44 protein-coding genes and 3 riboswitches are annotated in these 57,671 nt (G+C 48.5%); of the genes, 15 read left to right on the forward strand and 29 right to left on the reverse strand.

All coding sequences use genetic code 11. The features are described from left to right. Nucleotides 1-195 precede the first annotated feature (195 nt). Both AC3G2T_RS08580 and AC3G2T_RS08585 read right to left on the reverse strand, forming a co-directional pair. The gene (locus AC3G2T_RS08580; RefSeq protein ID WP_488435166.1) at nt 196-1,485 is read right to left on the reverse strand and encodes an S-layer homology domain-containing protein; all 1,290 of its coding nucleotides are present in this window, start codon (nt 1,483-1,485) and stop codon (nt 196-198) included. Between the two features lie 67 nt (nt 1,486-1,552). Beyond that, nucleotides 1,553-1,664: riboswitch (cyclic di-GMP riboswitch) on the reverse strand. 674 nt (nt 1,665-2,338) lie between these two features. Then, nucleotides 2,339-2,980 carry an SGNH/GDSL hydrolase family protein gene (locus AC3G2T_RS08585; RefSeq protein ID WP_488435167.1) on the reverse strand — a complete coding sequence of 214 codons (642 nt, stop codon included), beginning with the start codon at nt 2,978-2,980 and terminating at the stop codon, nt 2,339-2,341. A gap of 216 nt (nt 2,981-3,196) precedes the next feature. Between AC3G2T_RS08585 and AC3G2T_RS08590 the strand changes: the two genes are divergently transcribed. Genes AC3G2T_RS08590 through AC3G2T_RS08600 form a run of 3 tightly spaced genes read left to right on the forward strand, consistent with a single transcriptional unit; the run spans nt 3,197 to nt 8,976 of the window. Further along, the gene (locus tag AC3G2T_RS08590; RefSeq protein ID WP_488435168.1) at nt 3,197-4,213 is read left to right on the forward strand and encodes a glycoside hydrolase family protein; all 1,017 of its coding nucleotides are present in this window, start codon (nt 3,197-3,199) and stop codon (nt 4,211-4,213) included. 21 nt (nt 4,214-4,234) lie between these two features. After that, nucleotides 4,235-6,907 (forward strand): family 78 glycoside hydrolase catalytic domain, encoded by a 2,673-nt coding sequence (locus AC3G2T_RS08595; RefSeq protein WP_488435169.1) that lies wholly within the window; start codon nt 4,235-4,237, stop codon nt 6,905-6,907. Then, complete coding sequence (locus AC3G2T_RS08600; protein ID WP_488435170.1) at nt 6,904-8,976, forward strand: glycoside hydrolase family 65; 2,073 nt, start codon at nt 6,904-6,906, stop codon at nt 8,974-8,976. Before AC3G2T_RS08595 ends, AC3G2T_RS08600 begins: the two co-directional genes overlap by 4 nt. A 145-nt stretch (nt 8,977-9,121) precedes the next feature. Here the strand turns inward: AC3G2T_RS08600 and AC3G2T_RS08605 are convergent, their stop codons facing one another. Next, nucleotides 9,122-9,541 (reverse strand): GNAT family N-acetyltransferase, encoded by a 420-nt coding sequence (locus AC3G2T_RS08605; protein WP_488435356.1) that lies wholly within the window; start codon nt 9,539-9,541, stop codon nt 9,122-9,124. Nucleotides 9,542-10,023: 482 nt separating this feature from the next. Between AC3G2T_RS08605 and AC3G2T_RS08610 the strand changes: the two genes are divergently transcribed. The 3 genes from AC3G2T_RS08610 to AC3G2T_RS08620 all read left to right on the forward strand — a co-directional run bounded on the left by AC3G2T_RS08610 (nt 10,024) and on the right by AC3G2T_RS08620 (nt 16,474). After that, nucleotides 10,024-11,778, forward strand: coding sequence for a methyl-accepting chemotaxis protein (locus AC3G2T_RS08610; RefSeq protein ID WP_474680160.1), 1,755 nt, complete (start codon nt 10,024-10,026; stop codon nt 11,776-11,778). Nucleotides 11,779-11,795: 17 nt separating this feature from the next. After that, nucleotides 11,796-15,527, forward strand: coding sequence for a non-ribosomal peptide synthetase family protein (locus tag AC3G2T_RS08615; RefSeq protein ID WP_488435171.1), 3,732 nt, complete (start codon nt 11,796-11,798; stop codon nt 15,525-15,527). Nucleotides 15,528-15,670: 143 nt separating this feature from the next. Then, nucleotides 15,671-16,474: a hypothetical protein gene (locus AC3G2T_RS08620; RefSeq protein ID WP_488435357.1), complete on the forward strand. Its 804-nt coding sequence runs from the start codon at nt 15,671-15,673 to the stop codon at nt 16,472-16,474. A gap of 148 nt (nt 16,475-16,622) precedes the next feature. Here the strand turns inward: AC3G2T_RS08620 and AC3G2T_RS08625 are convergent, their stop codons facing one another. The 10 genes from AC3G2T_RS08625 to AC3G2T_RS08670 form a co-directional block, all read right to left on the reverse strand. Further along, nucleotides 16,623-17,834 (reverse strand): ABC transporter permease, encoded by a 1,212-nt coding sequence (locus AC3G2T_RS08625; protein ID WP_488435172.1) that lies wholly within the window; start codon nt 17,832-17,834, stop codon nt 16,623-16,625. Nucleotides 17,835-17,836: 2 nt separating this feature from the next. Beyond that, nucleotides 17,837-18,511 (reverse strand): ABC transporter ATP-binding protein, encoded by a 675-nt coding sequence (locus AC3G2T_RS08630; protein WP_474680157.1) that lies wholly within the window; start codon nt 18,509-18,511, stop codon nt 17,837-17,839. Beyond that, nucleotides 18,495-19,637, reverse strand: a complete 1,143-nt coding sequence (locus AC3G2T_RS08635) for an efflux RND transporter periplasmic adaptor subunit (RefSeq protein ID WP_488435173.1) — start codon at nt 19,635-19,637, stop codon at nt 18,495-18,497. Before AC3G2T_RS08635 ends, AC3G2T_RS08630 begins: the two co-directional genes overlap by 17 nt. Nucleotides 19,638-19,647: 10 nt before the next feature. Continuing rightward, nucleotides 19,648-20,319: an ATP-binding cassette domain-containing protein gene (locus AC3G2T_RS08640; RefSeq protein WP_474680155.1), complete on the reverse strand. Its 672-nt coding sequence runs from the start codon at nt 20,317-20,319 to the stop codon at nt 19,648-19,650. Beyond that, on the reverse strand, nt 20,316-20,498 hold the full coding sequence (locus AC3G2T_RS08645; RefSeq protein ID WP_474680154.1) for a hypothetical protein: 183 nt from the start codon (nt 20,496-20,498) through the stop codon (nt 20,316-20,318). The genes AC3G2T_RS08640 and AC3G2T_RS08645 overlap by 4 nt, the downstream gene beginning before the upstream one ends. A gap of 3 nt (nt 20,499-20,501) precedes the next feature. Then, nucleotides 20,502-20,972: a hypothetical protein gene (locus tag AC3G2T_RS08650; protein ID WP_488435174.1), complete on the reverse strand. Its 471-nt coding sequence runs from the start codon at nt 20,970-20,972 to the stop codon at nt 20,502-20,504. A 1,092-nt stretch (nt 20,973-22,064) separates the two neighbouring features. Further along, entirely contained in the window at nt 22,065-22,259 is a 195-nt protein-coding gene (locus AC3G2T_RS08655; RefSeq protein WP_474680152.1) for a hypothetical protein, read from the reverse strand. Nucleotides 22,260-22,292: 33 nt separating this feature from the next. Continuing rightward, nucleotides 22,293-22,778, reverse strand: a complete 486-nt coding sequence (locus AC3G2T_RS08660; RefSeq protein WP_488435175.1) for a hypothetical protein — start codon at nt 22,776-22,778, stop codon at nt 22,293-22,295. A 56-nt stretch (nt 22,779-22,834) separates the two neighbouring features. Next, nucleotides 22,835-23,362, reverse strand: coding sequence for a stage II sporulation protein M (locus AC3G2T_RS08665; RefSeq protein ID WP_488435176.1), 528 nt, complete (start codon nt 23,360-23,362; stop codon nt 22,835-22,837). Nucleotides 23,363-23,449: 87 nt separating this feature from the next. Then, a complete protein-coding gene (locus AC3G2T_RS08670; RefSeq protein ID WP_488435177.1) occupies nt 23,450-24,274 on the reverse strand; it encodes a helix-turn-helix transcriptional regulator in 825 nt (274 codons plus the stop codon). Nucleotides 24,275-25,054: 780 nt separating this feature from the next. On the opposite strand from AC3G2T_RS08670, the gene AC3G2T_RS08675 reads away from it, so the two are divergent. From AC3G2T_RS08675 to AC3G2T_RS08685, 3 genes are read left to right on the forward strand one after another with little or no spacing between them, the layout of a single operon-like run. Continuing rightward, nucleotides 25,055-26,257 (forward strand): hypothetical protein, encoded by a 1,203-nt coding sequence (locus AC3G2T_RS08675; protein WP_488435178.1) that lies wholly within the window; start codon nt 25,055-25,057, stop codon nt 26,255-26,257. 32 nt (nt 26,258-26,289) lie between these two features. Beyond that, the gene (locus tag AC3G2T_RS08680; RefSeq protein ID WP_488435179.1) at nt 26,290-28,710 is read left to right on the forward strand and encodes a hypothetical protein; all 2,421 of its coding nucleotides are present in this window, start codon (nt 26,290-26,292) and stop codon (nt 28,708-28,710) included. A gap of 4 nt (nt 28,711-28,714) precedes the next feature. Beyond that, nucleotides 28,715-29,617 carry an ATP-binding cassette domain-containing protein gene (locus AC3G2T_RS08685; protein WP_488435180.1) on the forward strand — a complete coding sequence of 301 codons (903 nt, stop codon included), beginning with the start codon at nt 28,715-28,717 and terminating at the stop codon, nt 29,615-29,617. Nucleotides 29,618-29,650: 33 nt separating this feature from the next. Here the strand turns inward: AC3G2T_RS08685 and AC3G2T_RS08690 are convergent, their stop codons facing one another. The 3 genes from AC3G2T_RS08690 to AC3G2T_RS08700 form a co-directional block, all read right to left on the reverse strand. Then, nucleotides 29,651-29,992, reverse strand: a complete 342-nt coding sequence (locus AC3G2T_RS08690) for a DUF3139 domain-containing protein (RefSeq protein WP_488435181.1) — start codon at nt 29,990-29,992, stop codon at nt 29,651-29,653. 420 nt (nt 29,993-30,412) lie between these two features. Further along, the gene (locus AC3G2T_RS08695; RefSeq protein WP_488435182.1) at nt 30,413-33,304 is read right to left on the reverse strand and encodes an HD domain-containing protein; all 2,892 of its coding nucleotides are present in this window, start codon (nt 33,302-33,304) and stop codon (nt 30,413-30,415) included. A 204-nt stretch (nt 33,305-33,508) separates the two neighbouring features. After that, a complete protein-coding gene (locus tag AC3G2T_RS08700) occupies nt 33,509-35,305 on the reverse strand; it encodes a hypothetical protein (RefSeq protein WP_488435183.1) in 1,797 nt (598 codons plus the stop codon). An 821-nt stretch (nt 35,306-36,126) separates the two neighbouring features. Here AC3G2T_RS08700 and AC3G2T_RS08705 point away from each other — a divergent pair. Beyond that, entirely contained in the window at nt 36,127-36,276 is a 150-nt protein-coding gene (locus tag AC3G2T_RS08705) for a hypothetical protein (protein WP_488435184.1), read from the forward strand. Between the two features lie 401 nt (nt 36,277-36,677). Next, entirely contained in the window at nt 36,678-37,643 is a 966-nt protein-coding gene (locus tag AC3G2T_RS08710) for a cation diffusion facilitator family transporter (protein ID WP_488435185.1), read from the forward strand. A 51-nt stretch (nt 37,644-37,694) separates the two neighbouring features. Here the strand turns inward: AC3G2T_RS08710 and AC3G2T_RS08715 are convergent, their stop codons facing one another. Beyond that, nucleotides 37,695-38,750, reverse strand: coding sequence for a LacI family DNA-binding transcriptional regulator (locus tag AC3G2T_RS08715; RefSeq protein ID WP_488435186.1), 1,056 nt, complete (start codon nt 38,748-38,750; stop codon nt 37,695-37,697). 119 nt (nt 38,751-38,869) lie between these two features. On the opposite strand from AC3G2T_RS08715, the gene AC3G2T_RS08720 reads away from it, so the two are divergent. Beyond that, nucleotides 38,870-39,754 (forward strand): EamA family transporter, encoded by an 885-nt coding sequence (locus AC3G2T_RS08720; protein WP_488435187.1) that lies wholly within the window; start codon nt 38,870-38,872, stop codon nt 39,752-39,754. An 11-nt stretch (nt 39,755-39,765) separates the two neighbouring features. On the opposite strand, the gene AC3G2T_RS08725 is transcribed toward AC3G2T_RS08720, so the two are convergent. From AC3G2T_RS08725 to AC3G2T_RS08735, 3 genes are read right to left on the reverse strand one after another with little or no spacing between them, the layout of a single operon-like run. Next, nucleotides 39,766-40,575 carry an ABC transporter ATP-binding protein gene (locus AC3G2T_RS08725; RefSeq protein WP_488435188.1) on the reverse strand — a complete coding sequence of 270 codons (810 nt, stop codon included), beginning with the start codon at nt 40,573-40,575 and terminating at the stop codon, nt 39,766-39,768. Between the two features lie 3 nt (nt 40,576-40,578). Continuing rightward, complete coding sequence (locus tag AC3G2T_RS08730; protein WP_474680137.1) at nt 40,579-41,397, reverse strand: ABC transporter permease; 819 nt, start codon at nt 41,395-41,397, stop codon at nt 40,579-40,581. Nucleotides 41,398-41,419: 22 nt separating this feature from the next. After that, complete coding sequence (locus AC3G2T_RS08735; protein WP_488435189.1) at nt 41,420-42,442, reverse strand: ABC transporter substrate-binding protein; 1,023 nt, start codon at nt 42,440-42,442, stop codon at nt 41,420-41,422. Nucleotides 42,443-42,501: 59 nt separating this feature from the next. Beyond that, nucleotides 42,502-42,618, reverse strand: a riboswitch (guanidine-I (ykkC/yxkD leader). A gap of 749 nt (nt 42,619-43,367) precedes the next feature. Here AC3G2T_RS08735 and AC3G2T_RS08740 point away from each other — a divergent pair. Then, entirely contained in the window at nt 43,368-43,535 is a 168-nt protein-coding gene (locus AC3G2T_RS08740; RefSeq protein WP_488435190.1) for a hypothetical protein, read from the forward strand. Nucleotides 43,536-43,663: 128 nt separating this feature from the next. Here the strand turns inward: AC3G2T_RS08740 and AC3G2T_RS08745 are convergent, their stop codons facing one another. From AC3G2T_RS08745 to AC3G2T_RS08765, 5 genes are all read right to left on the reverse strand, one after another. Beyond that, nucleotides 43,664-45,340 (reverse strand): DUF4179 domain-containing protein, encoded by a 1,677-nt coding sequence (locus AC3G2T_RS08745; protein ID WP_488435191.1) that lies wholly within the window; start codon nt 45,338-45,340, stop codon nt 43,664-43,666. Continuing rightward, a complete protein-coding gene (locus tag AC3G2T_RS08750; protein ID WP_474680133.1) occupies nt 45,276-45,833 on the reverse strand; it encodes an RNA polymerase sigma factor in 558 nt (185 codons plus the stop codon). Before AC3G2T_RS08750 ends, AC3G2T_RS08745 begins: the two co-directional genes overlap by 65 nt. Nucleotides 45,834-45,952: 119 nt before the next feature. After that, nucleotides 45,953-46,717 (reverse strand): succinate dehydrogenase iron-sulfur subunit, encoded by a 765-nt coding sequence (sdhB, locus tag AC3G2T_RS08755; RefSeq protein WP_474680132.1) that lies wholly within the window; start codon nt 46,715-46,717, stop codon nt 45,953-45,955. A gap of 2 nt (nt 46,718-46,719) precedes the next feature. Then, nucleotides 46,720-48,483 carry a succinate dehydrogenase flavoprotein subunit gene (sdhA, locus tag AC3G2T_RS08760; RefSeq protein WP_474680131.1) on the reverse strand — a complete coding sequence of 588 codons (1,764 nt, stop codon included), beginning with the start codon at nt 48,481-48,483 and terminating at the stop codon, nt 46,720-46,722. 16 nt (nt 48,484-48,499) lie between these two features. Further along, a complete protein-coding gene (locus AC3G2T_RS08765) occupies nt 48,500-49,159 on the reverse strand; it encodes a succinate dehydrogenase cytochrome b558 subunit (protein ID WP_474680130.1) in 660 nt (219 codons plus the stop codon). A 268-nt stretch (nt 49,160-49,427) separates the two neighbouring features. Between AC3G2T_RS08765 and AC3G2T_RS08770 the strand changes: the two genes are divergently transcribed. Next, nucleotides 49,428-50,324, forward strand: a complete 897-nt coding sequence (locus AC3G2T_RS08770; RefSeq protein ID WP_488435192.1) for a LysR family transcriptional regulator — start codon at nt 49,428-49,430, stop codon at nt 50,322-50,324. A gap of 62 nt (nt 50,325-50,386) precedes the next feature. On the opposite strand, the gene AC3G2T_RS08775 is transcribed toward AC3G2T_RS08770, so the two are convergent. From AC3G2T_RS08775 to AC3G2T_RS08790, 4 genes are all read right to left on the reverse strand, one after another. Next, nucleotides 50,387-51,109 (reverse strand): response regulator transcription factor, encoded by a 723-nt coding sequence (locus AC3G2T_RS08775; RefSeq protein ID WP_488435193.1) that lies wholly within the window; start codon nt 51,107-51,109, stop codon nt 50,387-50,389. A 225-nt stretch (nt 51,110-51,334) separates the two neighbouring features. Next, the gene (locus tag AC3G2T_RS08780; protein ID WP_488435194.1) at nt 51,335-52,585 is read right to left on the reverse strand and encodes a cation:proton antiporter; all 1,251 of its coding nucleotides are present in this window, start codon (nt 52,583-52,585) and stop codon (nt 51,335-51,337) included. Further along, nucleotides 52,585-53,247, reverse strand: coding sequence for a potassium channel family protein (locus tag AC3G2T_RS08785; protein ID WP_474680126.1), 663 nt, complete (start codon nt 53,245-53,247; stop codon nt 52,585-52,587). The genes AC3G2T_RS08780 and AC3G2T_RS08785 overlap by 1 nt, the downstream gene beginning before the upstream one ends. Before the next feature lie 12 nt (nt 53,248-53,259). Then, nucleotides 53,260-54,609, reverse strand: a complete 1,350-nt coding sequence (locus AC3G2T_RS08790) for a TrkH family potassium uptake protein (protein WP_488435195.1) — start codon at nt 54,607-54,609, stop codon at nt 53,260-53,262. Nucleotides 54,610-54,678: 69 nt separating this feature from the next. Next, a riboswitch (cyclic di-AMP (ydaO/yuaA leader) is annotated at nt 54,679-54,828 on the reverse strand. A gap of 238 nt (nt 54,829-55,066) precedes the next feature. On the opposite strand from AC3G2T_RS08790, the gene AC3G2T_RS08795 reads away from it, so the two are divergent. Further along, complete coding sequence (locus AC3G2T_RS08795) at nt 55,067-56,662, forward strand: CPBP family intramembrane glutamic endopeptidase (protein WP_488435196.1); 1,596 nt, start codon at nt 55,067-55,069, stop codon at nt 56,660-56,662. Nucleotides 56,663-57,671: the final 1,009 nt, after the last annotated feature.

A 57,671-nucleotide genomic window follows, 5' to 3' on the forward strand; every position in this document is an offset into this window, starting at 1 on the left:
AGCTGTCTGCCTGGGAGCAAGGTCGCAACTCGAGTCAAAAGGGAGTCGATTGGCAGTTTACTACCTCTGACGCCCGGATCAAATTAAAACGTCTTTATCCACAATTTAAAGACTGATGATGTACTAGTAACAGTGCCGTAAGAAATACAATTGATATATATTTTTTTGTAGTTCTTTTCATAGGTTATTTGCCTTCTACTCTGCATGATAGGTTTTATAAGCAAAGAATGCAGCATCAGATGTTATTTTCTTTTCTGCAAGTTGCGAAGCAAAATTTTCTGACGCAATGGCCACATCTGTATAACCAATATACCACACGTCTTTTTCAATATTTTTCGGCCCCCATATATCGACAAACAAATTTTTGTTTTCATCAAAACTGGTTACTCTAAACCGAAACATACTTCGTACCCAATGCTTATTATCGCCGAAAAAAACGATAGAAGGTTCTGGTGTCACAGTGCCTTCAATTCGAATGTGATTTTGCTTCACCCACTCGACATACTTTTGGGCATCACCACTGACGTGCTTCGGAATATTAACGGTTTGTACGAAAGCATCCACCCAGTTTTGGTCTATTGTCTCGTAATCCACATTCAGTATCTGATTGCCAAACTGTGATACGAGTTTAACCCATCGATCGACTGTATCCCTAGAGTAATATCTGGAATCATGGATGATTTCCTTTGCAGTAAAACGGGTCAAATCCGTCTGAAACGGATGTTTATGTTCGTACATTTCATTGGGAATATCCTGTAGGATGTAAGGGAAATCACCACTATTCGACGGCAGATTTGTTGTGCGAATCGCGCGTCCCCAAGGATCTTTGGGGGCATTCGTGGATTGCTCCGCACTGGCAACGGCTTTTTCATCGACGGCCAGCGAATGACCTCCCTTAACAGTCAAAATGCGTTCAATTGTCGTTACCGCCTGAGCCCGTGTCGTCGGTTGGTCTTCCCCGAGCGTCCCCCTATCATCTAGACCGGTAATCAGACCGGCTTTGGTCGCTAGATACATCCACTTCGTGTCATCAATGTTCTTGTCGGCGGTTGCGGCCCTAACAGCCGTTCTGGCCATTTCTTGACGCGTCATCGGCGTGTTCCAATCCCCGCTCGTAAAATCGCTCCGCTTATAAATCCCCGCGTTGGTCGCCGCGTTAACGTAAGGCAAGTACCAGTCATTACCTTCGGTTACCCCTGAGATTGGAATATGAAGCGCGGTATCGACCATTTTGATAAACTCGGCGCGCGTCACTTTTGCATTCGGCCTGAAAGAGTTGTCCTGGTATCCGTCGACGTAGCCTTTTTGTACCGCGCCGGCGATGGTCGTCTCCGCCCAATGCCCTTTTGTGTCGCTGAAGCTGCCTGTAGAAGCCGTACCGGTGGCATTTGTTGTTTTCGTGCCTGGCGTAGCGGCGGTTGAATCAGCTTGGACATCGGGAATTGAACTTCCCAGTAGTGCAACAACTGCCAGTGATGTAATCAAGTGGGTTCTCATTTTTATACCTCTATAGTAAAAAAATTACTTTTCCGAAAATAAAAAACCAACTGCTTTTGGCGACCCGGCTGCCGTTTCCCCGAGGGAAGTCTAGCGACTTGTACCCCGTAGAAGTAGGCCCGTGGCTTTGCGTCCCTGTCTTTCGAACAGGTTTGCCTTTTCAATTCCACTTGGTTCTTAGGTATTTAAAACTATAAAAATAGTACATTAGATTTAATATGAGTTCCATATTAACCCATAAACTAACGTATTTCCACAAAAAAATTATACCTTGCGCTCAACGCGTTTGTTTTACACCCCCCGCTAATTAGCTTTACAGCTTTTAGGTGATCGCTACCTTCAAAAAAAGATTCATCGACACGCCCAAAATAAAAAGCCGCCCCCATCGTCGTAAGATGGTACGCGCTTTTCGGTCTGGCGTGCTAGAACCGGCGGCACATCTGCCTAGCAACGCAAAGAAAACCTGCAAAAGTGCAGGTTCTTGCTCGTTGATAGGCTGGCAATGAAACAATTCCTGCAAATGTGCAGGCTTTTCATCGAACACGTGGACCTCAGGCTCGTTTAAGCGAAAATTCCTGTATAATCGCAGGCTTTTCGCCAAAACGAGCCACTTTCATGGAAAAATCCTGCACTTTTGCAGGTTTTCGGGCTGCCTGTGCCTATGCCGATGCTGTGCCTACGCCGTGCCAATGCCAACACCCAGCCGCTTCATGAATGACCGCGCCCCAAATCAGCTCCCCCCTGGCTGCCCCAGCAAACGCCACCCAAGCCGCGCAGCTTCCAGCGCGCGGCGTTGCACCGCATGACGGCAGCCGGCCGACCATTCCACAATCTCCCGGAATCACTTGTTTCCGGGAAAAGGCACCATAACGGCCTTCAGCCATGTCACGGCCATCAGCATGTCCCCGAGCGGGTTCATATGTACGCCGTCGGTAGTCGAATCTTTGCCTGTTTCACTCGCGATAAAATCGATAAACGCTTGATGCGTGGGCACCAGGATCGCGTCGAACTGTCCGGCGAGCCGGTTGACGATGTCCACGTAAGGGCGCAGCAGCACGTTTCCCGTCGCATCCGGGTACTCCTTGATCACCGTAGGCTGCATGAGGATCGGGCGGCAGCTGGGTATTTGCTTCGTTTGTTCCAGCAAGTGACGGTATACCGCTTCGAATTTGTCGGGGTACACCTGCTCCGCATCCGGTGAGTCCAATTGCCGCCACACGTCGTTGATGCCGATCGAAACCGATACCCACTGCGGCCGGTGATCGAGCACATCGAGCGTCCACCGTTTTTCCAGGTCGGTCACGCGGTTGCCGGAAACGCCTTCATTTATGATTTTCAGCGAAAGATTCGGGTACGCCGCCGTCAAGTAATCGTGAATCAGGCGAACATAGCCCGACCCGAGCTTCAGGGGATCTTTTTTTCTTCCTTTGTCAGTGATGCTGTCGCCGATAAACACGATCTTGTCCTTGGCTTTAAACGGCACGGTAACGCCTCCTCATGTTGCCGCCGGCAAACGGGCGGCTTTTTACCCCCTCATCCTACGCCGGGTTGTCTGCCAAGTCAATGCGGCCGGCGGCCGAAGGTAGCATCGACCTATATATCGGATACAATCCCCCCCACAGCATGAAAGCGGTTAATTGTAAGCTGAAAATGGCAATATCCGCGATAAAAGCCAGCGAAAATAAAGGAGCGTGCCGCATTGCAAATCCAGCCCTATATGACGCCTTACAAATTGGGCGCACCGGTTCTTGCCGGTTCCGGTAAACCCGGCCATTTCGATGAACGAGCCGTGGATTGTCCCTTCGTTTTTCAGCACAACGATATGTTTTACATGATGTATGTCGGATTCGACGGCATCGGCTACCAGACGGCTTTGGCCGTCAGCAAAAACCTGCTCGACTGGGAGCATCTGAGCGTCATTTTACAGCGCAACGAGCATGGGGCCTGGGATTCCGTCAATATAGCCGGGACGTGGATTTTGAAAGAGAATCGCATCGATGCCCCTCCCGTTCTGAAAAAATGGAACGACAAATACTGGCTCGTCTACCACGCCTATCCCGAAACCGGGTACGAAGAGGGCTCGGCGAAAATCGGAATTGCCTGGACGGAGGACGAGCGGCTGCTGGAGTGGCACAAATGCCCGGATCCGATTTTGACCCCCGAGGAAGGCGCAGATTGGGAAAAAGGCGGGCTCTATAAAGAATGTCTGATTGAGCATGACGGTGCATTTTATTTGTTCTACAACGCCAAAAACAAAAATAAAGGCAGATGGATCGAACAGACGGGAGTCGCCTTCTCCCGGGACTTGCAGCAATGGCAAAGATACGAGCGCAATCCTGTACTGCCCGTGACTCCGGACGAATGGGACTGCGGCTTCGCCAGCGATCCGTGCGTGCTGCACGACCCCGACCGCGGCCTGTGGGTCATGTATTACTTCGGCTACAATTACAAGCAGGCGCAGGAAGGCATTGCCCTTTCCGGCGATTTGCTGCATTGGGACAAATATCCCGAACCGATTATTCGCGTCGGAGAAGAGGGCAGCATTGACTCCATTTTTGCCCATAAGCCGTCCGTCATCACGCACCAAGGCGTGCTTTATCATTTTTACTGCTCCTGCCGGCCGTACCGGGAGGGCGATCCGACCAAAAACTACGGCAAAGAGTTCAGGACAATCAGCGTCGCCGCTTCACAGCCGATTTTCGGCACATCATCGTGATTGTAAAGGAGACCGGAACCGATGCAAGTGGATGAAATGTATGTGGAAAGCAAGCGCTGCCCGCTCGGAGTCGGCGTCGGCCGCCCGGCTTTCGGCTGGAGCTTCCCGCCGGCGGCCGAACGCCTGCAAATGCAAAGCGCTTACCGGATCATCGTAACGGACAGCGCAGGCGGCAGCGTATGGGACAGCGGCAAACGCTTAAGCAGAAACAACGTGCACATCGTCTACGACGGCGCTCCCCTCCAATCCCGAAACCGCTACTATTGGAGGATTCAGGTTTGGGACAGCGGCGGCCGAATGACCGAAAGCCCCGTATCCTGGTGGGAAATGGGGCTGCTCGGCCAGGGCGATTGGTCGGCCCGATGGATCGGCGGGCGCAGCAGCGCGCCGCAGGCAAACGCGCAGGCTCCGCTCCCATTGTTCAGGCGCGAATTCCGCGTACACAAGCCGGTGGCGAGGGCCAGAGCCTATATATGCGGTTTGGGGCAGTACGAACTGCGGCTGAACGGGCATAAAGTCGGTGACAGCGTGCTGGAGCCGGGATGGACCGACTATAACAAAACGTGCCTTTATTCCGTGTACGATGTGACCGGCGCACTGAACGAGGGCGCCAATGCGATTGGCGTCATGCTGGGGAACGGATTTTTCAACGTGACAGGCGGCCGCTATACGAAGTTCAAGCGTTCATTCGGCACGCCCACATGCATCGTCCAATTGGAAATTACGTATACCGACGGCACGAGCTCGACGATTGCCAGCGATGGAAGCTGGCGCACCGCGCCGGGGCCGGTCGTCTTTTCCTGCATGTATGGGGGCGAAGATTTCGACGCGCGGCTCCTGCAAGCGGGCTGGGATCGCCCCGGCTTCGCCTCCGGCGAAGCGTGGGAGCCTGCCGAAGAAACGGCCCCCCCTGCGGGCAAGCTGAAGCCGCAAGCGACGTTCCCCTTGAAGGAAATGGAAACGTTCCTGCCCGCGAGCATCTCGCAGCCGGGTCCCGGAGTGTACGTCGCAGACTTCGGGCAAAATTTTGCAGGCTGGGTGGAAATAGCCGTCCGCGGCCCAAAGGGGGCGAAAGTCGTCTTGTCGCCTGCCGAGCTGCTGAAGGACAACGGCACCGCCAACCAAAAATGGACCGGCTCCCCGTACCGGTTCACCTACATCCTAAGCGGAGACGGCGAGGAGGAAGTGTGGTCGCCCCGCTTCAGCTACTACGGCTTCCGCTATGTGCAAATCGAAGGCGCGGTTCCCGCCGATCGTGCCGGCAATGACGCGGACGTTCCCGTGCTTGTCCGACTCGAAGGCCGGATGATTTACCCGGCTGCGGACGTTCGCGGCCGCTTCGCCAGCTCGGATGCGATGCTGAACCGGACGCACGACATCATTAACCGGGCTGTGCTCAGCAACATGAAAAGCATTTTTACGGATTGCCCGCATCGGGAAAAGCTCGGCTGGCTGGAGCAAGTCCATCTGATGGGCCCTTCCGTCGCCTTCAACTACGATGTCGAGCCTTTGTTCGTGAAAACGATGGAAGACATCCGCGACGCGCAGCTGCCGGACGGCATGGTGCCGACGACGGCGCCGGAATATGTCGTCTTCTCCGACAAGTGGCGCTGCTTCCGCGATTCCGTATCCTGGGGCGCCGCCTACGTGCTTACAGGCTGGAACCTGCTGCGCATGTACGGCAACAGCCGGGTTTTGGAGGAGCACTACGACGGGATGAAAGCCTACGTCGATTATGTGGCCGCCTGCTCCGACCGGTTGATCGTGACGGGCGGCCTTGGCGATTGGTACGATGCGGGAGACGATCCTCCCGGTTTTGTTCAAAACACGCCGGTTGCGCATACCGAAACGGCGATGTTTTACCATATGACGGATGTGTTCGCGCAAATCGCACAGGCCGTCGGCAACCATCAGGACGCGGCCGAATATGAACGGCTCCGCGAACAGATCAAATCGGCGTTCAATGCCGCTTTTTTCGACCGCAATACGCGGCAGTATGCGACCGGCAGCCAGACGTCCAACGCGATGCCGCTCGTTTTGGGACTGGCCGACGCCTTCGACAAGGAATTCGTCCTTTCCCGCCTTATAGAAGATATCCGGCAGCGCGGGTGGCATACGACCGCAGGCGACATCGGGCACCGTTACGTGCTCCTCGCACTGGCGCAAAACGGCCGTTCGGACATCATTTACGAAATGACCCGCCAAACCGGCCATCCCAGCTACGGCTACCAAATCGTACACGGCGCGACGGCGCTGACGGAAGCGTGGGACGGTCCGACCGTCGGCAAATCGCAAAACCATTTCATGCTCGGGCATTTGGAGGAATGGCTGTACAGCGGCTTGGCCGGCATTGACTACCGCTACGATCCCGGCCTGGAAAGCTACAGGCTGTGGATTCGGCCTTTTTTGCCTGACGGCCTTGAAGAAGCCGCCGCCGAACACCGCCTGCCCGCCGGACGCATTCGCGTCGCATGGAAGCGCAGCGGACGGAACCGGCTGACGCTGGACGCGGACATCCCCGCCAACTGCACCGCAGACATTCACGTTCCTTCATTGCGTATGGAAACGCTGATGGAAAGCGGAGTTCCGGTTACAGCCGCCGAAGCTGTCGAAATCGTCCGGCATGAACACGGTTATGCCGTAGTGCGCACGGGATCGGGCCAGTATCGTTTTGAAAGTGTGGTGCCCTTATGAAGATAGACCGTAAAGCGCTCGTCTGGCGCCATAATCCGCATATTTCCGGATTTGACAAATTATCCTCCCTGTCGGTCGGCAACGGGAACTACGCGTTTACCGTCGATGCCACCGGATTGCAGACGTTTCCCGGGCTTTACGCGGACGGGGGCGTGCCGTTGGGCCATTTGGCCAACTGGGCCTGGCACACCTCCCCCAATCCTGAAGGCTATGCCGTGGAAAAATTTCCGCTCACCTATTTCCCTACCTTCGGCGGGAGAAGCGTCGGCTTTCCGTATATGCCGCCCGGCCAGACGAGCGATGCCTACAAATGGCTGAAATTCAATCCGCACAAGCTTCATTTGGGGAAGGTCGGGTTCCGGCTGACGCTGCCGGACGGAAATGAGGCGTCCCATGAAGATTTGGAAGAGATCCGGCAAGTTCTCGATCTGTGGTCGGGCATCATCCGCAGCAGCTTCGCCGTTGCGGGAAGCGGAACCGAAGTCACGACGGTCTGCCACCCCCGCCAGGATACGATCGCCGTTCGCGTCAAATCCGGCCTGATCCGCCAGGGACGCCTGCAGATTGCCTTCCATTTTCCTTACGGCACATGGAAATTCGCCGCCGCCGATTGGGGCAAGCCGGACCGGCATGAAACGCACATCGAGCGGCAAGGTGACCGCTCCGTCCAAATTCGCCGCCGGCTCGATCAGGACGGTTATGTCATGCACGCGGCCTGGACGAACGGGACGTTGGCGCGCGATGAAGGCGACAAGCATTTGCTGCTTTTGACCCCGTCCCCGGATCAAGATGAATTGGAGCTGAGATTCCGCTGCACGCCGGAACCGGCCGGTGAAGAGCTGCCGTCGTTCGAAGCGGTGCGCTCGGCAAGCGAGCGCCACTGGGCCGGCTTCTGGCATTCAGGCGGCGCCATCGAGCTGGCCGGCAGCAAGGATAAACGGGCGCACGAGCTGGAGCGCAGAATCGTGCTCTCGCAATATGTGACGGCCATCCAATCGTCCGGAGCGCTGCCTCCGGCGGAGTCCGGCCTTACCCATAACAGCTGGGGCGGCAAATTTCATCTGGAAATGCACTGGTGGCATTCCGTCCACTTCGCGCTCTGGAACCGGACCGAACTTATGGAGAACAGCCTGGAATGGTACTTCGGCATATTGGACAAAGCCCGTGCGCTGGCCGCTTCGCAAGGCTACGAAGGCGCGCGCTGGCCGAAATGCGCGGCCCCGGACGGCGTCAACGCGCCCTGCTACATCGAGCCGTTTCTGATCTGGCAGCAGCCGCATCCGATCTATTACGCCGAGCTGCTGTACAGCATCAAGGGCGGGCGCGAACTGCTGGAAAAATACGCCGAGCTCGTCTTCGAAAGCGCGGCGTTCATGGCCTCCTTCGCCGAATGGGATGCCGGGCGGCAGCGGTATGTGCTCGGACCGCCCGTCGCCCCTGCGCAAGAAATATACGACCATGCTTTGACGATGAATCCCGCCTTCGAACTGTCTTACTGGGCGTTCGGATTATTGACGGCGAATGCGTGGAAAGAACGTCTGGGGCTGCCGCGAACGGAGAAGTGGGAGCACATCCTGGAGCATTTGAGCGAGCTGCCTGCGGCAGACGGGCTGTACGCAGCCGCAGAGACAGCTCCCGATACGTTCAGCGGCGGCGGCGGAACGAAAGACCACCCGACGATGCTAGCGCCGCTAGGTGTCCTGCCCGGCGTTAAAGTCGATCCCGAAACGATGCGCCGTACCCTTCGCGAAGTGATGAACGCATGGGATTGGGATGCGACCTGGGGTTGGGACTATCCGATGGCGGCCATGACCGCAGCCAGACTTGGCGAGGGACAATTGGCGGTGGACACCCTTTTGATGGATAAAATCACCAACACCTTTTTGCCGAACGGCCACAATTATCAAAGAAAGCCGTTAACCGTCTACCTCCCCGGAAACGGAGGACTGTTGACCGCAGCGGCGATGATGGCTGCCGGCTGGCAGGGCGGGCCGGACGCCCACGCCCCGGGATTTCCCCAGGACGGCACGTGGTGCGTGAACTACGAGGGGCTGGCCAAAATGTTGTAAAATGCAGCAAAAAAAGACGTACCGAAAGTCCTGTCATGGACTTGGACGGTACGTCTTTTTGCCGCTATGTAGATAATCATTCCGCCGTGGCAAACGTCGTTGAAGTATTTTTACTAAAATGGCCACCCAGGTTCTCCACAAGAAGTCAAAGGTCTTTCTTTAGATAATAATGCGTGTGACCCCCAGCGTTTTGTATAACTCCATATACTTCAAAACCTTGCTTTTTGTAAAAATCTAAAGCCTGGAAGCTTAAAGTATCAAGTTTTATGAAATCGCACTTTTTCTCTTTAGCTATTTTTTCAGCTTCAGACAAAAGTCTTTTCCCGTAACCTAATTTACGCACCTTCTCATCAACAAATAAGTAGTGTACTTCCAACCAGTTCCAACAAATTTCACCTACGATTCCGCCATAAATCTGACCATCTGCGTTCTTCAAAAATAGATTTACTTCTTGATACCTGCCTTTTAAATCATCAGGGAAATGCTGCAGATTAAACTCAATCATTTTATCTCTAATAAACGTCTTTTCAGCACTATTTAAACTACTGGAAATTTGCAGCTCCATTTTTTCACTCCGTTCTAACGTACATTCTTCAGACTGAGTCTCCTTCAATTTAGTACCGCCTCGCATCTGTCCCCTACATCCTCTCCATTGAAACCGCAAACAACCCATAATATACCATCGGCAGGCAAGCGCTGTCCATCTATTTGTCTTACTTCAGTTCGCGGCTCATAGACTCAGGACTACAGGATTATGATTTATTTTCGAATTCCCCACTTTGTCACTATTTACAAAAAAACAAAATGAAAAACAAAAGACCATTATCAGGCGAATTTGGCCCTTTTTTAGTCAAAATTCATACGTTACACCCATTTTAATTAAAGGGATTACCTTCTCCCATTATTCGACAATTTTGAGGAGATGGGCTAAAATGATTTCATATTTGTGAATTTCGGCCGATAATTAACATAGAAGGGATGTGGTTGCATTGTGAAACCATTTGACAAATAGGGCCCATATTTCATCCGAGTGGAGGGACAGACCAGATGAGAAAAAAAATCAGCATGTCTTTTTTTACGAAAAATCTTTTGTTATCATCGTTTAATATTTTCTTAATCGGCGCTTTACTCATCGTTTCCAGTTATTTTATTCAGAAAAATATTTTAATGAATCAGCTTCACAGCCAGATCAAGACTGTCACGGAAGCATGGTTCAAACAGCTGGATGCCGGCAAAGTTCAAAAAGCGATGCAGGAGAAAAGCTACCAGGGAGCTGTACAAACCGAGCTTCGCGGCCTGATGGATTCCATCAGCAAGTACAACCCGACCATCGCGCAAGCCTACATATTCGGTACCGAGCTGCAGGACGGCAATAAAACGTCGCTCGGCGTCGTTCCGACGCATTTGATTCAACCGCTTGAAGAGTCCAAGCTGACGATCGGCGATATGTACGAGCAGCCTAAAGTGATTGCGGACACGGTTCGCAACATGCTGAACGCGAAGAAGGAAACTTTTTCCGACGTATATAACGACGAGCTCGGGACGTGGACGACGATCGCTTATCCGATTAAGGACGCGAACGGCAATATTTTCGCCTATTTCGCCGTGGATACCGACGCCAAAGCGATTCCCGAAGGGCTGAGCAAGCTCATTACATACGGCATTACCATACTTATCGCTTCCCTGATTGTCATCATCGCCCTGCAATACTTTATCGTAAGGAGGACGCTGTCCCCCATTCGCGAACTGATTCGCGGTATCGAACAGATCAGTTCCGGCAATCTGGACGTAGAGCTCCGCACAGGCAAGGACGATCTCGGCATCATTAACGAGAAATTCAATCAAATGGCCAGTACCATGAACAACACGATCCTCAAAGTGCAGGAGTTGTCCGTACAAGTTGCGGAATCGGCCAGAAGCCTGTATGCGACGACGGAGCAAAACAACCATCATGCGGAAACGATCAATTCCCATATCAAAATGATTACAGGCAACATCAAGCACCAAGAGCAGTCCAGTATCGAAAGCTCGCGGGCCATTACCGAAATCAGCACCGTCATCCAGACGATTGCCCAAAGCTCTTCGAGCTTGGCCGACGAAGCCAGCGCGGTCGAAAACAAGTCTGTGCAGGGCGACACCGTAGTGAAAAATATGGCCGATCAGATGGGCCAAATTACGAAGTTCGTCAGCGACACATCCGTCACCGTCAACTTGCTGGACCGCCGTTCTCAGGAGATCGGCAGCATTCTCGACGTGCTCAGCGGAATTGCCAATCAGACGAACCTGCTCGCCCTGAACGCGGCCATCGAGGCTTCGAGGGTCGGCGAACACGGGCGAGGCTTCGCCGTAGTCGCCGGAGAAGTCCGCAAGCTGGCTGAACAATCCCATCAATCCGCCGATCAAATCTCATCCCTGATCAAAGAGGTGCAAAACGAAATTCATCAAGCCTCGCAGGCGATGGGACACGGTACGGAAGTGGTGGAAAAAGGCATGATCATGGCCGACGAAACCGGCCGGTTGTTTACCGACATTTTGACTGCGACCAAAAATGTTTCGGCGCAAGTACAGGAGGTGTCAAGCGCAGCCCAGCAAATATCGGCCGGAACGGAGGAAATATCCGCCAACGCCGACGAACTCAGCGTATCCGTCAGCAAAACGGCTTCCAATGCAAGTGAAATCAGCCATTCCATTGACGAGCAAAAACATCATCTAGAATCGATCGTGAACTCTTCAAACGTTCTTTCTTCTACAGCCGACGAGCTCAGTGAACTCATTAAACAATTTCGCGTCAAGAAAAAGTAAGGTGAGGGAGATTCCATATGACCATAGAGAGAAAACCATCGGATGCAACGGCAGAAAACGAATTGTACATTCTTCCTGTCCCGCTTGATTACGAACGCCAATCCAGAACTTACCGGCAAGCTTCGGTCAAGGCCGAATTGCCGATGGATCTCGCCCTCAAAGCTTGCGAGCAGTACCCAGACGAGCAGGATCGTCTGGGGCTGTTGCTCAGCCTGTATACGGCATGGATATACCGCTTCTCCGGCGAGAACGAGATTGCCGTCGGCGCAGCCGGCAGCCGGCTTGCCCCGCTTCCCGTCGTTGTAACTTTGGAGCGGAGCACATCGTTCCTCGACCTGTGGCACGATGTGCGCGCCCAGTTGGACGGGAAGCCGGGACCCGCAGCGAAGCAGCCGGAAACGTTTCTGACGTTAAACCGGAAGCCGGATGAGCAGGATCGTGCCTTACTGAATTGGTCATTCACGGAATATGCGATGCACATCGAACTATCTATGGAATATGACGCCTCTCTGTTCAAGAAATCGACGATTCATCGATACATGCAAGGTTATTTTAAACTCATGCAGGCCGTATTGGAGGACAGCTCCGTAAATGTGGGCTCGATCCCTATTTTAACCGGGCATGAATTGGCGCTCTATGAGCAATTGAACGATACGGCTTTCGAATATCCGGCTCAAAGCACCGTGCACGGCATGATCGAACAAGCCGCCTCGCAGTTCGGCAGCCGTCCTGCAATCTCTTCCGCAGAGCGGTCGTATACGTACGAGGCAATGAATGCGCAGGCGAACCGGATCGCGCACATGCTGATCCGCAGCGGACTTGGCAAAGGCGACTTCGTCACGCTGTTCATGGAGCGGAGCCTGGATACGATCATCAGCCTGCTCGGCGTCATGAAAGCCGGAGGCGCCTACGTGCCCGTCGATCCGGACTATCCGGAGGAGCGGATCCGCTACATCATCGGAGATACGAAAGCTGCGTATGTGCTGACCAAAGGAGCTCACGAGCAGCGCTTGCGCGAGCTGGCTTCCGACTTGGGCGACGTGAAGCACATACTGCGGGTGGACGACGAATGGCCGGACTTGCCGGCGAATAATCCGGATGCCGGCGTACAGCCAAGCGATTTGGCCTATGTCATCTATACGTCCGGCTCTACCGGACAGCCCAAAGGGACTCTGCTTGCCCATGAAGGAGCCGTTAATCTTGGCGCTTTTATCCGGGACAAGTTCGCGATCACGGAAAATGACGTGCTGACCCAGTTCGCAACGTTCAGCTTCGACGCTTCCGTATGGGAAACGATCAGCGCGCTTTATGCGGGAGCCCACCTGGTTTTGCTGAACGCGGAGGAACGCGTATCCGTGGAAGCTTTCGCCGACGCCGTAGCCAGAACGCAGACGACGCTTATCCCTGCCATCCCGACTGTTTTCTTCAATCAGCTGGCAGTCCGCCTGTCCGGAGACGGCTTCCGCAAGCTGTCCAGCTTAAGAGCTGTGATGACGGCGGGCGAAGCGCTGTACGGCGAGCAGGTTCGGTCTTTTCAAACGAAGTCGAACGGCCGCATTAGCGTTTACAATTTGTACGGGCCTACGGAATGTACGATCGGTACGACCTATCACCCTATTATCGGGCCGATTTCATCGCAAATTACCCATATTCCGATCGGAACACCCAACGGTAATTATCGGGTTTATATCGTCAATAACGAGCTGCAGTTGTGCCCGCTCAACGTGCCCGGCGAACTGCTCATCGCCAGCGTGGGACTGGCCAAAGGCTACCTGAATCAGCCGGCCAAAACGGCCGAAGCCTTCATTCCGAGCCCGTTCGTCCCCGGCGAAATGGTGTACAGATCCGGCGATATCGTGAAGCTGCTCGAAGACGGGACGATCGAATACGTGACGCGCAGAGACGCGCAGGTCAAAATTCGCGGTCACCGCATCGAGCTCGGCGCGGTTGAAGATTACTTGACGAAGTATCCGAACGTGCAGGATACCGCCGTCATACCGGTCAAGGAAGCGAACGGCCAGCAAGCTCTGGCTTGCTACTATACAACCATGGACGGCGCCCCGCTATCCGCCGCCGTGCTCAGAACGTTCCTGCACAGCAAGCTGCCGGCTTACTACGTGCCGAAATGGCTCATTCAGCTGGAGACAATGCCGCTTTCGCCGACCGGCAAAGTGGAACGCAAAAAGCTCGCGGCCTACCCGATCGAACAAGAGCCCGAGGAGACGCTCGTGGACGAGGACAAGCAGCCGCATACCGCTTATCATCAGCTGATTGCGGCTGCCTGGGAACATCAGCTGGGCAGAAAGCATTTCAGCATCGAGGACGATTTTTTCCAAATCGGCGGCGACTCGCTTGCGGTCATCCAGGTGCTCGTTCATCTCAAGCCGCACTGCCAGGCGCTGACGATTCAGGATCTGTTCCGGCATAAAACGATGGACGAGCTGGCCCGGCGAATGGAAGAGCTGGACGAGGCTGCCGACGAGCCGCGCAGCGTTCGCAAGCCTGCCCGGTCAGGCGGTGTCACCATGCTGCATGAACTGCCGAGCATCAAATATCGCGCCGCGGTGAATGTTGCGCCTGCCGATGGACATGAGCGGACGAACCGCATTTTGTTGACCGGAGCCACCGGCTATCTGGGTTCGCATCTTTTGTACGAGCTGCTGAAAATAAGCTCGCAGAGCATCATCGCTATCATTCGGCCGGCGGCCGGTAAGACAGCAACCGCCCGCTTGCAAGAAGTGATGCAGCATTATTTCGGAGACAGCCTGCTGGAGCTCATGAACGAGCGGGTACAGGTGCTGGAAGGCGACCTATCGGCTCCAAGGCTCGGGCTGCCCGCCGAAACCTGGCGCGAGCTGCAGCTGAACGTCGGGACGATTCTCCACGCCGCTGCCGACGTGCGGCATTTTGGCAGTCCGGAGCAGTTCGAGCAAACGAACGTACAGGGCACGCGGCATCTGCTCGAATTAGCGGAAGCGAGGCCGGGCATCAGGTTCCACTACATTTCCACCATCGCCATTCCCGAAGACTTGGCGCTTAGCCAGCAGTGGGATTCCGTCGAGGAGCTTGATGACTTTTCGCCCGATCTGCACGTCGACAGTGTGTACACCAGCAGCAAGCTGGAAGCCGAAAAGCTCGTGCTGGCCGCAGCCAAACGGGGCGTGGCCGCCAGCATCTACCGCCCGGCGAACTTGACCTCCCATTCGGTCACGGGCAAGTTCCAGAGCAATATCGACAGCAATGCGTTCTATCGGATGCTGAAAGCCATGCTCCTCTTGGGCAAAGCGCCTGCGGCCGATTGGTACGTCGATCTGACGCCCATCGATTATGCCAGCAGCGCCATCGCGGAGCTTGTCATGCAGCCCGACGCCATCGGGCACGTCTTTCACATATGCAACCCTCAGCCGCTCACTTACTCCCGATTGATCGAGTACGTGAACGAATGCGGCTATCAGGTGGAGACGATGGAATTCGGCGCCTATACGAGCTGGCTTTTGGATGACGGCCAAGCCGTCAGTCAGGAAGCGCGGGCACTGGCCATGGCCCAACTGGAAGGAGACGGCGCCAAAGATTCCGATTGCCAGTACGGATGCGAGCGCACCTTGGCTTACCTCCAGGCTTCGGGACTTCGATGCGCAGCGCCGGACCTTTCCTTCATCCATAAACTAATCGCCTATGCCGTATATGTCGGGTACTTCCCTCCGCCTTCGCTGCAGCCGAAATCGGCCACAGCGCTGCAGGCCAATTGAAGCAAGCCATGCTTTGCAAGCCTCATAAGGGGGTCGATACATTCGTATCGGCCTCTTTTTGCCGGGAAATACTGAAGCAATATGCCTCAATTCCGTGGAAAAATGGTACACTAGAGCTGTATATGAAGAAAGGCGGAGAAGCGATGGTATACGCGTTCATAATCGAGCCCCAAACCTATAATGCCTTCGAAGACGAGGCTGCGCAAATCGAAAAATGCAAAGAATGGGGGCTGCTGTCCGAAAAAGCTTCCAAAACCAAAGCGTTCTTCTACAAAAGGAACGGCATGACGCTGCCCTGCCGGCTCATCGGTTTCGTCGATAAAATAACGGCCGTCATCGAGCTGGACAACATGCAAAAACATTGCATTCACCCTTCCTTCCTGAAGGAAATGCAAGCAGCTAACTACGGGCAAAAACCTGCCGCCACCGTCGAAGAAGCCGCTGAGCCGGAGAGCGCGCCCCTTGAGTCCGCAGCCGAGCCTGCCGTTCCCGCGGCGGAAACCGTGGCGGAGCCCGAGACATCTGCTCTCGCGGCGACAATCCCAGCGGAGCCCGAGACCGTAGCTCCCCCGGCGGAACCTCCCGCGGCACAAGAGCCCGCCCCCGACGCTCCGGCCAAAGCCAAGGGAAAAAAAGAAAAAGCCCCCAAGCTCGAGCTGCCCGAGGAAAAAGTCAAAATGACCGCGACCGTAAAAGAATTCACGACGGTGCCGAACCACTTCTCCGATAACGACGATGAAGTCGTCATCTACGAGAACGTAGCAATGACCGACCCGGAAACGCCGATCGGCGAAGCCTGGTCCAGCTACAGCGCCACTCTCAAGAAGTTGGAGCTGGAAGTCGGAGACACCCTCACATTCGAGGGCAAAATCGTCGCCAAAAAGCTGACCAAGCACCCCGTTCCTTACAAAATCAACAACCCGGCTAAGATACAGAAGCAGGAATAGCGGATCAAAAAGCTAACCCAAACTAACCAAGCTGGCAGTCAAAACCATGAATGAAAAAGTCTTGGCCTGTGAATCTCTGTATGTTCCACAATGGAACTGCAGTTTCACAGGCCAAGACTTTTTGAGAGAATCCCAAGACGGAATGGGCTCATTCATATCGTAGGGATTCATTCGGATCGCACTTTGCCGCCTTATTCGCCGGCAGCATCCCAAATACAATACCAATGGACATCGAGAATAGTACCCCGCCAATAATCACAGGTATGGATACAAGTGGCGGCCAATGGGTAAACACGGACACTAGGTAGGCCCCACCTGTGCCGATCAATATGCCTATACTTCCCCCTAATGTCGTTAGCATCATGGATTCAATTAAAAATTGAACTAAAATACTCCCCCGAGTGGCTCCTAATGCTTTACGTATACCAATTTCTCTCGTTCTTTCCGTGACCGAAACAAGCATAATGTTCATCACCCCTATCCCCCCTACAACCAATGAAATTCCAGCTATACCGCCGATAATGGCGGTCATCGTATTCGTGATCGTGGAGAGGGACTCCTGGATTTGCTCCATATTGAAAATATAGTATTCTCCGTTTGTTTGCTTGCTTCGATATTTTAAATTAAGCAGGTCAACGGCCATCTGCCCAGCTTCCTGAAGCTTACTGGAATCTTTGGCTTGAATAGTCAGCGAATGAATGTTATCCTCTCCGAACAGAGTAGGCCAAACGGCAATAGGCACAAGAGTTTTTTTCATATCAAAATTTAGTAAACTTTTCTTTTTTTCTTTATAAATACCCACCACTTTGAAAGATATTCCTTCCAATTCGATGATTTCTCCTACTACACTTCTTCCTTTACTTAATTTTTCAAGCGAACTTTCACTTAGCAATGCTACCTTGCGCCCTTGTTCGATCTCACTCTTTGTCAAAAAACGTCCTGATACAAGCTCAAGAGGGTATACGTCATAATATCCTTCTGTCATTCCTATCAGTTGAGTATTCATTGTCTTATCTAAATAATGTAACACAGAAGAAGAGGAGTTCATCGTTATGATTTTTGAGATTTCAGGAAGCTTTTGCAGATCAAAGACGTCGCTCTCGTCAAATCTGGCCGTAGATTTTTCGTCACTCAGCTCTATTTCTCCTTCTGTCTCCAGCTTTCGATAAAGGATGTCCAGCGAGTTATTGCCATTACCGACGAAATTTTTTTTCAAAATAGCTTCGCCGCCTTGCCCGATAGCGACAATGGTAATAATAGAAGACACCGCGATAACAATCCCTAGCATCGTAAGCATCGATCTTAATTTATGCGCATACAAAGACGTAATAGCCATCTTCACGCATTCCCATAAGTCCATCGCTAAATCCTCCGATCTTCTACTACTTTTCCGTCTCGAAGAAGGATGGTTCTTTGCGCATACTGAGCTATTTCAGGTTCATGAGTAACAAGAATAATCGTCTTGCCTTCCCGGTTAAACTCGGAAAAAATACTCATGACTTGTTCGCCTGTCTTTGTATCCAGAGAACCTGTAGGTTCATCTGCAAGAATCACATCGGGGTTATTGATAATGGCTCTGGCAATACTGACTCGCTGTTTTTGCCCGCCTGACAGTTGATTGGGATAATGATGCTTGCGCTCACCAAGCCCCACTCTTTCTAAAGCTCTATGCGCTTTTTCAATCCGTGATCTTTTCTTCTCCCTGGCATAGATTAATGGAAGTTCCGTATTGGATAATGCAGTTAATTTGGGGAGCAAATGAAATTGCTGAAAAACAAAGCCTATGTGCTTGTTACGATATTTTGCCAACTCCTTATCGCTAGATGTCGATACATCCTGTCCATTCAACAGGTATGTACCGGAGGTTATCGTATCCAGCAATCCGATGATGCTCATAAGCGTTGACTTTCCTGAGCCCGAAGGTCCCATTATAGCTACAAATTCCCCTTGTTCGACCAACAAGCTAAGATTATGTAGAACTGGCACTTCAAGCGAATCGGATTTATAGGCTTTGCATATGTTATTTAGATGCAGCATCAACCTTCACTTCCATTCCTTCTTTCCAATCTGCTGCTGGATGTATGACAACGTTATCTTCCTCATTAACGCCTGTAAGCACTTCTTTAATCTGATCATTCATCAATCCGATCGTTATTTCTTTCTTGTACAGCGTGTTGCCTTCAACCACAAACACAAAATCTTTGTTATCTTGCACAAAGGTTGCATCATGCGGCAAGGTAAGTGCATTATCTTTTGCTTTTATTTCTATTTCCACAGATACGTGATAGCCTGCTTGCAGCTCAGCATGTTTCTCCATGAGGCTTACTACGAAAGGATATGAAGTTACAGATTCCTTCTTTTCTACTGTCGAACTTGTGCTGCTTTGAACAGGGCTTAACTTTATCGTATCTACCTTTCCCTTCCATATCTCACTTGAAAATACTTTGGCTTTTACCTTTACCGGTTGGCCGGTTTTTACAAACACAGAATCAAATTCGGTGATTGTGCCCTTAACTTTATAAGGTTCATTAGATACTATATGGATCATAGGTTCTTGTGCTCCCGCATTGCGGGTAACCTTCTCTACAACTCCTGCTATAGTGCTTTTGACGACCAATTTATCTTTCTTCTTTAAAAGATTTTCCATTTCCATATCGTTTTCCTTAATGGACAGCATGGCATACTTCACCTGCCGTTCCAAGTCTTTCTTATCTTTCTCCGCCTGGCGAATTGACTCCTCAACAAGTGTAATATCTTTTAAATTATGTTTAAAATCGGCCTCCAGATTATCCAGCTTTTCACTCTGCTGTTCAAGTCCAAGGGTTAGCCGCGTCTTGGCAATTTCCAACAAAGTTATCTTATTCCCGATCTCTTCTTCATCGTATCGAAACAGTTCAGTATCCTTCGTAATTTCCTGTCCCTCATATACAAATATATCTTTAACCGATCCCATGGTTTCATCTTTATATATGGTCTCTTCCTCACTAGGTGTTATGACACCTGAAGCAATCAAGGTATCCGACATTTGTTGTTTATTCACCTTAACGACCTGCACTTTTGTCACGCTGGTGAGAGAAGATTTTGACTTGGATATAATCACATTCACCACAACGAAACATAAAATCACTATACCGAGTATCATCAAAAGACGCTTATTTTTCATTTGACCGCCCTCAACTATTTTTCTTCCCTTTTATAGTTGTAAGTTTCGTACCGTCCACATAACCTTCCGGCCTTTCTAAAGAAATATACTCGTCCACATATTCCAATATCAGCTTGTTGTGGGTGGCGATGATGCAGCACTTTGCATCGTTGCTTGTCCATTGTTTCAATTCTTTTAAAATATGATTCAACGTAGTTTCATCAATGTTTTCAAGCCCTTCATCAAAAATAATAATATCCTTGTCCAACATCATGTAAATGATAAAAATAACTTTTTGCTTCGTACCTTTAGACAAAGTTTTAATCATTTGATTCAAAACGGTGTCTTTGTCCATGTTCACAAGACTGACTATTTCATTAAACTTGACTTCGTCAAACTTCCTGGAATAGAGCAGTAAAAAGTACTGTGTGACTTCTATAGGCGTCAGATACTCCAACCCGATAAAATCATCGGAGACGAATACAATGGTGTTGTTATAGCCGGGTATTAGCGGTTTATTGTTATATTTTAATATTGCTGTTGATTTTAAATTACCGTTTATAATATTGACCAATGTGGATTTTCCGGTGCCGTTCGCACCTACTACCCCCAACATATGTCCGCCGCTGATATGTACTTCCTGATTTAAAAAAATCACATTCTTGCCGAATGCAAACTTATCAATATTTAATTGCAGGATCACGCATTAATTCCTCCCAAGCGAAAAATCAATACTAAAATCGATGCAATCAAAGCTATTATTGATAAAACGATGACCAAGTAATTAGGATGAGCGCCTTTCTTAATCCCGTTATACGATTTAATTAAGGTATGAATGCTGTACAACGCCAAAAAGGCGAATAAGATCAATTGAAAATACATAGTTTAAATTCTCCTCTCAATATTTCGCTTCTCTATTCTAATGTGATTAACGGTTTTTATTGCCGAAATAACGGCCCCTAACAATACCGCCAAAAACACGAAATCAATAACATGGTCTATATTAAAAAGGGTATCCTTTATCGTTTTCGGAATCACTTCATTGGTGCTCACATTGATATAAATACTGATTGTAACAAACAGCGACATGACTAAAAAACCTTCAATTAAACCGGTGTATCTTCGAAAATCCACAGGTTGCTTCGTTACATCAGCTTTATTTTTTTCAACAAATATATTGGGAGACAAACAAATCATAGTTATAAAAAAGTGCGATGTTCCCAGCAGCAAAATATTATGAAAGCTGCAATCGATCTTCAGCAAGGCGAGTAAGTAAATGACTCCCCATCCTGCATTGAAAATATTGAATACTATTAAAATAACTAGCTTTTGGAAGTAATTATAGAGAATGCCCATGTTATAAAATTCCAATTTGGTGGTTGAAAAATAAAAACATTCGTCATAGGACAAAACTTTTAATTTGATGTAAATATAATAAATAGAGAAATAAACCAGAAGAAGAACAATGTTATGTATTTCAGAAGCCAGTAGTATCTGATTTGTGCTATGTAAAATATAGTTGGCAAAGAAAAATATAAGAAGGTAGAACGGGAATATAAAGGCGACAATTTCTTGCTTGCTTCTAAACAGCATTCTAATGAGCCTTTTCAAATTTATACTTAAAAAGCTTGATTTCTTCTCTTTGAAGTTATATTCTTTATATTTTAACACTCTGTATCTGTAAAAATAAAGCATACCAACCATAATTATGAATAATATAACATAATATAGAACAACTTCAAAACTATGAATAGAATAGATCGCAAGAACCAAATAAATAGCAGAATAAGCATATACGAAGACGCTGGAGTAGCGTTGTACATTTATAAAAGATATTCCGAGTAAAAATACTAAAATGACATATATTTTAATATCTAGCGAGAACATTAAATTCAAACAAATTAAAACGATCCCATAAAATTGAAAAACAGCTTCTTTAACAAATAATTTATGAAAAAACATTCTAAAACTACGCACATTCAATTCCTTCATCTTTAAAATATACACAATAAATAAAATAGCAATTAAAATGTATTTGAACATTGCCGAATAAAAAAAAGCGGATATGGGCATGACACACAACGCAAAAATCTCAACAACGGAAAACAATTTGCTGAGAAAAGCGCAAATATTAGAATGAAGGTAACTAAATTCAGTACTAATGTAGGACATTTTCTTTTCAAATGAATTTCGGTAATACTTTTTTAAAAAAAGAGCTAGGTACATATATGCAGCGTTCATTTTGCCTCCAACCCTGGTCTATGATTTCATCAAGACTCCAAATTAATTCCCAACTTTTAAATCATACATGCATAATTCGTTCTTTTTGTGATATACTGCTAATAAAGCGGTGTCGGCAGTTGCTCTATGGAAAAAGGAATAGGAATAAGGAATGTATTAGTATTGTGAGGATCTAATACATTCCTTACTCCTTGTTGTTAGCTTAGATTACCAAGCGATAATGGTTTTTCTTCCTGCCCATTTGATCAGGAGAGAAAGAGCGCCTTCCAGTGCAGCTGCCGCTCCGCCAGCAAGTCCAGCAATAAGCGTCAGTGCTGCGACAATGCTCCAGCCGTTCAAGATAGCGTCAATAACATTAGCTGCTACATCAGCCGCAATCCCTGTTGCTACTAATTCAAACATATTTTTCACCTCCTTTCGTGCCCCCAAATAAGCCTAAATGGCCAAGATTAATAAAATTCCTGTAACAATTTGAACCCCCTTGTCCTTTTTCATTTTTTCAAAATTATTAAAAAACAAAACATACAGAGTATACAATAGAATAACAACAATGTTTATCCACAATTTACTAGATAAAACTCCAAAAACTAACATAAGCTGCGCCGTAATTAACAAAATAAATTTGAAGGTTAATGGAACAAAGTAAGATTCGTTAAGAAAAGTTCTCTCCTTCGAACCTTTATAAATGAACTTAAACACCAATTGAAGCAAAATCCTTATCAGGACCAAGATTACAGCCAAGACACCCAATGTCATTACGGTCCCAGCCACAATCGCCCCTATCAGTTGATCGTCCGATAAATTTGCCGTTTTATTAATTACAGCCAGAATCTCTCCCTTTTTTATTGTAAAATTCAATACGATTACTATCAGTATGTATACAGTCAATGTTAAGAAAAATAATAGCTTTTGATTCTTCATAGCGTCCCCCTGCATGATTAAAAGATCCCAGCATTCGCTGAGCTATCTTTAACGTTTTAAAAGTAACCTATTCTGATTGTCTCAGTAACTGCAGCCAAGATCATAAACACCAAAGCAACCATAAGGTTCATAGGAATTCGCTCGCGAACACCTATATTTTTTTTCTTTTTTAAAGAAGCCATTTCTAATATTTTCCCCGATATTTTAAATGCTATCGATAAAACCAACAATATCTGAATAGTCTCAAATATGAGATGCGGATAAGTTGCGAAAGCTGTTAAAATGCCATTTTTCTTAGCAATAACCGCGAAACTATCTCCGAATATAAAGTAAGTCAACATAACGGGAACAGAAGAACCTACATAAAAAAATATGGATAACAATAAAACTAGTAACGAAATTAAAAAGTTATGCGAAAGTATTTGAAAAAAAATACTGGCAAAGTTATTGCCGGAAAAGTCCATCCGTGTTATGTTCGAACCTTCATCAAATGCTAACCCATAAATGAAACCAACTGTTGTACTAGCAGCTATAATAATGAAAGTAATTTTATGCTCGATGGAAATAAACTCTTTAATTTTCAACCTCCCGCCTCCCTTAGCCATCACTCAGCTGCTTATAACCTAATAATACGCCAGCCAAACATCCTAGTAAATACCATAAATAGGGTATCATTTCATAAACTTTCTTATGAATCCCCCCTTATCGTAGCACTTAGTTTTGCTATAAATCTTTTTTAGAGTATGCCGCACAGTTGCTTCTGAAATACCTAAACATAAAGAAATATGTATTGCGCTTTCATTATGCAGCCAACCAAATCCAATTTCCTTCTCCCGATTTGTCAGACCATACTGGTCAAAATGTTCATAAATTTTTGCTTTCTTCATGCCAGGATCAGCTAACTGAATACTAAATTCAATATCTGTCACTATCCGCTCCAGCAAAGGAACTATTAATTTTACATCATCTGTAATTGAAACCGAAATCTCCAAATAGCCGCGATTTTGGTCTTTGTGCTTAATCGGAGAACAAATACAATTCCATTTTTCAAAAATTTTTAAGCTATGCTCAAAACCTTTGACGGCCACTAATGAATCCATTTGCATGGCCATTGATATGCCATTTATTCCAGTATGTTCAAGACAAAAAGAAGTTCCAATGCCAACATCTACGGATTCCAAGTAGCTTATGATTGTATCGGGTCCCATAATATCAAGTACCGCACCGTCCTGGTTCGTAAGAATGATTAAATAAAGGCCCGACATTGTTTTTTTTAGCGGACTCACCTCTTCTTGCATGATTGAAACAAGTAATTGTTCTTTCTTTACAAGTTCTTGCCTCTGAAGTTTTCCTATTCGAACTGGAAGTTTGGCAGTGTCTGTCTTTATTCCCGTTCTATTAAACAACTCATTCCACAGATATATTTTCTTTATTTCCACATCGGAAAGATTAATCCATGGTTGTTGTGATACGGCAATTCCAGAAAGGTCAATCATTTGAATCCCCCTTATTAAATTTTACCCCTTATGTGAGCGGGGAGAAGCTGTTAATCAAGTACCTCCTTTGCGGGGAGAAGCTGTTAATCAAGTACCTCCTTTGTAGTAAGTTTTATCTTACAATTATAATAAATAATAGTTAGGTTAGGGCAATAACAGATGACGCCTGTTTAAACAATTGTCAGGAAAATTTTGTATTATACATACATACTATTACTATTCCGGATAATTAAATATAGTAATATATTACTATTTTCCCCTTTTTAAAACTAAAAAAATGTTATTTTATGTAGAATTTTATTGATTAAATAATAATAGCCAAGACATTTGGCCTATATACGAAAAGAAGTTCATGCTTTCACTCGTGAAATAAAATGAACTTGACGATAGACTAATGGTGAAACGTTTGCATTAATTCAGGCAAGGCTGTCTCGAAATTAACGATTAATGTTATTTACATTTTTTTCACGTTATGCTACGTTCAATTGGGGTATTTATCCTTTAAATCAATTCATTTGAAGCGACATCAGTAACAGGCGGAATTAGCAGTAAAACCACACGGGTTCCTCAAGCGTAAGTACAACCGCAAATCATTTCAATCCGCAATCCCTCTCGGCATCCGGAGTCCATGAGGTTAGTTACAACGGAGGGTATCGGAAGGATTCAACCAACATTAAATAACCGTCCTAATGTTTACTATTAAATAAATAAAAAGAGTTCGCCTTTCTGGAGTTCATATCGTCCAAAAGGCGAATTCCTTTTCCCTAGGAGTCAAACAAAATGAATAAGAAATCTTTTTACTTTGCACTAATTGCCGCCATCATCCCCATCTGCTTATCGGGGTGCAATAACAAGGCGAATGATCCTGACGAATACAACAGCGAGACGGACTACCAATATGTTTTTCACGAACAGAATCATAGGGTTCAAACGACGGCCAGCAAAAACGGCTATTACTTTTTAAATGCCAATTATATGTATTATGCCGATAAAAATACGATGAAGCCCGTGCTGCTGGACAATCGTCCAAACGCGGATTGCGACGATACCAAGATCGACGAGAAGCCCAACTGCCGCGCTTATTTCAACATACCGTCAGATAATGGATTTCTTGAGTATCAGAACGGAAAGCTGTATACCCTCCGGCTCAAACCCGGCTTTGAAAAAGAAAGCTCCCAGAAAACGGAGCTTATTGAAGTGTCTCTGGACGGGGCGAAAAGGAAAGAAATAATGACCTTCGATTTCCCGCCGCATGCCATTGCCATTCACAGGGGCGTCGTATATTACTCAACTTCGAGCTACACCAAGCAATCGGAATTAAATTATCAGATTATGAAGTACGATCTCAACGGTGGCATTTTCTCGAAACCGCAAGCCATATATACGGGCAGTCTTGAAGCCGGCCATATATTAGATATCATCCCTTACCGCAACAATGTTTACTTCCACGAGTCTGGTAAAAACATGTACCGTACCATGCGGTATGACCTTAAGACTAGCAACGTCTCGCCCATGTTTGAAAATGCCGACAACGGAAACGCCATAATCTCCGGAATTGCCGGCGATAAGCTATATTTCTCGTATTTTTACGGTGATGAGAACGACAGCCGATCTACAGTTCAGTACTCGTCGGATCTGGAAGGCAAACAAATAGAGGTTGTACCAATAAAAAGGAATTTTCTCACTCATTTATACGCAAGCGGTTCCTTTCTCTATGCACGACCTGTATGGTTTTATCTAAACCGCGAAGAAAATAAACATATTGCTGACGAAATGACCGTATACGATCAAAAATATCAAGTTATCGATAAATTCAATCTTTCGTATCTGCCCTTAGCCCATAGCTTGAATCCCGGGGATGAGCGCTATATGTTTGCCCGGTTTAGGAAGGATGACGCTGATCATTTGCAAATATTGGATAAAAATGACATCGGAAGCGGAAACGCCGCATTCAAACCGTTTATCGAAACCAAAAATCATTAAATTAATTGAGCGCCTATCTGCGGAGGAACATCATGAAGCTGATCGGATACGAATTGTTGAAAATTTGCAAGAGGAAATGGTTTGTCGCCCTTCTTCCACTCTTTTTGGTGGCCAACGCAGCCATTTATTATAAACAGGAGACGACAAATCACGGTTATACGATTGCCAATATCGGCGCTTACCGTGATTGGGAGCAAGCCTACAAGGTGCTGCCGATCCCTATTGCCAGTAAGAAGATCGCACAGCAAAAAGAAGAGTTAAGCACGTTCTCTACCTTGTTCTATGCCGCGCGGGATCCCGAGGACCCCATATTGAAGCAGTTTTCGGAGGATATTAAAAAGAATCGGCCCGAATGGGTACAATCATTCATAAACAGCGAATATGCGAACGACCCCGAGCGGTTGGGCCTGGATTTCTATCTAAGCGATCTGATTTATAAGCAATTCCAGGCAGTCCAGGAACATCGTGACTACATCGGGGGCATGCAGCAGCGGGCTAATGACATGCTCTCCGTATCCATATTTCAAGAACAGAATTCATTTTCATACCGTAATATTATGAAGACGGTTGCCGATTTTCAGCATCTGGAGCAAATTCCGCTTGAAATCGGTCTGGAAACCGGCATCGTATCGAGCACCCGATTTCAGGTCACGGACATTTTGCTGGCGATATTAATGTTTATGCTTTGCATGCTTCTGTTTTTGTATGAAAAAGAAACTGGGCTTGCGCTCCTTATCCGCACCAACAAAAATGGCAGAGCCCGCATCGCGGGGGCCAAGGTGTTCGCATTAACGGCAGTGAGCGCCGTTTTGGCTTTTGTCTTTTACGGAACCATTATAGCCGCGGCCTACCTTTTATACGGATTCGGCGATTTGACGAGACTTGTTCAATCCATGGCTTCATTTAAGCATAGCAACTTGACATTGAACGTCAGCCAATATTTGGCGCTATTTGGGGCCGGCAAAATCGTCATGTCCGTGATTGCGGCCTTGGTTATTGGTGTTTTTTTCGTTGCCTTTCATCACGCAAGCAAAATCTATATGTACCTGTTGGCTTTTCTCGGAGTCAGCTATTTCGCCTATGTGCTTATCGATCCTTTGTCCTCGCTCAACCTGGCGAAGTATGTGAACCTTTTTTCATTTTACGATGTATACGGGTTGATGGCTGAATACAACAATATTAACTTCTTTGGCTTCCCTATCAACCAGATTTGGGTAACCGGAGGCGCCATCGCCGTCCTGCTGCTCCTCTTTCCGGTTGCTATCATTCAAATCTATTCGCGAAAAACCGTCGGGGGTTCCCCCGCATTGTGGGCCGTCATATGGGATAAACGAAGAGCTTTACTTCCCTTGTTCCGCTCCAGGGGTCATGTGAACCTGCTGCGGCACGAGCTGTTTAAGACTTTTGTCACGGGCCGCTCCATACTTGTGATCCTTATCGCTCTCTTTTTCGGGTACAACGCTATCGATTCGCAAGCAATCCGCTTCAATGAAGAGGATGCCATCTATAATACTTACCTGCGTTCTCTGTCCGGTGAACTTACCGCGGAAAAAAAGAATGATATCGAAGCGGAAAAACTCAAGTTCGACGAGCTTGCAAACGCTCAAAAGGAAGTATTCGAGGCTTATTCGGCAGGCAGGATTTCACTGCGCGAGTACACGGAAAAGCTTGCTGACCTAAAACTATTTGCGCTCAAGCGCAAAGCTTTCGATAAAGTATACCGCCAATATGAACATTTGCTGAAACTGCAGCAGGAAAAAGGAATCGACGGGCACTTTGTCAATCAACTTTCATCGGACTATCTGTTCAACAATCATTTCCGCGATATTACCAATAGTATCGTTTACTCTATCCTTTTGACCCTATGTCTTAGCACGATATTTACGATCGAATATAAGACCGGCATTATGGCTATTTTAAGAGCCTCCTCAAAAGGCCGGCTTTCCTTATTTGCAGTGAAGAACATCGTAGCTGCTTTTTGCGCAATATTACTCATGGTTATTATTTATTTACCGCAATACGCAAATTTGCTCATAAGCTATAATCCGATCCGTTGGGATGCGCCGATCCAGAGCATTGCGCTTTACGGAGAGCTTAATTTGCCGGTTGACGTTCGGACGTTTGTGATTGTTGTAAGCTTGCTCCAGTTGCTTGGCGCTTTAGCCATTACACAATGCGCTCTGTATCTGACCCTTCTCGTGAAAAAACAATCCTGGTCGCTGTTCATACTGTCTGCTGCGCTAGTGATACCGTTATTGATCGAATATGCAGGTCTTGACTTTATCCGACTGTTTTCGTTCAACAACTCCAGTCTGTTATTTACTGAGCTCGCAAACGGCAGCCGCCTGCAGCCTACCATCTATTATTTCTGCGCATTATGGGCGCTTGCCGCTTGGTGTATGAGAATGTCATGGCACAAGCACAACGCGACCCCATCGAAAAAAGGGAGTTGATCAAGTGCAGCTTACAATAAATCATGTCAGCAAACACTACAAACAAGGGAAAAAAGCCGCCTTGGACAACATCAATTTGGAGCTTACTCCCGGGGTATACGGCATTCTGGGGCCAAACGGCTCCGGCAAATCGACGCTCATGAATATCATCACGGATAACCTGCTGCCGGATACCGGCGAGGTCAGCTTCAACCATACCCCTATTCGCCGGTTAGATAAAACTTATCGGGAAATATTGGGCTACATGCCGCAGCAGCAAGGTTTGTACGATGACTTTACCGGGCATCGGTTTCTCTGGTACATGGCCGCTTTAAAAGACATGAAAAAAGAAGCAGCAAGGACGCAAATCGATGATTTGCTCCAAATCGTAAACCTGCAGCAAGATGCGCACAAAAAATTAGGCTCCTATTCCGGCGGCATGAAACAGCGAATCATGATCGCCCAAGCGCTGCTAAACGACCCCAAAATCGTTCTGTTGGACGAGCCGACCGCCGGTCTTGACCCAAAAGAACGAATCCGAATACGAAATTTTATCTCGGCAATCTCATCGAATAAAATCATTCTGATCGCTACGCATGTCGTCTCCGACATCGAATCTATCGCCAAGCAGATCATATTTCTGAGGCATGGGAACATTGTACTGCAGAATGACCCGTATTCGCTGCTGGAATGGATGAAGGACAAAGTGTACACGGTATATGTATCGGAGAAGAATCAACTGGAAAGCATTGAACAGCAGTACAAAGTGAGCAATATTACCAACGAAAAAGAAGGCATCTGCGTCCGTATCGTAGGCGATCATCCGCCGGAGAATCTAGCCGCGACACCCGTCAAGCCGAACCTGGAAGACGTCTACTTGTATCTCTTCGAGCAAGAGAATGTCAGCGGTTCGACGGTGTCGTTATAGTGTTAACGTGTGGCTTGCCGCCGCTTTTATGCGCTATGGCAGGGGCTCATTCTGCTCTAAGTGCTTGTAGTTTTGTGGGTCATATTTGCCTTGAGGCGGGAACTGATACCAGCTATTTGATGAGGAAGAATACGAATATAGATAGGCATAATTCGGTTCATCTTTGAAAGTAACATATACAGGGTATTTAGGAAGAGCACTTAGTTCACACTTGATGCTTAATATCTCATCATCTTTATACCCTTTTGAATATATTAAATAATCCTGCATCTTCTTTTCCAGCTGAGAAATATCAACTCTAATCTTTATGAAAATACCCAGAATTGACAGTAAAATCAGCATAAGAATCGATAACACAACTTTTCTTTTGAGCAAAACCACCACCTCTTCAGGCTAAATTACACCTTCTTTATGAATCAGTACATTTATAACACCCCGCAACCGGACCAACCGGCACACTAGAGGAACCCGTAACCCCTTGCCCCATAAGGGTTATTTGCGCCGCATAAAAAAGGAACCCAGCCATCGGGGCATGGGTTCCGAAATTTTAATGATTTTCAGGTTCTGTTCAATAAGGAAAACTGAGGCGCAAAGCCTTGTGTAATAAAGGATTGATCGATTTTCTGAAAATGAACGAATTTCATTTTCATTGCGCCGCGGAAAGCCAAGTATCTCATTCCCTACCAGAAACCCTACCAAAGTCTTTTAGTTTTTTTGTAAGCAGAACCATTCAGCAAGTCAATTGAAATAATGCAAGGCTTCTAAAAAAAAAGCTTGTGACTAAAAATTTGATTTCTACTCACCCACATAGTTTAAATATTCAAGAGGGTAATTTTTTAATTCTTCAAATATAGTAAGAAACAACTCTTTTCTTGACACAATATCATATGGAATTAATGAATTATCATTAAAATACTTATCCACTGATTCAACAAACATATCTTTGAGATTGTTATTGGGTTCACCCTTACTCTTATACTCAGTAATATCATCATATTCTATTATTAAATCAACTGAGTTATTTATTTGATCTAGACTTTGCTCACTAATGCTTGAAGTACTAGGTTCACCGATAACTAAGCAAGTCCATCTGCCATTTGAAAACTCTTCTCTTATATTTATTTTGAAATCATACCGCAACCTCTGCCTGTTTTCCTCAAATAAGTAATGATATCTATCGGTGTGAATATATATTCTTCTTGAATTCGACCAGTATTTGATATCCAGCATAATATCGTTTTCGTAGAGTACATTTTTTAGTTCATTTAAGTTGGAGAGGTTCTCCCCATTTGCAAAACTAACTCCTTCACATTCTGCAATATCAAAAGGATAGGTAATGTAATCCTCATCAGTACTGCAATAAACTTTAACTAATTTCTTTAGCCCCAATTTGTTAACAAATCTCGAATGAGGCAAACAATAACCATCCTTAAGAAATACTCTTCTTCCTTCACCCCAGTTATATTCATGATTTGTAAGTAATGGATGTGTAAGGCTATGTATGAAGTAACTATTTGATTCTTTTTTTACCTCTTCAATATGAGTAACTAATTCGAGAATTATTCCTTTATAGATATCTTTTAAAAGTTCATCCTCAAAAGACAATTGCTCCTCAACATTATTCCTATTTAAACTTAAAGGTAAAACTCCGTTGTTATCAGTTATAAGTAGTGTTGGTAGGTTTCTGCCTAACGGATATCTATATCTTGAAACTGAATAACCACTCGGAATCAAAAAACCATTACAAACTAATTTATAATTATTATAGTCTTTACTATATGACCACTTGACTCCACTATAATCTGATACATTTAGATTGTGCCAATATTCATCTTCTTCATTTATTTTTTTGCCCTCAACAAACTTCCAATCTTCCGGAATATTAATATCAATTCTAGGCTCAGAGTAGACAAACCATTGATTCCACGCAGGGACATTCCCTGAATTCCTAAACGCTTCTGCATATTGATTCATGTATCTGTATCGCACATTATTTATACTCCATGACTTAATTGATTGATTCTTCAGCAATTTCCATATATTTTCTGATAATTTAATAATTATTGATGTACCAACCTTACACTGTACTTTTTTCACTTCAATTTGATTCTCATCAATCTTCGCTTTAAATGTATACCCAGTTTTTGAATCTAAATTCTTAGTAGTAACGGATATTTCATTTCCAAGCAAAAATGCAGCTAAGACACCTACTCCAAACTTCCCACTTCGAACTATGCTAGAATTTCCATTAAGATCACTAAATGTCTCTAACCATTTTGTACTTTTCCTAAATGAGGCGCCTGCCTTAAAAAAATAATTAATAAGTGTTTCATGTGACATTCCAATACCATTATCATTTAATGAGAAATAATACTCACCCTCATCCTCATAAAAAGAAATCTCAATATTTGAGCTATAATTTTCATAAGAATCATTTTCCCTCAATTTAAGAACAAACTCATGTTCTTTACATCCATCTATAGCATTCTGTAACATCTCTCTTATACCATATGAAGGATTTTCGCCATAAAGTGGGGCAATTAAATGTCGCAACACTCCCGAATCGGTAGTAAAGAAGATTTTTTCTGGAATAAAATCAATACTTTCATTAAATTTTTTTTCGAATATGTTAGATTGAATTCTTCGAAGTCCAATTTTTAAGTCTCTTAGACCATCATATCTTCCATAAACTTCACCAAGTATCGCCCAACTCTTATCCAACTCATCTTGTATACCTGTTAATAATGAATTTAGTTCCAGATAAATTTGACTTGATGTTGGCTTTGCCTGAATGTACAGTGTCTCGGGGTCTAAATGATTTTTATGACAGTTTTTAATACAATCATGCAACCTCCACTGCAACTTTGAGAATGGGCTTGAAAACTCCTTAATTCTCGTGGCTTTCTCTGGAGCTCTTTCAGAAGTAATATCTAAGTAATCGGCTAACCGTAATAAAATCATTATAAAAACAACCTTGATTTTGTAAGGTTCTAAAATTTCAAAGAAATTATCTTTTAGATAGGGTAATGTTTGACGTATATTTAAACCGTGACTCCTAGCTATAAGTCCAATTAGGTCTTTTATGTCATCGTCACATTCATTATTGATAAGTTGAATCTTTTTATTATTTGGTCCAGGAAAACCAAAAACTGCAATCTCATGTGCTAATCGTGCATGGTTTTTTCTTAAGAATTCTCCTATAAACTTTTTATTATATTCGGTCAACATATTTTTATCATTTGGGGGTGCTTCAATATTTATTACTTTACCGAAAATACTAATTAGTTGCTGCTCATTCCACCTCTTCGCTTGGTTAACATACCTTTCCCATTCTTCTGACCAAGAAAGTTCATCAAACTCTGAAATTTTCTCGTTTTGCGATAATAAGCTTAAAAACCCTTCATAGGTAATATGCATGCCTAAATCATGCAGCAATATAGACAGTACCAGTGCTAAAATATCATAGGCACCGATTTTTTGAAGTGTAAATTTATCTTCTGAGATGAGCCATTCTGATACTAGTAAAACCTTCTCAAAATGATCGAGATCATGTTTGGTATACTCGCTAAAAAATTCCAATTTACTCTCTTTTATGATAGGTTCAATATTACTAATAGCACCGAACAATATGGCATTGCAATTGTCATCTTTTTTTATAATATCCCTAAAAATCTCTGGTAACTGCATTCTTGCACCAACCTTTTTATTATTAAAAGCTTCAAAAAAACAGCTGATCGCACTCCACCCGGTAGAATGATTGCATTATTTCTTAAATCGCTTCTGAGATTGAGAATAGAAGTATTCCTCGGAAACTCCAAGCTATACAGACTGAGTTTTCATTCCAAAGAGTCTGCTACTTAATTTGACGACAATTGATCTGGTCTGGAATTATCATCTGAAACGCTCCAAAAACCAAATCGCATGCCATAGAATTGGAAATATGAGCAATGAAATCCATTGATTATAAATTAAATTCGTTAGAAAAACTATCCCTCCCGACAATAGAAGAAGCGTAACATGAAGATATAGGGTACGCATTTCATAACGAAAGACACTAGGAAAAAGGCGGGCCGAGAAGGTTCTAAAAGCACAATGGCAACAAGTTAGTAGAAAATAGAGTACAACAAATGAGGCATGCCCACGTCTTTCATCATTTCCGAACAGACCAAGATAGGATTCATAAATTCTAGAAAGTACTAGTAATGCCCAACCTGAAAATACTAGCCAGCAAAAAGTTAGTGCAATCAGAAGAGCACTTGCAAGTCTCAATCCAAAAAATCGTTCTCTTCGAGCAAGAGCAATATTGTTACGAAAAATATGTACGCTGGTACATATCGAATTATAAAACTGAACGAAATTCTTAGTAGTAGTAGAAGGAGCAGTACGTAATTGGTCTATCAGCTTGCAATATATTATACTCAGTCCTCTCCATCGTTTCCTTAGCCAACCAATCCGTTTAGAGCGAATTGTATCCAAAAAGGGAACAAAAGAGTGAAGAAAATAGTGTCCATTAATTGAACCCCGTATTGAGCCACCCCCGTGATAGATCGCCTGGCGAAGTAGTACAAGCATCTCTGAAGTGGGCATACTAAGACTGGCACATGCTCGATCGAACAAAAGTTGCCCTTTGCTCTTACTAGCTGCTTCTCTGTATTTGATAATAAGGATAGGAATTGTTGTTCCAAGAGAAAAAGGCAAAATAACATATTTTAAAGTTTGCTCATAAAACACTTTAAACCCTTCCTCGTTCTTAAGTTCTGAATAAAACAAAAATTCTTTCAGATTCCCATTGTTGTTCTTTAAATAGCTGAACAGAAATTCTGATACGGGAACGGCAGCAAGTAGTCCGATCACGGATATCGCCCCGTAGATGACGGTGATTGTCTCCAGAGCAAGTCTACTTTTTTCTAATTTATAAACAGGTTGGATCATCGCAAATAGTAATTGATAAGCAAACGAATATGCGAAATTATAAATGGCAAATCTCTTATCTGTTCCAGATTCAATAAACATATACACATAGCTATCAAAAGAACTGTTCATAATCGTTAAATAAGGAGCCCCAGTTAACTTGGATAGAACCTTGGCTGCTGAATCTAAGACATGCAATAAGAGCGAAAGAGAAATGAATGGACTAGTCAAGGACAATATAGGTATAAGCCAGCGACGACGCTTTAGAACAAGAAAAATGAACGCATAGAATAGAAAACCGAGCCATCCTGCAACAACCATATCTTCAAAAAGCCATCTCTCGATAGAATTTTGCCAAGTTAATGAGGAACTAGATCGACCACCTATCCAATGCAAAATGACTATCAATATAATAATGTAATTAAAAATCAGAGAGACTATTTTTCGAAGCAACCTCTTTCTCGCTTTTAAATCCGTGCTCGTATCCTCGATTCCTATAAATCTACTACTTTTAATATTTTTATAAAGCCGATAAACTAACCTAGTTTTAACAGTAGTAATTCTAAAGTAGGGAATAAAAAGTAATAGAGCTAAAAGTGATCTCATCGGCCAGGGTAGAAGCGCAGGTAATATAGCAAAAAGAATAAGTATATTCACAACGAATAAATGCCAGAGTACACTCCTATTGCGATTTATGATTAAGGCCCATGCCGCACGATTACGATAAAACCGTCGTAAAAAGCTTGCAGTTGAATTAATCAAGGATCTTATCTCCAAAGCTGTGCCTCCAATTTAATATTTCAAATCATTTCTATACCATAGTTCTGAAGTACTGAAAGTACATTACTTTAGAATTCGACACTTTCCTTTATTTCCCTTTCCAAATAAATACTTCAAACCATGAAGTAACATCGTTATTTATTTGTTAAATAATAAGATTAGCTTCTTCGGTGAATACTTCGGTGCCACAGAGCCACTGAGTTAATGAATGAGGCTTTGCTGGACCATGGAAAAGTGTGGACCCATGAAGGACGACAATCAAGGCTAAAATGAACGCTTCGCGACCTTGACTGGCTTACTTGTATGGATTGCAAAATTGTCGAAATTTGTGGTGGTTCCCCCCACTAACACAGGGCTCTATTTCATTAATATCGTGGCTCTTACTCATTAGCCTATTGGCTCTGTCGCGTCGAATTAATCACTTCGGCGGTTAGCGTGATGTAATTGTTAATACTGGTAATAAATAGACCAGGAAGACGGGGTGGTTTCATATGTTATAGAAGTAAAGGACATGGAAACGGTGTTCCTTATACCTGAACCATAGTATATCGCTGAGTGTCAGTTTGATGAAAAGCAGAAGCAATTGGATGTGTTTGTTAAATTCCGAAAAAGAGCGACGTTTTTTCTTGTTCCAATTGCGGTACGCCGAATCAACAAGTGTATTATATCACACGGACCGCAACCGAACATGGAGGCGTCTAAACTTTTTAGAGTAACCTTGTGATATCCATGCAGAAATACCACGAACGGATCGCAAGCAATGTAATCATAAACAAAGCGTAGACGCGCCTGGGGCCATTAAACTACGAGCTTCGTTGATGACGATTTTTGATGTTTTGATTATCGCTTTGGCAAAAGATGCCAATGAATACTGTAAGCCGCTTGGTTCACGAAGAGGACAAGACACTATGCGTATCCTAATAGTTTACTTGCTGAATGGCAAATTTAACTTTGCTCTGGAGCAATAAAAAAGAATTAGTAGCAGTGTGGCATCTCGCTCTCAGTTGAACCAATTCCCACGTCCGATTTTCAAAAATTTTTTTGGAAATTCATAGTGCAGATTTTATGTCAATCCACTAGCAATGTCGAAGAACAAAAAAAAAGGAACCCAGCCAACGGGGCCAGGTTCAAAAGTTTATATATTAAAAAGGGGGTCTTGTTTATTATATTACCTCACTTACATTATGAAACCATAACAAAAATATTTCATTTGTGTAACAAAATTGGAAACGCATTCATAAATTGGTCCTGTAAAATTAACGGTTGCGCCTTGGCGTGAAGTGGCATATACTGAAATTACTTAATTAGAATTATTCTAAATAAGAGAGTAATTCTCATTCTCATTAAGGCCAACAAGGAGGGCTCACATATGGTTATCGAATATGATTACCACCATCTCCACCACGTCAAAGAACAAAGCAAATCCAGAAAAACGTTATGGGTGACGCTGATCCTGACTGCCTTTTTTACAGCTGTCGAAATTGTCGGGGGACTCCTATCCAACTCTCTGGCGCTGCTCTCGGATTCCGCTCATATGATCTCCGATGTCATCGCTCTGGGGCTCAGCATGTTCGCTATCCATCTGGCGACCCGGCAGCCGAATGCCCGGTTCACGTTCGGTTTTTTGCGATTTGAGATTATCGCTTCCTTCCTCAACGGTCTGGCGCTGTGTGTCATTTCGCTCGGCATTTTCATTGAAGGGATTGGGCGTATCGTCCATCCGCAGCCGATTAAGCTGGGGCTTATGCTCGGCATCGCCTCCATCGGTCTGGTCGTGAATCTTGTGCTTACGCTTGTGCTCCACAATAGTGTGAAAGAAGAAGAGAACCTGAATGTGAAAAGCGCGCTCTGGCACTTCATCGGCGATCTGCTCAGCTCTGTCGGAGTTATCGTCTCCTCGGTCATTATTTATTTTACCGATCTGCTCTGGGTTGATCCGCTGATCAGTATCGTCATCGGGGGCATTATTTTTGTCGGCGGCAGCAAAATTATTAAAGAGTCTTACCTGATTCTGATGGAATCCGTTCCGGAACAGTTCGATCTCGATGAAATCCGCGGCAATATCCGTCGGGTCGAAGGCGTGGAAGATGTGCATGAGATGCATTTATGGTCGGTTTCTACGAACCACTACTCGCTGACTGCGCACATTTTTACCGATCCTGACGTTCAGCCTTACTGCATCGTTTTGGCGATTAATGAAATGCTGAAGGCCAAATACGGCATCGAGCATGCGACCATTCAGATCGAGAATGCCAATATTAACCCGCACGGGGAGTACGGCAGGGAGTTTTTGAAGCATAAGGAAGAGGCTCTTTTAAAAGGCGAACGCGCGTAAAAATAAAGGCCGTTTCAGTTCCGCCAGTTCGCGGGCGAAACGGTCTTTTTTTCATGTGGCTGTAGATTGGCGGGCCATCAGCTTGAGCGGTATGGACAGTTCGTGCCCCGTTTCCGGCAAGTGGGCGTCCAGCAGCTTCATGGTTTCGGCGTTCATTTCTTCCCCGATCTGTTTCATGAGAAAAGAGGCCACAAGGTGCGTTTGCAGCTCGACGGGCATATGAAAGCTGGTAATCGAGGGATAGCTGACCTCGGCAAAAAATTCGTCGTCCATGCCGAGGAGCTGCACCTCTCCCGGCACGCGGATGCGCCGAGCATGGCACACGGACAAAATTTCCAAAGCCAGCGCATCGTTGAACGTGTAGATGCCGAGCGGCCTTCTTCCGCCGCTGAGCCGCAGCGCTTCGTCCAGGATGCCTTCGACGCCGAGCTCCCCTGCATCCAAAAGCGCGTGCACGCAGTCCTCCCCGCAGTCCCGAATACCTGCGGTAAAGCCTTGTATGCGCTGATCGTTGGCGCCCAAGCCGTTACGTCTTCCCGCATAGACGATAGCGCGGCAGCCGCTGCCGTACAAATGCTGCGCCGCTTCCGCGGAAGCTCCGGCGAAATCCAGATTGATCGCCATTTTCACGATATCGCTCGGCCAGCCCCAGCCGTTGAAGACGACGAGCGGCGTGCCTTCGCCGACGACTTGGCTCGTCGATTCCATGCTCATCGCCAAGCCGTGGCATACGAGCCCGTCCACCCTACGCTGCAGCAGCAGCTCAAGGTGTCTTTTTTCGATTTGCGGATTCATACCTGCGGCGGAAAATACGGATAAATGGTAGCCGAAGCCAAACACCTTCTGCTCGAGCATTTCGGCAAAGCGGCCGTAATAGCCGCCAAAATGGGGAATGATCAGCCCCAGCTCATACGATCTGCGGCGGCTCAAATTCGCGGCCAGCGCATTCCGGCGATAACCGAGCTGCCGGACGGCCTCTTCCACTTTGCGTATGGTATCCTGGGCCATCGGCACATTTTTGCGGTTCAGCACGTTGGAGACCGTCGCTATGGAAACGCCCGCTTCCCGGGCCACGTCGACGATCGTAGGCTGTCTATGTTTGCTCATCGGATTCCTCTCTCATTCATGTTGCAGCTTTTGAACTCATTGTATCGGGAAGCCCAACCCTCGTCAATCGAGGCGCATTCCGATATAATGAAGCCACTACATATAAAGGAGATACGTTCATGTGGTTTCTTGCAGCCGTAGCCAGCGCTGTTCTGTTCGGCCTGACCGGCTTTTTTATGAAAGCGAGCCAAATGCGCCAAGGCTCCGCAACTTATCTGCTGCTCGGGCTGTACATTACAGGCACGATAGGCTTTTTCGCAGGCAGCTTGTGGGAAGGCTCCTTGCACCTCGGAGATTGGCGGCTGTGGGCGGCCGGAATCGTCATCGGCATAGGCTCGGGCTGGGGCAATGTCGTCTTTATGAAAGCGCTCGATCATGGTCCGGCGAGTTTGACCGCTCCGCTAATGAACCTGAACATTGTGCTCGTCATTCTCATGTCCCTTTGGATCTACGGGGAAAGCATCAGCGCCATCGAAATCGGCGGAGTTGCGCTGCTGTTCGCTTCGGCCGTGCTCGTTTCCATCCGGTTGAAAGAACCGCTTACGATCAAAGAGCGCATATGGTTCGGGCTCGTCGCCCTGGGCGGGCTGCTGTTCTTTTTCCGCAACGGAGGGTTGAAGGTCACCGCTGAGCTGGGGCTGGCGGGTACGCCGATCCTTTTCATCAGCTATCTGCTCTCGGCCGCATGGTTCGCCTTCGCCGCCGCCCGGGAACGACAAAATCCCGCACAGCACGCCCATATCGCAGCAGTAAAAGCAAACAATACATCACGCCGTACAGGACTCATATGGGGACTGATTGCGGGCTGCTTCTCCTACGGAGGCCTGCAGTTGTACGCCGCTGCGCTGGAAACCGGCCCCGGCTCGATTGCCGCGCCGATTTTTTCCACGTACGGGCTCGTCGTTGTCGTCGGCTCCGTTCTCGTCTACAAAGAGAAGCTCACGAAGCTGCAGAGCCTCGCGCTTGCGCTGCTTTTTGCGGGCCTCATTTTGGTCAAAATGTAGCCATCATTCCGTCATTCCTCATGCCGCTGCTCGCCGATGAGCGCAATAATTTCCTTTTTCAGCTTGATAAAAGGTTCCGAATCCTTCGCGTCGCCGGCGCTGCGCAAACCGGGAGGCACTGCGATTTCCTTGCGGATCGTGCCGGGATGCGCCTGCATCACGTACACCCGCTGCGACAGGAAAATCGCCTCCTCGATGTCGTGGGTGATGAAGACGACGGTCGTCTTCTCTTTCTCCCAGATGCGGAGCAGAAGCTCCTGCATCGTGCTTTTCGTCTGCGGATCGAGCGCGCCGAACGGCTCATCCATCAGCAGCACTTCCGGGTTGTTCGCCAACGCCCGGGCGATGGCGACGCGCTGCTTCATGCCGCCGGATAGCTCCTTCGGCAGCGAGCGGGCGAAGCGCTTAAGCCCGACAAGCTCCATGAAATGGTCGGCGATCGCGCGCTTTTCAAAAATCGGCACGCCTTTCAGCGTCAGGCCGAATTCGATGTTTTCCCGGACCGTCAGCCACGGAAACAGCGTATACGTCTGGAACACCATGCCCCGGTCGGCGCCGGGGCCGTCGATTTCCTGCCCGGAGATGCTCATCGAGCCGCTCGTCATCTCCTCCAGCCCTGCTATGATGCGCAGCAGAGACGATTTGCCGCAGCCGGACGGGCCGACGAAGCTGACGAACTCATGGGCTTCGGCATGAAATGAAACCCGGTCCAGCGCGAGGAACTGCGATTTTTTGGTGCTGTACGTTTTGCTGACATCGATAGCTGTAATTTTATTTTCCCGAACCGGCTCGGGCTTAATGGAATGCACGGCATGCAGCATATGTTAGCGGCCCCCTTCCTGCCATGGAAAAAATCTGCGATGGCAATAGGCAAATGTTCTATCCGTCAATAGGCCAAGGAGCCCGATCGCGATGATGCCTACGAAAATAATGTCCGTATTCAGGAACCGCTGGGCTTTCATAATGGAAAACCCGAGGCCGCTGCTCGCCGCAACGAGCTCCGCCACGACGAGATAGGTCCACGCCCAGCCGATGATAAGTCGCATCGTATTCATCAAATCCGGCAGCAGTGCCGGAATGAGCACTTTCTCGATGACCTGCCGGCGGTTCGCTCCAAGCGTATACGACGTTTGCAGCAGATCGTTCGATACCGCACGGGTGTTGTCGGCGACCATCAGCATGAGCTGGAAAAAGCAGCCGATGAAAATGACGAGAATTTTCGCCGCTTCGCCAATCCCCGCCCACACCATGATGAGCGGAATGAACGCCGTGGCCGGCATGTAGCGGATAAACTCGGCCGCCGGCACGAACAGCGATTCGGCGAAACGGAAGGTGCCGGCGAGAATGCCGAGCGGAATGCCGATGATGCACGCCAGCAGGAAGCCCATGCCGACGCGGTAGATGCTGATGCCCACATGATGCCAAAACGTGGCCGTCTGCACTTGCGCAGCGAACTGGCTCAGCACCTGGCCGGGAGTCGGCAGGAAGGTGCGGTTCACGAGTTCCCCGTAGCTGAGCACGCTCCAAAGCACGAGAAACGCTGCAGCGACCAGCACGATGCCCGACATGTACGCTTTGCGGCTGATGTCCCCGCGTATGGCAAACAGGGAGGATCTGCGTTTCTTTTTTACCGTTGTGTTCATACGAATGCTCCGCCTTCCCCTGTTATTTCTTGCGTTCTTTCGCCACTTCCTCGACAAAGTGCCCATCCAGGAACGATTCCGGCTTCGGAACGGCGGACAGCATATCCAGCCCTTTCAGAAACTCCGCCGTTTTTTGCGCCGTGAAGTGCAGCGATGTCAACGAGTCGGCTTTTTGAAAAGCTTTCACATTATCGTCAAGCTGGAAAATTTTCATACTGTTCACTCCGGCCTTGTACTCCTCCAGCGGCGTTTCCGCGGCTTTGGCCATAATTTGCAGCGACTCCTCGGGATTCGCCTTCCAGTAATCCAAAGCGTCGAACCAGGCGTTAATTATTTTTTTCACATCGTCCGGTCTGTTTTTCGTAATTTCTTCTTTAAAAACGAGCAGATCGGGAATGAGCCCGGGCGTATCCGCCGACGAGAAAAGCAGCTTCCCTTTGCCCTCCTGAAGCGCTTTGCTCAAGAACGGCTCCCACAGCACGGCCGCATCGAGATTGCCGGAAATAAAGGCTGGACCCGCGTCATTGACCGTCATATTCGTGTAAGCAACGTCTTTTTCGGCCAGCCCGGCTTTTTCCAGCGCCGTCAGCATCAATAGATGGTCAACCGTGCCCAGCTCGGTGGCGACCTTTTTCCCTTTCAAATCCTGCAAAGACGTAATTCCGGGCTTCACGACGACCCCGTCGCCGCCGTTGGAATTGTCGTTCACAAGAACGGCTTTCACGCCGATTCCTTTGCTGGCGGGCGCGAGCGTGTCGCTGAGCGTTTGGCTGTTCGCATCCACCTTGCCCGAAGCCAGAGCCGACAAGGAGTCACTGTATACCGGAAACCAGACCAGCTCTGCGTTAACGCCGTTTTTCTCGAAAAAGCCTTTCTCTTTGACCAAATACCATACGAACCAGCCCGGCCAAGGGCTTAGCGCGATTTTTATCGGTTCTTTCCCCCCGGCTTGCGCCACGTTCGCTTGCTTGCCGCCTGAACAGGCGCTTGCTACCAAGATCATACATACAAGAACCAGCATCAAACATACCCGACTTTTTTTCATTCCGTTCTCCCTCTCTCCTAGTAAAAAAATAAAGCCCGGAACGATATCAAGTTCTGATATCCTCCCGGGCTTTTGTCCCTCCGTGTGCACAGTGATTGAGTGATCGCCACCGTGTGTCTTCTCTTGGACCAGACCGGCAGAACGACGCTGCTCGCGGAACCCTAGAAAACATAATGCTATGCGGTTGTCGAATGGATTTGTTTCTATCATACTGAGAACTTTCGTTCATGTCAATATACATAACATAAATTTATTTTACTATTGAATTTTGCTTGATAATGTAATAATATATTACACATAAAGACCTATTTGGAGGTGGATTTGATGTATTCCGTTCACTTTCACATTAGTATGTTAGATAATACTCCTGCAACATCCCCTGTAACTGCTCCCCCGTCCCCGCATCCCTTTACAGCAGCAAGCAAGCAGTATGAAAAACTATACGCAGTTTCATCTTCTCCCCCGCAGTTTACCGGCTCTGCCGCCGAATCCAAAAAGGTATGACACAAAAAACATGCACTCTGCCTTCCCCCGGGAAGACGGCTGCATGTTTCTTTTTTTATATGACCTATTGACGTTTACATTAGTGCCTGCGATTGTGCAGGAATTCCCGACTAAAACCGGCCAGATCCCACGGATGGGCTGAAAAACCTGCACATTCGCAGGAATTTTACGATGCAGGCGCATCCACGAGCAAAAAACTGTACTTTTGCAGGTTTTCTGCACGCGTGCCGCAGGGACGCTACCAAGTAGATGCTAGTTTTCTCACGCATGAGGCGAGGCGGTACCAGGCAGGTGCATGATGTGCCACCTCATGCGGACGAGCAGTTGCATATTCATTTCCTTTTTGTGTCATACAAAATAGAATTACGGTCCCTTCCGTGCTATTATTCATTTGTACCACAAATACAAGGACGAATAAAAAATGTTCAAACACCCCGTAGTGCAAAATATTTCCAAAATTGCGCTTGTAGCGGCTTTTGCAATCGTAGCTGCAAACATCGGTGCGCCTGAAACGCATGCAGCGGCATACGAACCGAAAACGCTCGGAGAAGCGATTGAAATGGCTTACTGGTATTACTTCCTGCGATAATCTCATCTCCCGCTAACCCCGGCATCATCGCTTCTTCATTCGCCAACGCGCAAACCCCCACAGAGGTGTCGCACGTAAAACCATTCAAGCAAAAAAACACCTCATCATTGAGGTGTTTTTTATATCTCCTACTCGTTAAGACCAGCCCGCAGCTCCTTGTCCGGATTTTCCGTGTAGTACCAGTAAATATACAGTTCCGCATCCGTCCCTTTATAATTCTCGTACATATCTACCGCTTTATTGTTGCCGTCCCCGGCAAAATTGACGGTTACCTGCTTGCCGACGAGACCTTTCTCGCCTACACTCCGCATATACGTCTGATTGACGCCGCCAAAAGCCGGATCCGCGCATTCGCTCTCCACGTAGAGATTCCCGTCCCGCTTGTAATAGGTCCACTTGACGTCATAACCGCCAACCTTGGTTGTCATCGTCTGCCTCTCTTCGCTGATCCCTTCTAGCCGGATTGGATCCTTAGCATCCTTGTGCTTGATATTTTCGTACTTGGCGATAAAAGTAATCGGCGTTTGCGCCGTCACCTGAACACCGGGAGGAACCTCGAACCGGTAAACCGTTTCTTCCGGATTGTTCTGCCCCTCTTCATACCAAATACCGCCCGGCAGAACATTCCCGTTAACTTCCAAAGCATAGTTCAGGAACGGGAAGCCCGCATATTTTTCATGGCTAGCCTTGATTCTGATCTGCGTCGGCGTTATAATCATCTCCTTCAGCACGATTCGCGAGCCGGCATGCTCCAACGGAACATTCAAGCTGCGCTTCACGGTCCCGCTAATCATCTGCTCTTTATTCAAGCGCAACTCGTACATCCAGTCCTTGTCGATCCGCTGCTCCTCCTTCGTATACAGGAGCTTGTAGTTCACATTGCTCTTTTGCAAATCGCCAATGGGGAAAAACTGCCGGCTCGTATACTCGCCATTGTCGCCGGGAGTGCCGTATACTCCGCCTCCCGCTTCCTTGATTATCGCATCCCCATTGTAAGCGGCAATATGCGGAAACATCCATCCCCTTACCTCGGGCCGATCGAACTTGACCGACGAAACCAGCATCAATTTATCTCCCTGGACAAAAGGCTCCAGCGTCAACTGTTCAATGCCGTCCTGCCGAATGTCAAAAGTTTGCTTCTTGTCGGCAAAAGGATTAAATGCAAGCTCGTGCTCCGCCCGGGAAAAAGATTGCAAGTTTTTCGCCGTAAACCGCACATCCGCTTCCACACCGTCAGGCGTCCATTCAGTTTCGAAATAGCCGCTCCACATCTTGCTTTCTTTGTCCCAGAACAAGCTTTGCCGCCCTTCAATAACTCGTCCTTGAGCGTCCTGCAGCTCCATCTTGGCAAATTGCAAGCTTTCCCCAAGGGCTGCGGACGGCGAGCTCAGGCTGTAAAGCAGCACCGTCCGGTTATCGTCCACAATCGCGGTATGTACGGTCAGCGTCACGCCTTCGTGCGTCACCGATTTCTCGATGCTTTGCCCCAGACCCTTTTGCAAAGCGGATTGGATGCCGCTCCTATGATCGAAAATGCTGTCCCATTTGCTCCCGATGGCCGCAACGACCGGCGTAGCCACAAGAACTGCCGCGAGAACGGAGAGGACAGCCACTTTCCGGTGCCGCTTCCGCTTGGGCGCAGCCATATCTACAGGCAGCAGAGCGGCGTCCGCCTCCGGCAAACTTCGTTCCAGCCGGCTCCACATCGCATCGAAATCCGGGTATTTCAGCCCTGCATCATCATCGTCTAAAAACCGAGAAAACTTTTGCTGCACCTTGTCCACGCGCCTCACCGCCTTTTCCATAGTTGGCCTCATCGGCTTCCACTATATGTTTCATCAGCTTCAACCCTTTATTGAGCCGGGATTTCACCGTTCCCATCGGAATGCCCAAAATTTCCGCAATTTCATTCAAACTGCATTCGTTCAAAAACCGGAGCGATACGACCGCCCTCATCTTCCCCGGCAGCCTGTGAAGCAGGCGCACGCATTCCATAGCGGATTCCCGTTCTTCGGCAATCGTCTCCGCGGCTTTCTCCGCACCCGTGGCGGAATGGAGCCGGAGCTTATTCTCCTTTGTTTTGGAGCGGCTGATTTTTTTCAAATGATTCAAACAGTGATTCACCGCCACCCGCATCAACCAAGTCTTCAAATGCTCAACCCGCCTCCAGTCGTGACGGAACACGGTCATGAATACGTCCTGGCACACGTCTTCCGCATCAGCGGGATGATGAAGCATGAAGAAGCATGTCTTATAGACGTCTTTTTTATAAATTTCGAATAGTTCCCTCTCAGTCATAGTCCCCCTCCTTCCTGCTTTTACCTTATAAACAATCCCGCCGCCAAAAAGGTTCATTACGGCGCAAAAAAAGCCCGATCCCCGTTATCGTTACGGGAATCGGGCTTTGTGGGGTCAGCTTACACGCCCAGCCATTTTTTGAATAAGTGCTTCGTCGTATCGGCGTTCATCGCTGCGATGGAAGTCGTCAGCGGAATGCCTTTCGGACAGGAGCGCACGCAGTTTTGCGAGTTTCCGCAGCCTTCGATGCCGCCGTCGGTCATCAGCGCTTCCAGACGCTCTTCTTTGTTCATCTCGCCCGTAGGGTGAGCATTGAACAAACGAACCTGGGAAATCGCCGCAGGGCCGATGAAATCGGTTTTTTCGTTCACGTTCGGACAAGATTCCAAGCATACGCCGCAAGTCATGCATTTGGAAAGCTCGTACGCCCATTGACGCTTCGACTCCGCCATGCGGGGACCAGGACCAAGATCGTAAGTACCGTCGATCGGCACCCACGCTTTAACCTTTTTCAAAGCGTTGAACATACGCCCACGGTCGATAACCAGGTCGCGCATAACCGGGAACGTGCTCATCGGAGCTACGCGGACCGGCTGCTCCAGCTTGTCGATCAGCGCCGAGCACGCTTGACGCGGCTTGCCGTTGATAACCATCGAGCAGGCTCCGCACACTTCTTCGAGGCAGTTGGATTCCCAGCACACGGGCGTAGTTTTGTCGCCTTTGGCGTTTTTCGGATTGCGCTGTACTTCCATCAGCGCGCTGATCACGTTCATATTCGGGCGATACGGGATTTCAAACTCTTCCGTGTAGGGCTTGGATTCAGGGCTTTCCTGACGTGTAACGATAAACTTCACGGTTTTTTGCGCCGTTTGTGTATCCGCCATGATTAGTTTCCTCCCTTCTTCTTGTCCGTCGAATAGTCGCGTTTACGCGGCGCAATCAGGGATACGTCGATATCTTCGTAGCTGATTTTCGGTCCGTCCGGAGTCCAGTCGGCGATCGTCGTTTTCATGAAATGCTCGTCGTCGCGATCCGGGAATTCCGGCTTGTAATGCGCGCCGCGGCTCTCGTTGCGCAGCAGTGCTCCGACCGTCATCGCCTCGGCCAGCTCGAACATGTTCCACAGCTGGCGCGTGAACGCGACGCCTTGGTTGTTCCATCTCGCTGTGTCCGTGATGTTGATGTTGTTGTATCGTTCTTTCATATCTTTAATCCGGTTGATCGTATCCTGCAGGCGGTCGTTGTGGCGGACTACCGTCATGTTCGCATTCATCATGTCGCCCAGTTCTTTGTGCAGCACATATGCGTTCTCGGTGCCGCTGTTCATTTTGAGCAGGCTCTCGTAACGGTCCGTATGACGTTTTTTCTCGCGGTCGTACACCGTCGAGGAGATATCTTCCGAGCTCTTGCTCAAGCCGCGGATATACTCGACCGCTTTCGGACCGGAAACCATGCCGTCGAAAATCGCGGAAACGAGCGAGTTGGCGCCCAAACGGTTCGCACCGTGATGCTGGTATTCGCACTCGCCGGCCGCGAACAGCCCCGGAATATTCGTCATCATGTTGTAGTCGACCCACATGCCGCCCATCGAATAGTGAACCGCCGGGAAAATTTTCATCGGAATTTTGCGCGGGTCGTCGCCCATGAATTTCTCGTAAATCTCCATAATACCGCCGAGCTTGACATCCAGCTCTTTCGGATCTTTATGCGAGAGGTCGAGGTAAACCATGTTTTCGCCGTTAATGCCCAGCTTCTGGTCTACGCAGACGGAGAAAATTTCCCGCGTCGCAATATCGCGCGGAACGAGGTTGCCGTAAGCCGGATATTTCTCTTCCAGGAAATACCAAGGTTTGCCGTCTTTGTACGTCCAGATCCGGCCGCCTTCGCCGCGCGCCGATTCGGACATCAAGCGCAGCTTGTCGTCTCCCGGAATCGCGGTCGGGTGAATCTGGATCATTTCGCCGTTCGCGTATTTAACGCCTTGCTGATAAACCGCGCTTGCCGCCGTACCTGTGTTGATGACCGAGTTGGTCGTTTTGCCGAAAATAATGCCGGGACCGCCTGTCGCCAAAATAACGGCTTCGGCAGGGAATGTTTCCACTTCCATGCTGCGCAGATTTTGCGCCGCAATACCGCGGCAAATATTCTCTTCGTCGAGTACGGCGCCCAGGAATTCCCAGTTCTCGAACTTGGTGACGAGACCCGCGGTCTCCCAGCGGCGTACTTGCTCGTCGAGCGCGTACAGCAGCTGCTGCCCGGTCGTCGCTCCGGCGAATGCCGTGCGGTGATACTTCGTGCCGCCGAAACGGCGGAAATCGAGAAGACCTTCCGGCGTACGGTTGAACATAACGCCCATCCGGTCCATCAGGTGAATAATGCCGGGGGCCGCATCGCACAGCGCCTTAACCGGCGGCTGATTGGCCAGGAAGTCCCCGCCGTAAACCGTATCGTCAAAGTGCTCCCAAGTGGAGTCGCCTTCACCTTTTGTATTTACCGCACCGTTAATGCCGCCTTGCGCGCAAACGGAATGCGAACGTTTCACAGGAACCAAGGAGAACAACTGAACGTGAACTCCGGCTTCTGCCGCTTTAATGGTCGCCATGAGTCCCGCAAGGCCTCCGCCGACGACAATAACTTTCGAATTAGCCATTGATGTTCACCCTCCCTTAATGCCCTGCCCGTGTCTCTGCAGGCAAATGCTGAAATTGAGTATCCGTAAATGCGGTCAAAGACATAATAAACATGATTGACATAACGACGAACACACCCAGCCATACATAGGTAGAAATACGCTGAGCGCGCGGGCCGACCGTAATTCCCCAACTGACCAGGAAAGACCACATGCCGTTGCTGAAATGGAACGTAGCCGACAGGATTCCGATCAGATAGATCGTGAACATAACCGGATTCGTCGCAATTTGATACATCGTCGTGCCTAACGCCTCATGATCCACATTTCCGATCGCCACTTGAAGGCGTGTCTCGAAAAAATGCCATGCGACGAACAAGAACGTAAGAATTCCCGTTATACGCTGCAGGAAAAACATTTGATTGCGGAAGTATCCGTAATTGCTTACGTTATGGCGGGCTTGATAAGCTACGTAGAGGCCATAAACGGCATGGTAAAGAAGCGGCAGCCAGATGCCGAAGATTTCCAGAAACAGCCTCAGAGGCAGCCCGTTCAGCCAGTTGATTTGATCGATGAAAGCGGCATGGCCCTTAACCGCCTCGTAGTTCGTGAGCAGATGCTCGATGAGAAAGAAACCCACTGGAATTACGCCAAGCAAAGAGTGGATCTTTCGAAAGTAATACGAATTACCCGTCATTGAACCAATTCCTCCCCTAAAATAGTACATCCGACATTTTCAGACAAGCCACATACCATTGTACTCTTGCGGTATACAAGCGTCAACCCAGATTCATCCACGCCTATTTTTCCATCATACAGAGCGTTTATGCAGGATCGCCCAAAAATTGTGAACAAGAAGTGACATATACATGGTACCTCTTTCTCGCTTATAATGGAAGTGCCGATTCTTTATATACCCTTATAACTAATTTGCATATCGATCATAACGGAAAGGGGCGCTTTCTGTGGAGCTTTTGGACGTTTTTGCAGTTGTTGTCGAGCAGGCGAGCTTGAATAAAGCTTCGCAAATTTTGAACTTGTCCCAACCCGCGCTCTCCCGCAAAATCATGAAGCTGGAGGAGGAGCTTGGCGTCGAGCTCTTTATCCGCAAAGGCAAGCGGCTTGAGCTGACGAAAGTCGGCCGGATCTGCTACGACCACGCCCTTGAGCTGCGCCATCTGGAGCGCAAGTTCATGCAGGAGATTCAAACGTACAAAGCGGCCGGAAACCATGTGTCGATCACGATAGGCGCCAGTCTGACAACGCTGCAGGCCACGCTTCCCGATCTGATCACAACCTTTTTGGAAGACCAGCCGATGACCGAGATCAAGCTGCTGACCGGCAAGACGCACGAAGTCGTCACGATGGTCAAAGAGAAAAAAGTCGATATCGGCATGATCGCTTCGCAGATCAACGCCTCGGGCTTGCGCTGCGAGCCGCTGTTTGACGACCATCTGTGTCTCGTGCTGCCGCTCGGGCACAGCTACATCGACCGCCCCGCACTTGCAGTCAGCGATTTGAACGAACTGCCGATGATTCTGTTCTCCAAGGGAACCTGGTATCGGGTTCTGATGGACGAGCTGTTCCACCGGTTCTCCGTCTTTCCCAATGTGCAGATGGAAATCGACTCGTTCGAAGCGATTCTCCGCCTGGTGTCCACCTGCAAAACGGCGACGCTGCTGCCCCGCTCCTATTTGCGGGAAGATCTCATTCTGAACAATGAGCTGATTTTGCGCAATTTGCCGGAACTTGAGCAGACGAAGCGGACGACGTCGCTAATATACTCGGTCGAAGCCTCGGACAACCCCGTGGCGATGAATTTTGCCCACCGGGCGATCCGCTACTTCGCAGACAACGAATGAGCCTCCGACCGCCGCTGCTGTCCGCGTGTACGCGGGGCAGTTCGGCGATTTGGAGGCTTTTTTCATAAAACGAATTTGTATCCAACACCCCATACGGTTCGAATCCGCTTCGGCTGCTTGGGGTTATCCTCGATTTTTTTGCGCAGGTTTGCAATATGTACATCAATAGCGCGGTCGGTTACATACGAATCGAATCCCCGCACCGTGTTGATCAAATCTTCCCGGCTGAACACGCGCCCCGGGTGTTTGACAAAGCAAGTCATGATCTCGAATTCGGAATAGGTCGTATTGACCAGCCCTCCGCGCACCCACATCGACCGCGTCTCCGGATCGAGGTGCACGATCTGTATGCCTTCGTCGGACTTCATCGTATAGGCGGGAAGCTCCAGCAGCGCCGGTCCTGCCGGCAAGCTTTCCTGATACACCCTGGCCCTGCGAATCAGCGCCTGTATTCTTGCACTCATCTCGTGCAAACTGAACGGCTTGCTCAAGAAATCGTCCGCTCCCGCCATTAAAGCGCTTACACGTTCAATTACTTTGTTTTTCATCGATACGATCAAAATAGGTACCATCGATGTTTTTCGGACTTGCTTGCACAATTCCAAACCGTCCATATCGGGCAGCATCAAATCGAGCAAAATGACGTCGGGCTCAAAATAACCCACGGCATCGAGACCTTCTTCGCCGCTCCCCTTTCTCATGACCTGAAAACCTTCCTCACCCAAATAAATCGAAACCATGTCGCCAACCATCACATCATCTTCAATAACCAGTACCTTGTCCATGTCCGCCCACCTTTTGTTTCAAAATGCTTATTGTTAGAAAAGTGTGAGGAAATTTGTTAGGTCAGCCTACACTTGCAGTTAGATTTCGCAAAAACCTGTCGAAAAATAGCAGCTGCATTTTTAATATACTATAGAAAACCAGGAACCAACAAGCAAAATGTTAGTTTATTGTTAGAACACAAAAAACCGCCCCCTGTGCACATCGTGCATTCGGAGACGGCATACTCAATGTTCGGCTTCCGCAGCGCCGTTCGTTACCTCAAGGCCCAGCTTGCGCGCCGCGAAGGCAGTCGTGCTTGCCTGGACCAGAATCGTGATCAGCACGGCCATGAACGTTACACTGGCGATCAGCTCGCTGTGCCGAATTCCCATTCCGGCGATCATGCCGGACAGCGCGGCCGGAATCACTCCCGTTTCCCGCACCCAGAACATGAACAAAATCTCGTTCCTCGTCCACTTCGCCCGGCGGTCCGGCAGCGCGCATGCCAGCACGGCAAACGGCCTCGCAATAAAAATAAACGCAAAAATAACCCCAAGGCTCGTCCATAAATGATCGAAAATCAGCGCAAAATTCACTTGGCTGCCGAGCAAAATAAAGATGAGCATGCGCATCATTAACGTTATATTTTCCGAAAAATGGCCCATTTCCTGCAGCTTGTCCTGCATGTCCAGCTTGAACGTCTCCGCGTTCCCCCAAATAAGCCCGGCCGTAAACGTAGCCATAAATCCGCTGACGCCGAGGGCTTCGCCCGCCATATATGCTCCGAGAGCCGCAACGATCATCGCAATCGTCGCATATTGGCGCAGCAGCCCAAACTTCAGATGCGCGGTCAAGTATGCAAGGGCCAAGCCGATCGCCGCGCCGACGAGAAGCCCTCCCGCCGCCGTTTTGACGAACGCCCAAATTCCCGAGCCAACCGAAACTTCCCGGGTGCCCAGGATGACCGCAATGAGCGAAAAGGTCAAAATCGACCCCGTCGCATCGTTAAAGGCCGATTCGCTTTCCACAGTTTCCCTGACTTTCAGGCGGATCTTCACCTGCTTGAACACGGGGATGAGCGTAGCCGGGTCCGTCGAACTGATGACCGCCCCGAGCAGCATGGCGTATATCCAGGGCAGGCCAAGCAGCAGGTGCGCCGCCACGGCCACTACCCCGCACGTAATCATGACGCCGGGGACGCTGAGCAGGCTGACGGTGATCCACACTTTGCGAAGGCCGGAGAGGCGGATGTTGCGCCCGCCGTCGAACAAAATGAGTGCGGAACCGATCGCAAGAATGAACTGGTTCGTAAATGAAGTGCTGGATTCCCGTACCCAGCCCAGGCCTTGCCCGACAATGATGCCCCCTACGAGAAAAAGCGCGACATCCGGCAGCTTCAACAGGTGTGCAGCTTTGCCCAGCAGCATGCCCAGACTGAGAATAATAATGAGCAGCAAAATGACATGCTCGATCATGACGGCGGACGCATTTTCCATTATCCGATAACTTCGCTCTCAAATTCTTCGATTTGTTCGTTCGTCCCGATAATCACCATAACATCCTTTTCATTGACAACATCTGTGGCGAGCGGCGCGATGATCACACCGCTTTGCTTGTTGATAGCGACGACACTGCAGCCGTATTTGGCCCGGGGGTCCAGATCCTTGATCGTTTTGCCGCACAGGCGCTTGGGCACCGACAGCTCGACGATCGTGTAATCTTTGGACAGCTCGATGTAATCCAAAAGATTGGGTGATACGAGCTGGTGCGCCACGCGGATGCCCATATCCCGCTCCGGATAAATGACGCGGTCCACGCCGATTTTATTCAGCACTTTGCCGTGCAGCTCGGACAGCGCCTTGGCGACGACCATTTTGACGCCCAAATCTTTCAGCACAATAGCGGTTAAAATGCTGGCCTGAATATCGTCGCCGATCGCGACGACCGCACAGTCAAAGTTGCGCACGCCGAGCGACTTCAGCACTTCCTCGTCCGTGGCATCCGCCACGACCGCATGCGTCAGCTCGGAGCTCATCTCGTCGACCGCTTCTTCGTCCTTGTCGATGCCGAGCACCTCATAGCCCAGCTTGATCAGCTCCTTCGACAAGCTGGATCCGAATCGGCCCAGACCGATTACCGCGTATTGATTTTTTTTCATCTCCAGTATCCCCTAACCAATCGTAATTTTACCCTCAGGGTATCTATATAATTCTTTTTCCTGTTTCGGCTGCAGCGCGTAAGCGAGCGTTATAGGACCGAGCCGGCCGGCGAACATCGTCAGGCTGAGCATAATTTTGCCGAAAACGGTCAGCGACGGCGTAAGCCCCATAGTCAAGCCGACAGTACCGAAGGCGGACGTCACTTCGAACAATATTTTCAAAAACTGCACGGACTCCGTCGTCGATAACAGCATGGACACGAATATGACGAGAAAGAGCGCGATCATCGTGAGCGTAATCGCTTTGAGAATGCGGTCCTTCGCCAGACGGAAACGGAAAATGACGATATCTTCCTTGCCTCGGATCATCGTGATGATGGCGGCAATGAGAATGGTGAACGTCGTCGTTTTGATCCCGCCCCCCGTCGAGCCGGGAGAAGCCCCAATAAACATGAGAATCACCATGAAAAATTGCGACGCCTGACGCATGGCGCCGATGTCCACCGTATTCGCGCCGGCCGTCCGGGGCGTGACGGATTGGAAAAACGAAGCCAACATTTTTCCGCCGAAATTCAGCGGTCCTAACGTCTTGGTGTTCGTGTATTCGAATATAAATATCACTAGCGCGCCGAAAACGATCAGAAATCCCGTCATGGCAAGCACGACTTTGGAATGCAGGGAAAGTTTCTTCGTTTTGTGATATTCCATCAAATCGGACAAGACGATGAAGCCGAGACCTCCGAGCACGATCAGCGCCATCGCGACGACGTTCACCGTGAAATCGTTGACGTATCCGGTCAGCGAGACGAAAGGAGCATCGGCGGTGCCGAACAGGTCGAATCCGGCATTGTTGAACATCGAAACCGCATGCCAGATGCCGAAGTACAGCGCCTTCGAAAATTCCATGTCGAACGACCAACGGATCGTGAACAAAATCGCCGCTATCGCTTCGATGCTTAATGAATAAATAAGTACTTTGCGGATCAGCCGCACAATCCCTTCCATACTGCCCTGGTTGAACGCCTCCTGCAGCAGCAATCTTTCCTTCAGCGTAATTTTTTTGCGCAGCACGAAGGCGAACAGCGTGGCCATCGTCATGAAGCCGAGACCGCCGATCTGGATCAGGCTGACGATGACGACTTGTCCGAACACGGTAAATGCCGACCCGGTATCGACCACGACGAGGCCGGTTACGCAGGTCGCCGATGTGGCCGTAAACAGCGCATCGATAAAAGGCAGCGGCCGGCCGCTCGTCGAGGCAAAAGGAAGCGTCAGCAGCCCCGCTCCGATCAAAATAATGGCGGCGAATCCAAGGACCAGAATTTGCGGAGGCGTAAGCTGCCAAATGCTTATTTTTTTCATAAATCCCCCTGTTGTCATCAATTGAACACGCAAAAAAAGACACTGGAAATCCAATGCCTTATTCGGAAATGGTTCCTGACGTAAAGCCTACGAGGTTAGCTGACGGATTCGGGTGCGCGCAGTCACCCTATTTGTCCGGTTTTTTGACGCCGGAGACAAAATTCACCCCAAATTACATGGTTCCCCCGTTTTCAACAAGAAATTCGGCTTTTTATTCAATTGATATGAATTATATATCTGATTTATTGTTCCGCACAAAGTTGTTTTCAGCGGATTTGCGGGGGTTTTCGCAGCATTCCATCGTGTCTGGCAAGCAGGAGAGGGCGTTACGATTCGAAATCGCGAATTTGCCCCGGTTTACGTTTTATTTTGCATGAATTGGTTTTCCTTAACATCTGTGATACTTTTAATTTAGCGTATTTGCGAACCAACATTATCCAAGGAGATATTTTATCCCATGATGCGAATGAAATTGAACCGAACTTTGCTGATCCTCGCGTGCATCGGCGTGGCCTTGTATATGGGGGTCAATATGCTTGCGGGATATCAAACGGAAGAAGCGGCCCCGGCGGAAAGTCCGGCCGTTACGAAGCAGCAGGCGGCCGACGCGGCCGGGCAGTTTTTGCAAAGCCGCTACGGCATCGGCCAGCCGCGTACTTTCGTCGTATACCAGTCCGAAAAGTCGAGAAGCGGATACTTGCAGAAAGAACACCTTTTGCACGAGTATGAGCTGAAATACGGGGACCGCTTCCCGCTCGATTTCTATCAGGTCAGCGCCGTCGATCCCGGCAGCAAGCGCAAATTCGAAGTTGACGTCAACTACAAAAGCTTGCAAATCGTCGGCTGGCGCGAGACGCTCACCGGTACCGCCGCAGCGATCGGCAGGCAAAAAGCGGACCAGCTGGCCAAGGAGGAGATGAGCCGGCAGGGCTTTAATCCCGACGATTTCAGTCTCGCCCTGGAGCCGAAGAAAGAGGCCGGCGCGAACACGTACGTTTACGAAAAGAAAGCGGAAGCCATCGGCGGTTCCAAGCTGCGCTTGCGGATCGATTTTGACGATAACGCTTTGGTCGGCTATGCCGTGCAATTCAGCATCCCAGAGGACCATCAGACATGGCTTGACTCGCAGGATCAATCCGCCTCGTTCATGACCTGGATCAGCATGGGCTTTACGTTCCTGATGTCCGTTGCGGCCATCGTATATGCCATCAGGCACCGCAAGCAGATGGATTTTCGCAAGGGCCTGCTGCTCACTGTTATTTTTACGACGATTTACATCGCCAACAACATCAATATGTATCCGGCTTTCAAAACGATGTCCGGCGATATCGCAGACAACGGAACCGCCACATTGGCCGGCTCGCTGTTCATGAACGTCGTCACGCTGCTGCTCGGTCTATCGGTCTACATCTCGCTTGCTTCCGGCAGCCGGTGGTGGGAGTCGAACGGGTGGAAGCCTTGGCCGGCTTGGCGGGAATCGCGCTTCGGATCGGAAGTGTTTCACGGAATGGGCCGGGGCTATTTGCTCGCCCTGTTCATCCTTGGGGTCCAGCAAGTTCTGTTCTATGCGGGCGAGGTCCGCTTCGACGTATGGGCCGTGAACGATCCGGGGGATTCCGTATTGAATATGCTGGAGCCCAAATTGTTTCCGCTGATGGCGTGGGCCGCCGCAATATCGGAAGAAGCCGCTTACCGGCTGCTCGGCATCCTGCTGTTCAAAAAGCTGTTCCGCTCGAACTTCATCGCCGTTCTGCTGCCGAGCATCATTTGGGCCGCGAGCCATACGCAATACCCGATCTATCCGGTGTATACCCGCCTGATCGAGGTAACCGTCATCGGCATCATTCTCGGCTATGTGTTCCTAAAATACGGCTTCATCACTGCCGTATTCGCCCATGCCTGCATGGACAGCATCCTGATGGGTCTGTCGCTGTTCTCGCTGGACCAGGCGGGCGATGCTGCCGCAGGTATCTTCTACATCCTGCTGCCGGCCCTCGCCGCGCTGCTGCTGGCATGGTGGCACCGGCGGCGCCTCGCGCCAAGCCCGGGGTAGAGCCAGCGCATGGCTGGCGGTGCGCGGGGATAGCCCCCGTGCGGCGCTGAGAGCCTGCGGACGCTCGCCAGGGTCAGCGTTCGTCGGGCTGCGCGCGGCGCGCCTCCGAACGGCCACTAGGGTCTGCGCTCGTTAGGCAGCCCGTGGCGCTGATAACCTTCGAACGCTCGCTGGGCACTCGCGGCGCTGAGAGCCTTCGAACGCCCACTAGGGTCCGCGCTCGTTGGGCAGCCCGTGGTGCTGATAACCTCCGAACGCTCGCTGGGCACTCGCGGCGCTGAGAGCCTTCGAAAGCCCACTAGGGTCTGCGCTCGTTGGGCAGCCCGTGGCGCTGATAAACTCCGAACGCTCGCTGGGCACTCGCGGCGCTGAGAGCCTTCGAACGCCCACTAGGGTCCGCGCTCGTTGGGCAGCCCGTGGTGCTGATATACTGCAATAATCAAATTGAAGATAAAATGACGGGGTAGAGGAACCAATGGGCGCAGCCGCTCTACCCTAAGTCACGCCTCTCCTACACGGGATGGGGCACATGGCAGCTTGACAGACAAAAACCTGCAAAAGTGCAGGTTTTTTCCTTAAAAATGGTTCATTTTCGCGAAAAGCCTGCAATTGTGCAGGAATTTTCGATGAAATTAGGTCTGAGCCCATGTTCGCTGCGAAAAGCCTGCACATTTGCAGGAATTTTTCGTGGACAGCGGATCAACCGTGCAAAAACTGTACTTTTGCAGGTTTTTTCGCGCAACTAGGCAGATGATGGACCGGGTCTGGCGTGTGGGCTTCTCAGGAGCCAGCAAATCTGCAGGTTGTTCCGCTCAAACCCTGGGCTCAGGCCATACTAGACAGGAATTCCTGCACAATCGCAGGCTTTTCCGCCAAATAGGCCAATTCCATTGAAAAAACCTCCCATTTTACACGAAAATAGAACGCAGGAAACTTGGTACCGGCGTCCACAACGTTATAGGAGTTTGCGCAGGTTTTCGGCAGGCTCCGGACAACACTTTTCCGCCGT

This window comes from Paenibacillus sp. sgz302191 (assembly GCF_057749925.1).

What these genes read in the sequence shown, in the direction of transcription:
- AC3G2T_RS08785 (WP_474680126.1), bottom strand. Translation starts at nt 53,247, where the DNA reads ATGAAAAAAAATCAATACGCGGTAATCGGTCTGGGCCGATTCGGATCC.
- AC3G2T_RS08645 (WP_474680154.1), bottom strand. Translation starts at nt 20,498, where the DNA reads ATGTATTTTCAATTGATCTTATTCGCCTTTTTGGCGTTGTACAGCATT.
- AC3G2T_RS08660 (WP_488435175.1), bottom strand. Translation starts at nt 22,778, where the DNA reads ATGAAGAATCAAAAGCTATTATTTTTCTTAACATTGACTGTATACATA.
- AC3G2T_RS08615 (WP_488435171.1), top strand. Translation starts at nt 11,796, where the DNA reads ATGACCATAGAGAGAAAACCATCGGATGCAACGGCAGAAAACGAATTG.
- AC3G2T_RS08635 (WP_488435173.1), bottom strand. Translation starts at nt 19,637, where the DNA reads ATGAAAAATAAGCGTCTTTTGATGATACTCGGTATAGTGATTTTATGT.
- AC3G2T_RS08745 (WP_488435191.1), bottom strand. Translation starts at nt 45,340, where the DNA reads ATGGAAAAGGCGGTGAGGCGCGTGGACAAGGTGCAGCAAAAGTTTTCT.
- AC3G2T_RS08680 (WP_488435179.1), top strand. Translation starts at nt 26,290, where the DNA reads ATGAAGCTGATCGGATACGAATTGTTGAAAATTTGCAAGAGGAAATGG.
- AC3G2T_RS08715 (WP_488435186.1), bottom strand. Translation starts at nt 38,750, where the DNA reads ATGAGCAAACATAGACAGCCTACGATCGTCGACGTGGCCCGGGAAGCG.
- AC3G2T_RS08625 (WP_488435172.1), bottom strand. Translation starts at nt 17,834, where the DNA reads ATGGACTTATGGGAATGCGTGAAGATGGCTATTACGTCTTTGTATGCG.
- AC3G2T_RS08725 (WP_488435188.1), bottom strand. Translation starts at nt 40,575, where the DNA reads ATGCTGCATGCCGTGCATTCCATTAAGCCCGAGCCGGTTCGGGAAAAT.
- AC3G2T_RS08795 (WP_488435196.1), top strand. Translation starts at nt 55,067, where the DNA reads ATGATGCGAATGAAATTGAACCGAACTTTGCTGATCCTCGCGTGCATC.
- AC3G2T_RS08740 (WP_488435190.1), top strand. Translation starts at nt 43,368, where the DNA reads ATGTTCAAACACCCCGTAGTGCAAAATATTTCCAAAATTGCGCTTGTA.
- AC3G2T_RS08630 (WP_474680157.1), bottom strand. Translation starts at nt 18,511, where the DNA reads ATGCTGCATCTAAATAACATATGCAAAGCCTATAAATCCGATTCGCTT.
- sdhA (WP_474680131.1), bottom strand. Translation starts at nt 48,483, where the DNA reads ATGGCTAATTCGAAAGTTATTGTCGTCGGCGGAGGCCTTGCGGGACTC.
- AC3G2T_RS08780 (WP_488435194.1), bottom strand. Translation starts at nt 52,585, where the DNA reads ATGGAAAATGCGTCCGCCGTCATGATCGAGCATGTCATTTTGCTGCTC.
- AC3G2T_RS08775 (WP_488435193.1), bottom strand. Translation starts at nt 51,109, where the DNA reads ATGGACAAGGTACTGGTTATTGAAGATGATGTGATGGTTGGCGACATG.
- AC3G2T_RS08750 (WP_474680133.1), bottom strand. Translation starts at nt 45,833, where the DNA reads ATGACTGAGAGGGAACTATTCGAAATTTATAAAAAAGACGTCTATAAG.
- AC3G2T_RS08670 (WP_488435177.1), bottom strand. Translation starts at nt 24,274, where the DNA reads ATGATTGACCTTTCTGGAATTGCCGTATCACAACAACCATGGATTAAT.
- AC3G2T_RS08675 (WP_488435178.1), top strand. Translation starts at nt 25,055, where the DNA reads ATGAATAAGAAATCTTTTTACTTTGCACTAATTGCCGCCATCATCCCC.
- sdhB (WP_474680132.1), bottom strand. Translation starts at nt 46,717, where the DNA reads ATGGCGGATACACAAACGGCGCAAAAAACCGTGAAGTTTATCGTTACA.
- AC3G2T_RS08595 (WP_488435169.1), top strand. Translation starts at nt 4,235, where the DNA reads ATGCAAGTGGATGAAATGTATGTGGAAAGCAAGCGCTGCCCGCTCGGA.
- AC3G2T_RS08735 (WP_488435189.1), bottom strand. Translation starts at nt 42,442, where the DNA reads ATGAAAAAAAGTCGGGTATGTTTGATGCTGGTTCTTGTATGTATGATC.
- AC3G2T_RS08610 (WP_474680160.1), top strand. Translation starts at nt 10,024, where the DNA reads ATGAGAAAAAAAATCAGCATGTCTTTTTTTACGAAAAATCTTTTGTTA.
- AC3G2T_RS08790 (WP_488435195.1), bottom strand. Translation starts at nt 54,609, where the DNA reads ATGAAAAAAATAAGCATTTGGCAGCTTACGCCTCCGCAAATTCTGGTC.
- AC3G2T_RS08705 (WP_488435184.1), top strand. Translation starts at nt 36,127, where the DNA reads ATGACGATTTTTGATGTTTTGATTATCGCTTTGGCAAAAGATGCCAAT.
- AC3G2T_RS08710 (WP_488435185.1), top strand. Translation starts at nt 36,678, where the DNA reads ATGGTTATCGAATATGATTACCACCATCTCCACCACGTCAAAGAACAA.
- AC3G2T_RS08720 (WP_488435187.1), top strand. Translation starts at nt 38,870, where the DNA reads ATGTGGTTTCTTGCAGCCGTAGCCAGCGCTGTTCTGTTCGGCCTGACC.
- AC3G2T_RS08695 (WP_488435182.1), bottom strand. Translation starts at nt 33,304, where the DNA reads ATGCAGTTACCAGAGATTTTTAGGGATATTATAAAAAAAGATGACAAT.
- AC3G2T_RS08600 (WP_488435170.1), top strand. Translation starts at nt 6,904, where the DNA reads ATGAAGATAGACCGTAAAGCGCTCGTCTGGCGCCATAATCCGCATATT.
- AC3G2T_RS08605 (WP_488435356.1), bottom strand. Translation starts at nt 9,541, where the DNA reads ATGGAGCTGCAAATTTCCAGTAGTTTAAATAGTGCTGAAAAGACGTTT.
- AC3G2T_RS08655 (WP_474680152.1), bottom strand. Translation starts at nt 22,259, where the DNA reads ATGTTTGAATTAGTAGCAACAGGGATTGCGGCTGATGTAGCAGCTAAT.
- AC3G2T_RS08765 (WP_474680130.1), bottom strand. Translation starts at nt 49,159, where the DNA reads ATGACGGGTAATTCGTATTACTTTCGAAAGATCCACTCTTTGCTTGGC.
- AC3G2T_RS08730 (WP_474680137.1), bottom strand. Translation starts at nt 41,397, where the DNA reads ATGAACACAACGGTAAAAAAGAAACGCAGATCCTCCCTGTTTGCCATA.
- AC3G2T_RS08650 (WP_488435174.1), bottom strand. Translation starts at nt 20,972, where the DNA reads ATGGGCATTCTCTATAATTACTTCCAAAAGCTAGTTATTTTAATAGTA.
- AC3G2T_RS08620 (WP_488435357.1), top strand. Translation starts at nt 15,671, where the DNA reads ATGGTATACGCGTTCATAATCGAGCCCCAAACCTATAATGCCTTCGAA.